Source organism: Flavobacterium coralii, from assembly GCF_019891545.1.
Lineage (GTDB): Bacteria > Bacteroidota > Bacteroidia > Flavobacteriales > Flavobacteriaceae > Flavobacterium > Flavobacterium coralii.
In genome coordinates this window covers 1-57,671 of record NZ_JAHDIU010000008.1, presented here as the reverse complement: position 1 = coordinate 57,671, position 57,671 = coordinate 1, and the positions used below count along the sequence as shown (strand labels likewise).

Here is a 57,671-nt window from a genome sequence, read left to right as displayed (position 1 = left end):
GCTGGTTGCCTGCTATCACGCCCGGTGAAAAGGCGATTTCAGTATTACCCAGGTCTTCAGGGCCATTTTCCCCTTCAATAAAAAAGTCAACATTTTTATTGATGCTCAACGCAATGTTTGGGCGAATGATTAAAAAGTCTGCCGCATAAGCTGTTATGTCTGCCTCAAGCCCTGTGCGGTAACTGTCGCCGCTGTTGGTATATACCGGGGCACCTACGTCATTAAGTGCGCCTGTAAGAACCAACTGGTCTTTATAGCGCATGTAGTAAGCGTTTACGTTTACAGCATTACGCCCCTGCTTATAGCGCCAGCCAAGCTCAAAATCGTTCAGCGTTTCGGGTTTTGTGCTACCGCTTTCGTAATCCGCACGGCGCGGCTCTTTGTTTGCCCTCGCATAGCTGAAGTACAGGTTATTGTTGTCATTTATCCTGTAGGTTAAACCTGCCTTCGGGTTATAAAAGTTAAAGGTGTCATCTACTGCAACTGGTGTAGCGGCACTTTCCAGTACATTGTCTGCCTGGTAACGCACACGTCGGTACTGCATATCCCCAAAGAGACTAATGCTTTCGCTTACGCGATAGTTCGCCTTGGCAAAAACATTAAAGTCGGTTTTGTCGGCATTGTTGTCATAATAGCGGTCATCACGCTCAAAATCGCCTGAATACCTCGCCCAGATTATGTTGCCGAAATGCGCCCCTTCATACTTATTCCACGCACCCCCAAACACTACATCCCACGCCTCATCTTTATAGTTGGCAGAAAATGTAGTACCGTAAAAATCATTATCCAGCCATTTTTGGGTGATAAGGTCTTCTTCTGTAATCAGTTCGCCGTTTATTGTTATATCATCAAGCCCGTAATCGGCATACGTGTCATTATCGCGGTAATTTTCATAATAGCCTTTCCCTATTGTGTAATGCAGCGCTACATTGGTACTCCAGTTGTTATTTAAACTTTCATTCCAGTGCAGTTGATAATGATCCTGCTGGTAATTATCGGTTTCGTTGTCATAAAAACGGACATTGCCTTCATTATCAGTGTACATTCCCGAATAGTTAAAACGCCTGTTTTCAGCCATCGTGGCGGCATCTATCCCGTTCCATGCCTGATAGGTGCGTTCTGTTCCGCCAAAAACAAGTGCTTTTATAAGTGTAGAGCCATATACATACGTTCCCTGCAGGAAGTATGATTTAAGGTCGGACTCTGCCCTGTCGATATAACCGTCAGAGGCAATATTGCTGAGCCTTCCCGCAATTTCAAAACGGTCGTTCATGAGCCCGGTGCTGAACTTTACAGTGTGTTTGCGCGAGTTGAAACTACCAAAGCTATTAGAAATCTCGCCACTCGAGTTTTTGCTGTAAGCATCGGTAAGCAGGTTAAGGCTTGCGCCAAAAGCGCCTGCCCCGTTAGTAGAGGTACCCACACCGCGCTGTAGCTGTATATTCTCTACAGATGAGGCAAAGTCGGGCATATTAACCCAAAATGTACCGTGCGATTCGGCATCATTGTAGGGTATGCCGTTAAGGGTAACGTTAACGCGGCTTGCGTCGGCGCCACGTACACGTATGCCTGTGTAGCCAATGCCATTGCCCGCATCGGTAGTGGTTACTACAGATGGCAGATAGTTAAGCAGCAGGGGGATATCCTGCCCCAGGTTTCTCGGGGCAATCTCCTCTTTGCTCACGTTGCTAAAGGTTACGGGTGTTTGTGCGTTTACGCGCACGGCCTGCACCAGTACCTCATCGAGTTTGTAGTCAGAGACCTGTGTGGTGTCCTGCTCCGGTGTGTTTTGTGCGGCAGCGCCAACAGAAAACATTGCAAGTGCAACCCTTAAAACGGTTTTTTTGCTGTTTGCAGAAGTGAATAAAGTTTTCATTCGTAACTATGTGTTTACGAATAAAAGGGGCAATTATTCCTTTTTAAAGTTAATAATAAAATGATTCAGTGGCTTAAGGCCGGCGTGCACTCCTGTACCTTTTCGCCTTTCCCTTGGCGGCATTACCCGCCCAGGTTCTTTGGGTATGATCTCAGCCCGTGATTTAGGGCACCCCTTTGAGACAGCGCAAAAGTAATAGTTTTATTTCAGAATCGGGAAATTAAAGCACAGTTTCCTGAATAATTTTTGGTAACTATATCCTTTTTTACACCAAATGTGAGTTAGACTTCTTGATAAGGTAGTAGCATATTTATTTCAAATTTTAAATTGGAAGAAGTTTGATTTGACTCTGTAGCAGAATTTTTTCCTCCAAAATTAATTACTTGTAATTTAATACCACCTCCAGTTTCATTACTATTATTACTAGATACAACAACATCTATATCAAAATCAATTTTAGTAATTATTCTTTTACGGTGGTCGTTTGGATAAGTAATGCAATTTTGTGACACCTTATCATCAGTAGGTACTAATGGATTAATTACCGCATTACTTTCGTTAGCAAATTCTTGTGTACTATTTACCCCTTTAATTATAGATTTAATCGTTTCGCTTATGAATGTTTCAAGTTCCATACTTAATTATTTAGTCTTAAAGGCTAATGTAATAAAAAAGCCCCTTTATTTGGGAGCTTCATACTTTTCATATTTTAACATGTACCTTTTTATATCTTCCTTATTGACTACAGTTTCAGGGTGATATAATGTTTTTACTGTAAAAACATATTCTTCCTTCCCTAAGTTTACTTTATCTTCAATAAGCGAATTTATTAGTGATAGTTCAAATTTACCAGATATTGGCTTTACTTCGTCAATAGGAAGAATCTTAAACGATGGCTCTTTTGATGTTAAATCAATTTCGAAGAATCTACCAACTATCTCTTCTACATCCTCAATTACATCAAAAGTTTCATCAATTACTTTTTTAGCAATAATGGCTTTCTCTTTGTTTATATAACTTTTTCGAACATATGATTCAATTGGATTAGCATAAGCTGTAGTTAAATCGGCATTGTTATCAATTATAGCTTTTATTATAGATTTATAATGTACTATATATGAGCTATCCTGTGTTTGAGAAACAATTGATATAAAATCTTCTTTTTCTTGAGCATTTAATAACTTAGTTAGTATATCAAGAGCTTTTTTTTCTTTATCAAGAAATAAATCGTGAGAATAGTTTACCTCAATAGTAATGCCTAATGAACTATGTCTCAAGTTTGAAAATGCTATATATTTGTCAGCATTTCTATTGTCAAATCCCACTAATTTTTTTATCATTTCTACTATTGGTGTAAACACCTTATATAGTGCGTATGGCTTAATATTTTCAATAAGATTTTGACCATGAAGATAAAAATCAAATACAAGTTTCTGTGCCTGTATTGAATAGTTGATCAAACTTTCATCTTCAATTATTTCTTCTGCGTCATATGCAACAAAATAGTTAATTGGTATAAAGCTTACATCGAAAGATTCTGCTGGGATTAAATAACTTTCTAATAGTTTCCCAGTTTTTACAGAAAACTTAGTGATTATAAAGGTTTGATTCTCCGATGTCTCAAAAACCTCCCTTACAGATAAACTTTCAGAAGCAAGTAATGAAAATTTTCGTTCAGAAATTTGAATATATATTCGCTGCTCATATTCTGAGTCTTCCTCAATTAAGTAGCTAATATACCTATTACCTATTAGGTCGCGTTCAAGCAATAGGTATGGTGCACCTGAGAAATCAAGAGCTTCTACAACTTTAAAATTGTAGGTAATATCAGGTATCCTATATCTATTATCTATCTCCATCAATCTTTATAACTTGAGTTGGAGAAAAATCTTCAAACTTCCATGAATCGTAAAACCATACGCTGTAATGCCCATTTCGGGAATTTAGTTCACATACACCGTGACTCTTGTTTAATTTGTACTCACCAATAAATTTTCCTTGCAAATTCGAAGAACGCTGAATAGCGTTCAATGCGTTCTCCTTACTATTGAAAAAGGATAACGCATAAGCCTTACAAAGCTCTTTATACCTTTCATTTTCTGGATTAAGATAACAATAGTTTCTAAAATCCTCTACAGATGGAGTTTCTTCCGATAGAATACGATAAACTTCAGTTTCTTTCTCAAAAGCTTTTTTAGGCGGACAATTTTTAGGTAATTCGTCTTTCCACATATTGACGTATATAACTGACTCAAAGATATATAAAAAACAATATGTTGCTGATTTTTATTTTTCTTTAAATTTTCTCACTTCCATTAAAGCCTTATTAAATTTAGAAAGAGGTTTTTGTTTTCTGCCGTTCTCTATGTTTTCTATTGTCGCGGCTTTCTCCTCGATTGTTTAATATCCGACTGTCTCCGTTTGTTTTCGAGCCTTTTCTTTACAACAGCTTTAGGTACTTTGGTGGGAGTACGCTTTTTAGGTACAGTAAGCGCATTTTGTATAACCTGCAAAAAACGCTTGATAACCAGTTCCTTATTTCGTAACTGGCTGCGGTCTTCATCACATTGCAATATCACTACCTTATCATTGGTAAGGCGTGATGCAAGTTTGTCTTCGGCAAGGGCTTTTTCCTCATCTGTAAGGGCATTGCTTTGCTCAAGGTTAAAACTTAATACCACTTTGCTGGCGACTTTGTTTACATTTTGACCGCCCGCGCCACTGCTGCGCACTGCCTTAAAATCAAGTTCCTGTATAATGAGGTCTTTATTCATGTTTATTTCAGATCTAAGATTTCAGAATATTGATCTAAAATCATCAATCATAGATTACTATTGCGGCTGGTGCGCCGGCTTTAATAAATCATTTACCGTTTTAACAGGGTTAAACGTTTCGAGAGGTACTTCCACAAAAACCGTTATCCAGCCTGCCATAGCGCCATTCCAAAGTCCCGGCAGTTCGTAAGATTTTACATCTTTGCCCAGGCGGTTTTTTTGTACTATAAACCCAGTAGCGTTATCTACATACTGTGTGAGGTTAAACTTGTTGCCCTTATAGTCTTTAAGTCCGCACACTAAATCTACAGGGTTAAAATGCGTGGACTGCGAGAATATCTGCTTTTGGTTTTTGTTGTCCATGTCTATCTGTGAGCTTTCTACAATTTGCAGTGAAAGCCTGCCTTTTTCTTCTTCCACCCAAAACGGGCCGCCACCCGGTTCGCCTTCGTTTTTTACCATGCCGCAAACACGTATGGGCCTGTTAAGCAACTGGCGTGCATATTCCACCTTGTTTTCAGTGGTAAATTTATGCACGTCAGAAGGTATGTGCTGCGAAAGCTGCTCTTTGGCAAAAGTAAATATCTCGTTTACTTCTTCTTCGGTAATGCCGCCTTCGTCTATACGTTCCAGGAAAATAAACACCTGCTCCTGAAGCTCTATAAGCCCGCCTGCAAGCGCTTTTTTGTAAAGCGATATCAGTTCTATATTGTTATGGCTAACATTGTCTATATTCTTTATAAAAACAATATCGGCATCCAGCTCATTCAGGTTTTCTATGAGTGCACCATGCCCTCCGGGACGGAACAGTATGCTGCCATCATCTTCCCTGAACGGCTTGTTCTCCATATCTACTGCAAGGGTATCGGTACTCTTGTGCTGGTATGAAAAGCTGAAGTTTATTTCTGCATCGGTAGTTTTCCCGACAGCATCCTTTGCTTCTTTAACGGCATCAAGAAAACCGTTAAGGTGTTCTTCAGATATGGTGAAATGCAAATTGGTTTTATTTTGCGACACTGCATAGCCAATGCTTTCCTTAAAATGTTCGCATACCGGTGTAGCAACATGATCATCGTACTTGTGAAAAGGGAGTATGCCTTTCGGCTTGTTCGCAAAATCAAAATTCCCGTCCTGCAGCATAGTACGAATAAAGTTGTAAGCGCGTGTGCTTTTGCTCCATTCGTTATACTCAGAAGCCTTTCTTACCGCTTCGGCAATATCATTAAAAAAGGCAAATTTTTCAAGCCCCACTAAAAAAACGTTAAGTTCATTGTCGTTTTTGCGGTTTACATAAGCGTTTAAAGTATCTTCTTCAGGGTTAAAATCGGCCATAAACTCATTCAGGAACTTAAACATGCGGGTAGCTGCACCCGATGCCGGTATAAATTTCATGAGCTTATAATTGTCTTTTTTCTTGTCGAAGTATTCGGCATATTCTTCAGCCGATTTTTTAGGTAACTTAAAAATACCGTCATTTATAGTTGCAGGCTTCTTAAGGCTTATCTTGGTTATGCCATCCCTGAATATAGTAATCTGGTCTTTTATTTTTTCTACACAAATACCTTTTTCATGTATCTGTGTATAATCGCTGATACTGAAGCCAAGCTGTAATGCTTTTTCAACATTGTTCAGGAGCGTTGCGCAATAATCGGCAAAGGTATCTTCGCTGCTTTCGGCAACTATATAATTTGCACCTTTTCTTTCAAGGCGGTTTATAAGTTGCTTTACTGTGTCTGTGGCCGTATTTCCCGTTGCTATGATGGCAAGCTTGTTCTCGGCGAATTTATTTTTTTTGGTAAGTGCAGTTTCAAAATCATAGCTTTTAAAAGCATACTCCCTCTTTGGGTTGGCATCTATAGTTGCAGCAAGGCTTTGTGCTATGTTTTGCGCGTTTTGCTGATTATCGGCGTAGATTATTATGTTGACAGTGCCGGTGTATTGTTTTGTAATTTTTTTCTCCATGATATATAACCAAATATGGCAACTATGGTTAAAAATATATATAATATGCTGGATAGGGTATAGCCTTTATAAAAGAAAAGCGGAATGGCAATAACATCTCCTGCTATTAAAAAAAGCCAGTTCTCTAATTTCCTTTTGGCAAGCAGCCACATCCCTATAAAAAAGAGCCCTGTGATAAAAGTATCTACATAAGCCCACCAATGGCTGAATTTCTCAAAATAAACATATACAGCCGACACAAATATAACCGAAACAATAAATATCTGAATGCTTTTTAAGTTATCTTTTGCAGTCATTTCAGTTATTTTAAGTAAATCCTCATCAGCTTTATTTTTACGGCTCCACAGGTACCAGCCGTATATGCTCATAGCGAAATAATAGGCATTTATGATAAGGTCGCCATATAAATCCCAGTGGTACAGCAGGTAAACATAAATTGCCGTGCTTATAATGCCTGTTGGGTAAACAAGTATGTTGTTGTGCTTAGAATAGAAGACGCTGATAATGCCGAATATAACCGCAATAGCCTCTAAGATAATATTGGTTGTGCTGTAACTTTGATACTGGCTGAAAAGAAGGTCAAAAAAATCGGTCATTAATTTTAGTGGCTTAAAATTTCTTCTTCAAAACTATATACCAGCGTAAAGCCTTCCAGTTCTTCAAAAAAGAAAATATAATTACGGTTCATATTGTCAAAAGTTACCTGCGCCCTTCCGCGTTTATCATCTATGGTAAACCTGAAAACATCTATGTGGTTCTTAAAGCTGATGCCGGGCAGCGATATCATTTTAAAAAGGGCTTCCTTAACACCCCATATAACAGTGAGGTAACGCACGTATTCCTGCAGGTGCATAGGGTCGAGATAACTGAACTCTGTTATGCAGAATTTATTGGCAATGGTTATTATTTTTTCGCGCTGCATTTCCATATCAATACCCACATTCCTATTGCTAATGGCTATTGCCGAAAATCCATAGGAATGGGTTATAGAAATGTTTTTACCATCGGTAAGGTGGGGTTTGCCGTCATTGCCATAAAACATGTCAAAGTCAGTATAGCCGGCTTCCTGCAACAGCATGCGCACGCTTAAAAAGCCTTTGCGGTGTTGTTCGCTCTTCATCCCGTCAATACGGTTACTGCACACGGGCTTAAGCGCTACATTTTTGGTGAGCTCCTCAAGGGTTTCCGTAATTTTCCATACTAAAACTTGTGTACCATCGTCTTTTTTATAAGCAGTATAAAGAGGCATTTTCCTAATTTTGAATGTGTTTTACATTTGTTTGGTTTTCAAACTCTTAAAATTCTCAACAAAGCTTAAAATAACCTTAAAGCTGGTTGTTTAAGAGGGAAATCGCTACATTTGCATAAATTTTTGCTAATCACAAATATACAAATTCATGAGTACTAAGACTGTGCCACACGTGGCTTATAAAGTAAAAGATATTTCACTTGCAGAATGGGGCCGTAAGGAGATAGAGCTTGCAGAAGCTGAAATGCCCGGCCTTATGGCACTGCGCGAAGAATATAAAAACGAGCAGCCGCTTAAGGGTGCCCGTATTGCAGGATGCCTGCACATGACCATACAAACCGCTGTGCTTATAGAAACACTTGTAGCGCTTGGCGCTGAGGTTACCTGGAGCTCATGCAACATTTTCTCTACTCAGGACCATGCCGCTGCTGCCATTGCCGCCGCAGGCATACCGGTTTATGCATGGAAAGGCATGAACGAGGAGGAGTTTGACTGGTGTATAGAGCAAACCCTGTTTTTTGGCGAAGACCGCCAGCCACTTAACATGATACTTGATGACGGGGGCGACCTTACCAATATGGTATTTGACCGTTACCCTGAACTTGCAGCAGGCATTAAAGGACTTTCTGAAGAGACTACAACAGGTGTACACCGCCTTTACGAAAGGATGAAGAACGGCACGCTTGTTATGCCTGCTATAAACGTTAATGACTCTGTTACCAAATCTAAATTTGATAACAAGTATGGCTGTAAAGAAAGTGCTGTAGATGCTATTCGCCGTGCTACCGATGTTATGCTTGCCGGTAAAAGGGTAGTAGTATGCGGTTACGGTGATGTGGGTAAAGGTACTGCTGCTTCTTTCCGTGGGGCAGGCTCTATAGTTACCGTTACCGAAATTGACCCTATATGTGCACTACAGGCCGCTATGGATGGTTATGAGGTTAAAAAGCTGGATACCGTTGTAGCCAATGCCGATATAGTGATAACCACTACAGGTAACAAAGATATTGTTGTGAGCCGCCACTTTGAGGCTATGAAAGACAAAACCATTGTTTGTAATATAGGCCACTTTGATAACGAAATTGATATGGCTTGGCTAAACAAAAATTATGGTTCAACCAAAGTTGAGATAAAGCCGCAGGTAGATAAATATACAATTAATGGTAAAGATGTTATAGTGCTTGCCGAAGGCCGCCTTGTAAACCTTGGCTGTGCCACAGGCCACCCAAGCTTTGTAATGAGTAACTCGTTCACAAACCAGACGCTTGCGCAAATAGAGCTTTGGAAAAACAGCGAGAACTATGAGAACAAAGTATATATGCTGCCTAAGCACCTTGATGAAAAAGTTGCCATGCTGCACCTTGCTAAATTAGGCGTGGAACTTGAAACCCTAAGCACCGACCAGGCTAATTATATTGGCGTTGAGGTTGAAGGGCCGTTTAAGCCGGAGTATTACCGTTACTAATTTCAGAAGTCAGAAATTAGAAGTTAGAATAAAAAAAATCCTGCCCGGCAGGATTTTTTTATTTGATATATTTGTTTAAAATATTTTTTATATGACTAAAAAAGATCTAAAACCTATTTTAATCGAAGCTTTGCAGTATTATGGTGGGGCAGCAAATATTATTGAAGTCTGCAAATTTGTGTGGGCAAATTATGAGAATAAATTAAAAGGTTCAGGTAACTTGTTTTATACTTGGCAGTATGATATAAGATGGGCTGCTACAACTTTGAGACGAGAAAAAACATTGAAACCAGCTTCATTACAAACTAATAAAAGATGGGAATTGATAGATAAAGAATAAGTTATCATAAGAATAAATAGGAATCCTGCCCCTGCAGAATTCCTATTTATATAAGAAGTTACTCTCTCACTTCTAAAATCTGAATTCTGATTTCTAATTTATTGGCGTGTCCAGCAATCCAAAACATGGTCGTTAACCATTCCTGTTGCCTGCATGTGTGCATATATGACTGTTGAGCCTACAAACTTAAAGCCGCGCTTTTTCATGTCTTTACTAATAGCATCTGATAGCGGGGTAGTGGCAGGGACTTCTTTAAGCGATGTAAAGTTGTTTACAACAGGCTTGCCGTTAGTAAAGCCCCAAAAGTATTTGGAGAAACTGCCGAATTCTTCCTGAACCTTTATAAAAGCCTGCGCATTGGTTACAGCTCCGTACACCTTCAGTTTATTACGGATGATACCTGCATCATTCAGTAGTTCGGCTATTTTGTCATCATCATAAGCGGCTACTTTTTTATAATCAAAATCATCAAAAGCCTTCCTGAAGTTTTCCCTCTTTTTTAAAATAGTAATCCAGCTAAGCCCCGCCTGAAAGGTTTCCAGCAGCAGGAACTGGAATAGGGTAGCGTCATCATACACCGGGCGGCCCCACTCCTCATCATGATATTTTTCGTATAGCTCGCTGCCTGTACACCAGCCACAGCGTTTTTTGTCTGATATATGCATATTAGTTTTCTTCTTTAACGTCTATGTACTTGTCTATCCACCCATGTGCAAGGTATATAACAGGCGTTAGTAATATGGCTACAGCCAGCTTTATAAAATATCCCGTAAGCCCGGATGAAATATAGGTTTGGGTGTCCATTTTCCCGGTAAGGTAAAAGGCAATTCCCAACACGATAAAGCTATCAAAAAATTGTGATATAACAGTAGAGCCTGTAGTGCGGAGCCAAATCATTTTTTTGCCCGTGCGCTTTTTAAAGTAATGAAATATGGTAATATCTATCAACTGCGAAACAAGAAACGCTGTGATACTGCCCACAATTATCCAGAGGCTTTGCCCGAAAACGGCGTTAAACTGCCCATTTGTTATATTAGGCAGCCTTTCGGATGCGGGTATTTGCATTGCAGCATACAGTATAACAAAGCAGTATGCAATAAGCCCTGCCGTAATAAATGATAATCGCCGTACACCCTCCCGCCCGAAATATTCGTTGATAAGGTCGGTAGTCAGGAAAACTACTGGCCACGGCAGTATGCCTATGCTCGCCACATATGGCCCTATATTAATTATTTTACCACCAATAAGTTCTGCCGTGACAGCATTGGTGATAAAAATTCCGGCAAGTATTACGTAGATTATTTCTTTGCGGGACTGCAGCATAATGAGCGTTTATTCTTTCAAAATTAGTTTAATTATTTTGTACAATAAATTAAACAATATTTAAAATTTCGATGAAATAGTATAGGCGATAAATATAAAAATCCCGCAGCCTTTCGGTGCGGGATCCTTATTTATTTCAGTATAGCTTTAATTAAGCAAGAGCAACCCTTTTAAATCCTGTTACGGTAAGGTCAGCGTTAACTGATTTTACGTACTCGCTTACGCTAACTTTGCTGTCTTTAATATAATCCTGGTTAACAAGGGTGTTATCTTTAAAGAAACGGCCAAGTTTACCTTTAGCAATGTTATCAAGCATAGCCTCTGGCTTGCCTTCCTGACGAAGCTGGTCTTTAGCTATCTCAATTTCTTTTTCAATTGTAACGGCATCCACACCTTCTTCGTTAAGGGCAAGCGGAGCCATAGCGGCAGCCTGCATAGCAACGTTGCGTGCAGCCTCGTCAGCGCCTTCTACGTTAGCAGAAAGGGCTACAAGAGTAGCGATCCTGTTACCGGCGTGTATGTAAGAGTTTACAAAAGCACCGCTAAGTGTTTCGAAAGAACCTATTTCTATTTTCTCACCAATAACACCTGTCTGCTCAGTAAGTTTTTCTTCTACTTTAAGGCCGTTAAAATCGGCAGCAAGAAACTCTTCTTTAGTATTGTAGTTAAGGGCAAGCTCAGCAAGATCTGTAGCAAGCTTTGTGAACGACTCGTTTTTAGCAACAAAGTCGGTTTCGCAGTTAAGCGATATAATCACACCCTGAGTGTTATCAGCATTAACAGCAGCAATAACAGCACCTTCAGAAGATTCCCTGTCAGCCCTGTTAGCAGCAACTTTTTGTCCTTTTTTACGAAGTATCTCGATAGCTTTATCGAAATCACCTTCCGCTTCAACAAGCGCTTTTTTACAGTCCATCATACCGGCGCCTGTAGTCTGTCTTAGTTTATTTACGTCTGCAGCAGTAATATTTGCCATTTTGAATAGAGTTTATTAGTTAAAAATTAAAGCCGTAATGCCGGCAATGGATACAAAAGTAAACATCTGCCTGCATAACGACTTTATTGTAATGTTATGTTTTATTCTTCGGTAGCGTTAGCTTCGGCAGCTGTTTGTGCGGCAACCGGTTCTCCTGCAGGCAGGTCTTCTTTGTCAGATTTCCTGTCAGAAAGGCCTTCGGTAATAGCACCTGTTACTAAAGATAAAATTTTGTCTATAGACTTAGAAGCGTCATCATTTGCAGGGATAACATAATCAACCTCACGTGGGTCAGAGTTGGTATCTACCATTGCAAAAACCGGAATGTTTAATTTCTGAGCTTCTTTTACTGCGATGTGTTCTGCCTTGATGTCTACTACGAATAACGCGGCAGGAAGCCTTGTCATATCGGCAATAGAGCCAAGGTTTTTCTCAAGCTTAGCACGAAGGCGGTCAACCTGAAGGCGCTCTTTTTTAGAAAGCGTGTTAAATGTACCGTCTTTCTTCATTTTATCTATAGAAGCCATTTTCTTAACAGCTTTACGGATAGTAACAAAGTTAGTAAGCATACCGCCCGGCCACCTTTCTGTAATGTAAGGCATATTTGCGGCGCTTGCTTTTTCGGCAACAATGTCTTTAGCTTGTTTTTTTGTAGCTACGAAAAGGACTTTCCTTCCCGATGCAGCAATTTTTTTAAGGGCTTCGTTAGCCTCTTCTATTTTAGCTGCGGTTTTATACAGGTTTATAATGTGTATGCCATTACGCTCCATGTATATATAAGGAGCCATGTTAGGATCCCATTTCCTGGTCATGTGCCCAAAGTGAACACCGGCTTCCAGTAATTCTTTTACATCTACTTTATTTGCCATTTTTGTAATAGTTTACGTTCTGTTGAGTAAGCAATGCACAGGTGGCTTATAATATAAGGCCCTGCCCATTTAGATGCTAAACTAACCTTCGCCTCGGCGAAGCAACAACAACTTGAGTTTTTAAATACAATAATTTTAATGAACCATGCTGCCCTGCAAACAAGGCAACAATAAGAATATTAACGTTTAGAGAACTGGAATCTCTTACGGGCTTTCTTCTGGCCGAATTTCTTACGCTCAACCATACGAGGATCCCTTGTTAACAGTCCTTCAGGCTTAAGGATGCTCCTGTTTTCAGCATCAGCTTCGCACATTGCGCGGGCAATAGCCATACGCACGGCTTCTGCCTGGCCTGTAATACCGCCTCCGTAAACATTTACCTTAACGTCAAAGTTTTCAGTGTTGTTAGTCATTTCTAACGCCTGCTTAACTTTATACTGTAGGGTAGCAGTTGGGAAATAGGTTTCAAATTCTCTTTTGTTTACCGTAATTTTTCCTGAACCTTCTGTCAGGTAAACACGGGCAACAGCAGTTTTCCTCCTGCCGATTTTGTGGATAGTTGCCATTACTTTAAGTCGTTTAAGTTAACGGTTTTAGGAGTCTGAGCAGCGTGCTTGTGGTCAGGCCCTACATATACATTTAAATTGCGGAAAAGCTCTGCGCCAAGTTTGTTTTTAGGCAGCATACCTTTCACAGCTTTCTCTACTAAAATTGCAGGGTTTTTAGCCATTACGTTTTTAGCAGTTAAAGTCCTTTGTCCTCCTGGGTAGCCAGTGTGGCGGATGTATGTTTTATCCTCCAGCTTGTTACCGGTAAGGTTAATTTTGTCTGCGTTGATAACAATTACGTTATCGCCACAGTCCACGTGCGGGGTATAATTCGGCTTGTATTTGCCCCTCAAAAGCATCGCAACTTTAGAAGCAAAACGGCCCAAATTATGACCTTCAGCATCAACAACAATCCACTGTTTATCAGCGGTTGCCTTATTGGCTGAAATTGTCTTGTAGCTTAATGTGTTCACAATAAATAATTTTAATTAAACATTCCGTCCCCAATAAAGGGAGTGCAAAAGTACAATTATTTATCAGAATTTCAAACGTGTAGAAAAAATATTCTGTTTGCTGTTTTTTTGCGTAGTATTTTGTCGAGTATAATTTTCCTGTACAATGATGTAATGCGCAAAAACTGCTTTATCAATAGCTTAGTAAAAAAGTAATAGAATTATGGACAAAGATAAAGAAATGCATCAAAGCAAAGACAGCCACATTATACCTGTAACATCAATAGCTTCCGGAAAAGGGCGCGAAGCTGCACCTGATGTATATTATTATACTGACCAGATTGTGAATGTTATATTTGTAGGGCTACCGGGCTCTGCAAGCTGGGTTCTGATAGATGCGGGTATGCCTGGCTCGGGTAAAAATATTATTAAAGCTGCCGAAGAACGGTTTGGTAAAGGCTCCCACCCCGAGGCTATCATTCTTACTCATGGGCATTTTGACCATGTTGGCGCTATCGTGCACCTGCTTGAAACGTGGGGTGATATTTCTGTTTATGCGCATCCTGAAGAGTTTCCTTTTCTTACCGGTAAAAAAGCATATCCTAAGCCCGACCCTTTTGTAGAAGGCGGAGGACTTATTGCTAAATCATCGTTTATTTACCCGCACGAACCTATAGATATCACCCCTGTACTGCTGCCGCTGCCACATGGTGGTACAGTACCCCGTTTACTGGGCTGGAGATGGTTGCATACTCCGGGACATTCTCCCGGACATATATCATTGTTCAGGGAAAGTGACAGGTGCCTTATAGCCGGTGATGCTTTTGTAACCGTAAAGCAAAGCTCACTTTATAAAGTTATTGTGCAGAAAGAAGAGGTACAGGGACCACCAAGGTATCTTACTACCGATTGGGTTGCAGCCGGGGAATCGGTAAGAATGCTGAACAGCCTAAAACCTGCCTGTGCCGTAACCGGACACGGAATGCACATGGAAGGTAAGGCGCTTGCAGAAGGGCTTGAGAGACTTGCGGCTGATTTTGATACCATTGCAAAACCTGAATATGGCAAGTATGTGGATGATTCTGAATAAAAAGGCTACTCCAACGGTCTCAGTGTATTACTATAGGTAATGGTAAAAGGGTTTTTGTTGCCTGGGTTTTTCATCACATATATGAATTTATGTTTCTGCGCCTCTTTGGCTTCAATTACCGTAGAAGTTTTGTCGTAATTATCATATAGTGTAGTATCATAACGGTTATCGATGCGCAGCTTGCCTGCAATACCTGTTTTAAGGTTAGATACTACATATTCATTAAACAGCCTTTTGTTGGTATTGCTTACTTTTATTTTTTGCCCTTTGTAGTTTTGGGTAAATATCAGCACGCTGTAATTGCTGCCTTCCGCTTTAAAGTCTCTCAGCAGCTTATCTTTTTCAGCTTCACCAGCCGATTTAAAATCATCCCTGTACTGCACATCCGGCCTTTTTTCAGGAGCAGTGCCATTACCTTTGTTAACCGTACCACACATAGCTGTTAGCATCGCAACAGCTATTAATATCATTATTCTTTTCATATCCGCTTACATTTTAAAAATGTAAAATTAAAAACTGCGGAAGGTTGATTACCTCTCTTTAAGATATAAATAACAAAAAAGCTCCCACATAGGGGAGCTTTTTGCTGCGTTGCAGTATTGTTATTCTATAACCAGTTTTAAAGTACTTTGTCCGGTTGTTGTTTTTACTTTTACCATATAGATACCTTTAGCCAGTCCTTCGGTACTGTAGCTGTTATGTGCTGCTGCACCTTTGTAAGTTGTTATGAGCTGGCCTTTGGTATTATACAGTTCAACCTTTTCTGAAGATATAGTAAGGCTGAAACTGCCTTTTGCCGGGTTAGGGTATAACAATGCCCTTGCTGTTTGTGGCTGCGCAATACTAAGGGCATTATCAATTTTATAAATTTTGTAACCTCTTGCAGGTAATACTATATCCAGTGACTCAAATCCGCCCGAAAACCCCGCAGTCATCTCCATAGCAGAACCGTCAAGCAGTTCATACATCATGTGGTTGCCCGGCTCTAAACCTGCCTGTGGTATGGCAAGCGCAACATCCTGCTGAGAGCCGCCAGTATTAACTGCTACTAATATATTCTGGCCGTTATGCTGCCTGATAAAGGCGAACACTGCATCAGATGAAGCGGTAACAGGCAGGTAAGTTCCGCGCCTTAGTGTTTCTTCCTGGTTCCTTACTTCTATGAGCTTGCGGTAATGGTGCCAAAGCGAACCTGTATTGGCCTGCTGGGCTGCCACATTTTTAACTGTATAGTCTGTATTTATAGCATGCCACGGTGCGCCTGTTGTAAAACCTGCGCCGCCAACACCCGTCCACTGCATGGGTGTTCTTAGCTGCGGGTCAGGCTTAACGCCTGTCATCCCAATTTCTTCGCCATAATAAATATAGGGTATGCCGGGCAGGGTAAGGTATAATGTAGCTGCCGCCTTAGCCTTGGCAACATCATTGCCAAGCACGCTCATAACCCTGTCGGTATCATGGTTGGTAAGCATTGTGCCGAATTGCAGGAACGGGTAGCTCTGCATATTTTCAACAAGCTGTTCTTTTAAATCAGCAGCGTTACCGCTATTCAATGCATTAAGCATGGCGTCTGCCGTTTCAAATTCAAAAACATAATCAAGCCCGTTGTTATTTACATACTGGTTTGCTATGCTGGTTAAATCCCATGCTTCGCCCACGGCAAATGCATCAGGCTTTACCGATTTATAGTAAGCCCTGAACTCCTGCCAGTAAGCAAGTGTTTCGGGAGTGTTTTGAACTGCAGTATCATTTTCATGGAGAAACTTAACAGCATCCAGCCTGAAACCGTCAACGCCCATATCATTGAGCCAGAACTCGGTTATCTCTTCAAACGCCTCGTGTACTTCTTCGTTATAAAAATTCAGGTCGGGCATGCCACTCCAAAAAGCGCCATAGTAAAAGTCGCCGTTAAAGTTGTGCCACGGGTTACCCTCAAACGGGCCCGGTGTGCCGGGGTTGGTATCTTCCCAAATATACCAGTCACGCTTATCAGAACCCGGCATTTGCGATGCCACAAACCACGGATGCTCGTTAGAGGTGTGGTTCATAACAAGGTCAATAATTACTTTAATGCCCCTGTTGTGCGCTTCAGTCATAAACTGCTGGAAAAGTGGGTTGTTGCCATAATCTTCTTCTACAGCCATATAATCGGTAACATCATAACCATGATAGGACGGCGATTTTTGTATCGGCATTAGCCAGATGCCTGTTATCCCAAGATCAGTTGTAGTTTCAGGATTACCGTCGTTCAGGTAGTCCAGCTTGTCTATAAGCCCTTGCAGGTCGCCCTTGCCATCTCCGTTGCTGTCTTTAAAGCTTCGTACAAATACTTCATAGAAAACACGGTCGTTCCACCAGTGGGTCTGCATATCATCTACACGGATGTAGTTGTTGAAGGTGCGGGTCATGCTTTCGCCATCAGCGTTAGTAATAGTAAGGGTAACGGCATAGCTTCCCGCCGCCGTATAAGATACTATTGGATTTTGCGCTTCAGATGTTTCGGGAATACCACCTGTAAAAGTCCAGCTCCACGCTACAGGGTTACCGTTAGAATTGTCGTAAAACTGTACTTCCTGTGCGGGCTGTACCACATAGGCAGATGCTGTTATCCTTGCATCAAGTGCATTGGGAGGAAATTCATCATTATACCAGTATTGCACAACGCCATTTGGCATAACGGTATAGTTACGGTTCGGGCCGCCACCGGCAAATTCTTCGGTACCATTCCATTGAGCGTTAATACGGGTTTTAAACTGTATGGTTGTACCTATTGGAAGTGATACTACGGTAGTATAAATACCATCATTATCAGTATCTGAAAGCGGGGTAACAGTTGCGCCCCAGTTATTAAAGCTCCCGGCAATATCTACCGATTGTGTTGCCGGGTTAAAGTTGCCCTGCTCTATCTGGTAGTTCATATTCGCCATAAATGTAACGCCGGTGCTCTGTGCCATTGCAAAGCTACTGCTTAAAAGCATGGCAAGTGCGGTAATGTTTTTAAAAAGAAGTGTGATTTTTTTCATTATGGAATTTTAGAATAGATGCTGCTGTTAGCACAAAAGGCCTCCGAACTGAAGGCCTTTTTGAACTTAACATAAAAAACTAACTCAACTAACTTTATTTTTTGATCAGTTTAATGGTGTTTACACGCATCTCACTGTCTGTTATTCTTACAAAATATATGCCATTAGTAAGATTATTCACGTCAAAAGTTGTATTTGCTTTTGCGCCGCTGAAAGATTTTATCATCTGGCCTGTTACAGTATATACTTCTACTTTATTTGTATCAGCATTTATACTGAAGCTGTTTGATGCAGGGTTAGGATAAAGCGTTGCTTTAGAAGCCTCAAACCTGTCTGAGCTTAAAGCTGCAGGCTGGTTACCCAGTATCCTGAATTCACCCGGTTGTAGAGTAATGCTTGCAGTTGTACCGCTGATTACTTCATCATTAGCTAAAAGGTTATACCAGTTATCTGTTGACGGGAAGAAAGTTTCTACTGTTTTAGCGGTAACATCAAAGTTTGCCAATACTATAACACTGCTCAATTCGCCTGCAGGCAGGTCGGTACGCCAGATGTCAATCCTTGGTGTAAGGTCGCCTGAATCAATAGTCACATTATCTGTATGGAAAACATCATAATTAAGCCTTAGCTTTATAATATCTGCCCAGGTGTTGTATAATGACATCCTTGCAGCTTCTTCTGTATAACCAAGTTCAAACGGTATAGGCTTAGGGTCTGTACGGCAGTTATTGTTTATACTTCCGTTCTGGCAGTAATTAATGCTGTACTCATAACCAAGCTCGCCAAACTGCCAAAGCATTTTAGGGCCAGGAATAGTAAATACCATAGCGCCTATAGCTTTTTGCCTTTCAAGAGCAGTTTCAAGGTCTTTTACATTATAGCCTCCTGAGTTGTTACCAAACTCAAGGTTTTTATACATAAGCCTTTCCTCATCGTGGCTTTCTGCATAACCTACAAGCCTTGGCTCATTAAAGCCCCTGTTCTGGAAATCCATAGCGTTAAAGTTGCTGTTGCTTGCATAACCCATTGAGTTTTGGTTGTACGGGTCAGTATATTTGCCCCAAAGCATAATGCCTTTGCCTTCATCTGCCCTGTAGTTAGCCCACTCAACTTCTTCCTGTGCAGAACCGCCCACACCAAGGTGTTCGAATATCACGTAGAAATCAGGATCTAAAGACCACTGGTAGTCTGCATATTCCTTAAGTATATTAACCCTGTCTGTATGGTATGCATTGGTACAAGAGTCATCTCCGGCATTACAAACTTGTGTAAAGCCTTTGGTAAGGTCCCAACGGAAACCGTCAATCTTAAATTCAGTAATCCAGTGCTCTATTGTCCTTTCAGTATAATACTGGGTAAGCTCTGACTGGTGGTTAAGGTCGGTACCCACACTATAAGAGTGTGTTGCTATTACGTTGCAATAAGGGTTTTCTGTAGTAGTGTTGCCAAAACCGTCACCGTCCGGGTCATCTACCCACATGCGCGCAAGTGGTGAGCGTCCGTAAACATGGTTAAGTGCAAGGTCTAATATTACTGCTATGCCGTTTTGGTGGCAAAGGTCTATAAACTGCTTCATAGAGTTTTCATTACCGTAAGCCTTATCCAGTGCAAGGTGGTAAGCTGTATTGTAACCCCATGAAATGTTTCCTTCAAACTCCATTACGGGCATTAGCTCTATGGCGTTTACATTAAGATTTTTAAAGTAATTGATCTGGTCAATTAAAGAGTTCCATGTTTTCTCATTATTAAAATCCCTTATCAGCAATTCATAAATGATAAGGTCTTCTTTAGCAGGCCTTTCAAAATTTGTTACCTGCCAGTTGTAAGCAGGCTGTGCTGTTTGAAGTACCGAAACCTCAAATGACTGCCCCGCAGGATATGCAGGCATATCAGGATAGGTAGTTATAAAAGGATCATCATAAGGAGATAGTACCAGTGTAGAGAACGGGTCTGCTGTTTTTACAAGGGCAGGAGAGTTGGTAAACGGAGTCTGGTCTACCACCCAATACTGGAAGGTATTAACAGCGCCCGGTGTTAGTCCTGTAAGCTCTAACCAGAACTTTCCTGTAGCAGGGTCTTTTTTCATGGCATAAGCCGATGTTGGCTGCCAGTTGTTAAAGCTGCCCGCAACATATACATAATCTTTACCCGGAGCATTTAAAACCAGTGTAGCTTTAGTAGCATCGGCATCACTATAGTTGATACCGTCCCTAACGCCTGCAGGCATAGCCTGAGACACTGTGTTAGGATTAACTACTACCGAGAAGTTTTTAGTAATAGTATTTGTGCCCTGTTGTACAACCAATTCATAATTCTGATTGGTAGTTATGTTAGTATGGTTGTAGGCATAGCTTGAAGTACTGGCGTTAGTGTTAAGTGTAGCACCATTTGATTTTAGCGTATAACTTGCATTACCGCCGGTATTAGTTGCAGTAATGTTTATCGAACCGCCCGATGCAAGCAGGGTAGTACTGTCATCCGCAGGGTTGGTAAGGTTTACCTGGAAAGCACCTACGTTAACAAAAAGATCTACCGACTGCGGCGACCCTGTAGAAGCCCTGAACACAACGCATATTTGTGTTATGGTACTTGTAGTAGGTACGCCAAAATAAGTGTAAAGATTCGGCGTTATATCCAGCTTGTAGGTAGTTCCTGAAACCAGGGTAAGAGCAGGCTGGGTGGTATTATTTCCCCAGTCGCCAATAACATTTTGCCATTGGTTACCATCTACGGTAAGGCCAATGTGTGCATATATGGTGCCGTTGTAGCCGGCAAGAGGCGTACCCGCTTTATCAAAGAAAATGGTTACAGGCCCGGTAGCTATGGCAGGAGAAGGGGAGGTGGTTACCTGCGCAATACCCGCATAGCTTAGCAATAGTAAAAATAAGAGGGTAATCTTTTTCATAATTATTTAAATGTGATAAAAAAGGGCTGATTATACAGCCCTTTTTGTTATTAACTAGAATTACAGTCCGGTTACTGCGGCAGTACCGTCAAAGTTAACAGTAAGTCCAAGTGTATAAGAGCCTGCTGTGATAGGGAAGTCTCCAGAAGCTGGATTGTAAGTAACCAGCGGGTCGCTGTCACCAACATTAAATTTCCACGGGTCGTTAGCGATAAACTGGCCGGTATTAGCAGACCTAAACTTCAATGCGCCTTGAGAAAGTGTTGTAGTTATAGACCATGTGTTGCTTGCAAAGTCATATGTCATAGGGGTTTCATCACTCCATGCACCCGGAGTTGCATCACCAATTATACCCCATTGCATTTTTACATATTTGTATTCAAGGTTATCAAGGTCAACCCATACATAATATTGGCCTGCGCCATCAGTTTCAGCAACTTTGATATCGCCGCTGCCACCTGAGTTTTCAAGGTTGCCATCCTGTACTCCGCCAATTGTACCAAGATTTAGAGTTTGATCACCCCAATCTGCCTGTGCACCTACAAATTTAAATCCGTCTCCGGCGCCTACTTTTACATATGCTTCAAACACTAAAGTTTCGCCATCACCAATATAGCGCATTGGTATAGCTGTTGTAGGAGTCCATGCATTTAAACCGTAGTAAGACTGTACCTGGCCTACCAGGAAAAGTGCAGGTTCTACCGGCTCTACCACTTCGCCACCAAAATTAACTGTAAATGCTAATGGTTCAGATACCATTGGCAGGTCGGCATTATCACCAAGAGAAGCGGTTACCCTTACTTCTACGTTTGCATCTTCTTCGTCGCTAAGCCCAAGGCCATCAGGAGCTTCATCTGTAAGCCTGTCCCTAAGCACGGTATTGTTTAAAAGCAATATCCTGCTTGTTGTTGTTCCAATTTCTACAGGAGCTGCAAAATCAGTACCTGCAACAGCCATCTCTACAGTATAGTTAATTTCGGTGTCAACAGTGTAGGCCGCATGATCCCATACAAGTGTAAGTGCAGTAGATTCCGGAGCACCTGCGTTTAATGTAATGGTTGATCCGCTTTCTGGAGCTATAAGCACCGGATTGTTAGAAGTATTTACAACAATTTTGTTGTCATCCGTGCTGCACGACATTACTGATAAAAACAGTAATGTAAAAATTGATAAATTAAATATCTTTTTCATTTGTTGAATATTAATAAGATTAGTAACCAGGGTTTTGTGTTAAGTTAGGGTTAGACTGTAAAGCACTTGCAGGAATAGGGAATACATTATACGTGCTTGGAATAGAACTTCCGTTTACAGAATTTCCTTTCCATGGCCACAGGTAAGTACCGCCTGTAAACCTGCCAAAACGGATTAGGTCTGTCCTTCTGTGTCCTTCAAGGTTAAGTTCGCGTGCCCTTTCATCAAGAATAAAGTTAAGCGTAAGTTCACCTGCTGATATAGCTCCGGCATTAGCCCTGTTTCTCACCGCATTTACATAATTTAATGCTTCGCCCTGAGAGCCGCCGCCATTTCTTAGGAAGCATTCTGCATACATAAGGTATGCATCAGCAAGCCTGAACATTGGGAAATCTGTAGGTGAGAAAGATGTGGCTATAGAGCTGCCGTTATAGTTTGTATTCCTGAATTTGATTGAAGGATAACCATCAGTCCAAATTTTATAGTTAGCCATTTCATAGCTATGCCCTTCAGTCCAGAAAAGCTGTGCCCTGTCGTCCGGAGAGGTCTCAAGGTCGCCATAAAGCCCGTACCATGCTTCTGTGGCTCTGTGGCCCGACCAGCCCTCTGTAGTACCAAACTCAGTTATAGGCATAGTTTCGGTACTTTGTGAACCATTCACAATATAAGTGGTATTACCAAAACTCTGGCTTATAATCGGATCTGCTATAAGCGGGAAAATAATTTCCGGAGAAGTATTGTTATCCCCGCTGAATACGCTTACAAAATCATCAGCCAGACTATAGCCGCCTTCCGTTATTACAAGGTTAGTGTAGTTAAAAGCATCAGTCCACCTTTCTTGCCCGGTATACACTTCGGCGTTAAGGTATAGCTTAGCTAATAGCATACGAACTACAGATTTATTTGCCCTGCCATATCCGTTAGTTACAGGCATAGCAGATTCTATTGCCAATAGCTCTCCTTCAACATATTCAAAAAGCTCTGTTCTTGATGATTCGGGAAGTGGCGTAGTTTCACCATAATTACTTTCGTTAACCAATACACCTTTTCCAAAACAGTCTATCATATAATAGTAGGCAAGAGCACGTATAAAACGAAGCTCACTTACTATCTGTTCTTCGTTAGCCACATCTACATTTTCAAGCGCAAGAATAATATTAGTAGTTTGTGGAACAACATAATATACCCTGTCATAAAGATACCTGAAGAACTTGTTATTAGCATCCCAGTCAGATGTAGTTGTCAACTGATCCAGACCATCGTCGCCCCAACGGTTCTTCATACCGTCAGCAGTAAAATCCTGAAGATTGATAATACCTCTTAGAAAAGCGGTTTCACCGGGATCCGGCCCTGAAATATCAGAACTGCCCGGTCCATCAGGTCCTGAGAGAGCAAATGCTCCATACATCTTTGATAGTAATCCTTCAATAGCAGCGGGGTCTCTCTGTAACAGGTTCTCCAAAGACAGTTCTACCTTTGGCTTTGTGTTCAGGTCATCAGTACACGAGGCTGTTATAAGCGCAAGTGTAGCTAAACCTACAATTAATTTATTTCTGAAATTTTTCATATACAATTATTTTATTAAAAGTCAAGGTTTAAACCGAAACTGTATGTGCGCGGACGCGGATAGAAGTTATTGTCTATTGCGTTAAAGTTTTCAGGATCCTGACCAGAATATTCTGTAATTAGGAATGCATTATTGATTGTGCCGTAAACACGAAGCGTTGCCGACTTCATGATTTTTGTAAACCTGTAACCTAAAGTTATATTATCACACCTTAAAAAGGCAGCGTCTTCAAGATAGTAATCTGATAACGGAATATTACCGGTAATAGTAGAAAATCTCGGATCGGCGGCTCCATTATAAAAATCAAGAACGTTATTTAAGCTGTTTGTGTTATTAGGTACAGCTCTTTCTGTCCATCCGCCCACAAGTTTAACCGCGTTATATACTTGTCCGTCTAACTGTCCGTGGAAATTGGCAGAAAGGTCAAAGTTTTTGTAGTTAAAGTTAGTTGCAAAACCAAATGTCCAGTTAGGTCGCATAGCTTTAAAATACCTGTCATCATTAGTAATCACTCCGTCACCGTTACGGTCTCTGTAAGCGTCAACTATCGGGTTGCCCTGGCTGTCATAAAGTTGTTCAAATACCCAGGCTGAGTAAGGTTGAGAACCAACACTGTGACGCGCAAGCCTTAAACCTGTTGATACAGGAAGGCCTGACTCAGTTGCATCTATAGCCGATACATTTTTAAGACTTGTGACTTCTCCGAAGTTGTAGGAGATGTTTCCTAAAATATCCCATGAAAAGTTTTCGTTAGAAATTGGCCTTAAAGTAAGATCTACTTCTATACCCCTGTTTTCAAGTGAACCGGCATTTTGAGTAATTTCGTTTGTTAAGTATTGACCTGAAGGGACAGCAGAACGTGTTAAAAGGTCATCTGTTACTCTTCTGTAAACATCTACGCTACCGGAAAGCAGATTGTCTTTGAATAATGAAAAGTCAACCCCTACGTTATAAGTGGTTGTAACTTCCCACTGTAACTGGTCATTAAACGGTAATGCGCTGTATGTGTTTATACCCGGTAAGTACTGGCTGTTTACACTGCCGGGGCTAAACAACGCAGAACTTGGATAATAACCTTGCAGTCCTGTTATATCCTGTTGGCCTGTTTGTCCCACACTTAACCTTAATTTAAGATCGTTAACTGTTTTACTGTCTTTTAAAAACGTTTCGTCTTTTACCCTCCACGCAAGTGCTGCAGCCGGGAAATAACCCCAACGCTCATCTTCCCTGAAAAGAGAAGAACCATCTGCCCTAAGTGTAAAGGTAAAAAGATATTTGTTAAATAAATCAACATTAGCACGGCCAAAGTATGACTGAAGAACAGTTTTGTTATAATACCTATTATTTGGATTTAGTGGATCAAGTACTTCTTCCCTAACACCTAAAGGTCCATTATCGACATCATCATTATAGCGAAACTCTGATTTAAACCCATCATTTGTAAAGCTTTGATAAGAGTGTCCTGCCTGAGCATCAACACGTGTAATCACGCCTTCAAAAGTTTTTGTATAAGACAGATAAGCATCAAGAAGTTTGTTAGTAATATGCTGTGTTTCTCTGTAGTTAACCCCCGGGTTAAAAACAAGTTGGTCATTAACATCATCAAACCTGGCACTTGCTAATGCAAAATTCCCGAACTCTTCACGCATTTTTGCGCGAGAAGCTTCTATACCTAAATTTACCACTGCCTTCAGGTCCGGAAGAAAATGCATTTTATAATCAAACTGAATGTTACCTATCAGTTTATTAACCAATTCAGGCCTTGTTCTCTCATTAAGAAGGTTTACAGGGTTGTACTGACCGTCAAGTAAACCATTAGCGTTTGTTGGCTGATAGTATCCGCCAAAATTATTTGTGTCAAATGGTGCATAAACAGGCTTTGTAGGATCCATGTTTAAGGCACCACCTAAAGCACCGCCTTCATCAATTGCATTTTTTTCTACCCAGAAACCTTTTGCGTTAAGATCTATTTTAAGATGGTCGTCTAACAACGTTGGCGTAAGTTTAATAGAAGCACTATAACGTTCATAATCATTAGTTTTAACTAAGCCTTCGTTTTTAGTATAGCCTATAGACGCCCTTGCAGGTATTTTACCGAACAGGTTTGCGCGGCTGCTAAATGTATGGTCAGTAAAGAAAGAAGTCCTTAATATCTCATCCTGCCACTTTGTGTTATAAATTAATCTTCCTTCTATTTCTTCTGTAGCTGGGTTATCTACTGCATCTGTTGAAGGGTCATCAATACCGAGCAAATTTGTGAAGTTAGGATTGTATTCTCTCATAAAGCGTACAAACGTTTCACTATCCATTACATCAATCAGGTCGGTAGCTTTACCAAAACCAACATTAGCTGTATAGTTAAACTGTGGTGCTCCTGATGTGCCTTTTTTAGTAGTAATGATAATTACACCGTTTGATGCTCTTGAACCATATATTGCAGTTGCTGATGCATCTTTCAATATAGTAAATGATTCAACGTCATTAGGGTTAACTAAAGACAGAGGGTTGCTAACACCGGCAGGGTTAACAAAATCTAACGGCACACCGTCAATTATTATTAAAGGGTTGTTTTGAGCACCAAGAGAGCTACCGCCACGTATCCTGATGTTCGGGGCAGCATCAGGCTGACCGCCTGCGCTTGTAATCCTTACACCCGGAGCCCTACCCGTTAGTAACTGGTCGGCAGTTGTAATGGCACCTTTATTAAACTCTTCAGATGATACTGTGGTTAATGAGCCGGTAGCATCTTTTTTGGTAGTGGTACCATAACCAATTACCACAACCTCTTCAAGTTGTGTGGCATCTTCATCAAGCGATACATTTATGGTTGCCTGCCCGGTATATTCTACCACCTGGTTTGCAAAACCAATAAAGCTGAAAACTATACGGTTTCCGGCACTCACGCCGTTAAGGGTATAGTTACCGTCAATATCGGTTGTGGTACCATTGTTTGTGCCCTCCACTATTACATTTGCCCCCGGTATGGGCAGCCCGGTGGCACTTTCACTCACAGTACCCGTTACTGTACTCTGCGCAAGCACACTTAGGGGTAGCATGAGTAAGAAAAGTAAGAACTTTTGATACATTGTTTTCATACAAGTTGTTTAGGTTAATTTTGCTTTGCTTTTTGCTTATAAGTTCACTTCGAATGTTAAAATTATGTAAAATCGCCAAACAAAAAAACGTTTTCGCGCGGTGTGCCTGCCGAAAACGTTTGCGTGTTGAAAACTTTTCAGATGTTGCACAATTTCAGTAAGATAATTGCTATTAATTAAAATTAGGTTTATCTTTATTTGCGAAATAATAGTTTACAATTTCTAAATGAAAAGAAAAGTAACCCTTAAACAAATTGCAAAGGAACTTGACGTGTCTATCTCAACAGTTTCAAAATCACTGCGAAACAGTCCCGAGATAAGCGAAGATACCCGCCAGAAAGTACAGGCTTTTGCCAAGCTTTACAACTACAGGCCTAACAATATAGCCCTTAGCCTCAAGAACAAAAAAACAAAGACGATTGGTATTATAATACCCGAAATTGTACACCATTTTTTTGCTACGGTAATCAGTGGTATAGAGCAGGTGGCCAATGAAAATGGCTATAATGTTATTGTGTGTCTTTCGGATGAATCTTTTGATAAAGAGGTAATTAACATGGAGATGCTTGCCAATGGCAGTATAGACGGGTTTATTATGTCTTTAAGTAAGGAAACACAGCTAAAAAAGGATTTTCACCACATAGAAGAAGTTATAAACCAGGGTATGCCTGTGGTAATGTTTGACAGGGTTACCAACGAAGTGCTTTGCGACAAAGTTATTATAGATGACCAGCTGGCAGCCTATGAAGCGGTTGATTTTTTCATAAAAAATAACTTTAAAAAAATAGGCCTTGTAACCACGGTTGATTATGTAAGTGTAGGCAAGCTGCGCACAGATGGCTACATTAATGCGCTTAAAGATCATGACAGGACAGCAGATGATGCCATGATCGTAAAAATTGAAGATATAGAGAACTGCGCCAGCAAGATAGAGAAGCTGCTTCAGGAGCAAAAGCCCGATGCCATATTTGCGGTTAATGAGCTGTTTGCGGTAACCACTATAAAGCTTGCCAATAAAATGGGGCTTAAAGTACCTGAAGACTTATCTGTTATCGGATTTACAGACGGGATTATATCCCAATTCTCTACGCCAAGTATATCAACCATCAGCCAAAACGGTATTAAAATGGGCGGAAGGGCTGCCCAGATGCTTATTGAGAGGCTCGAAATGGAAGAAGAAAACGAACTTTACCGTACCGAGCTTATAGAAACACATCTTGTAGAAAGAGAATCTACGCCAACGTTGTAGTTTTGTGTAAGTAATTGTTTTTCAAAATAATAAAAAAATATTTCCGGCTTTTGGGCCGGAATTTTTTTTATATCAAAAAGTTTTTCGGATTAAAAAACATTTATATTTGTATTGATTATCAAAGCTTATAATTTCACTTCGCACAATAGGTTTTGATAAGCAGTAACGCGCTTATCGTAGTATTAATACATAAATTACGATAATGGAGAAGCGTAAATTAGGTTTCTGGGAAATCTGGAACATGAGTTTTGGTTTCCTGGGAATACAGTTTGGTTTTGCCCTGCAAAATGCCAATACTTCCCGTATTTTTGATACCCTTGGGGCCGAAGTAGATAAAATTGGCTTATACTGGCTTGCCGCACCACTAACCGGCCTGATAGTACAGCCTATTGTTGGTTACTTTAGCGACAGGACATGGACAAGGCTCGGGCGCAGGCGGCCTTACTTTTTAGTAGGGGCTATACTTTCGGCAATTGCCCTTTTTATGATGCCCAACTCTCCAACACTTTGGATAGCCATCGGTACCCTTTGGATAATGGACTCATCTATTAACATATCCATGGAGCCGTTCAGGGCATTTGTAGGAGATAACCTGCCCGACAGGCAGCGTACACTGGGTTTTGCCATGCAAAGCTTTTTTATCGGTACGGGTGCTGTGGTGGGTTCGGCGTTGCCTTATGTCTTCACAAATTTTTTCGGTATTGAGAATACTGCTCCTGAAGGTATTGTTCCCCCTTCAGTAAAATGGTCCTTCTATGTAGGAGGTGTTACATTTTTACTGGCTGTGTTATGGACAGTTTATAAATCTAAAGAATACAGCCCGGAAGAGTTGGAAGCCTTTGAAAAGGCTAAAGAAGCCGAGCTTTTGCGTAAAGACAGCGGCAGGGTTTCAGTTGCACAAATCATAACCGAAAAAAAACAGCTGGTTTACGGTTTGTTTTTTGCAGTTATCGGTGCAGCGGCCTCTTATTATGTTTACCACATCAATTCTGCCGACGGGCAAAACAAGCATAAGGAGCTTTACATTTTAACGTTAGGTGTTTTTGTTATCGGGTTGCTGTTTGCAATTGTATCACAGCTACGCAAAAAAAATGTAAAGAACGCTTTTACGATTATTGTTACAGACCTGCTTAATATGCCTAAAACCATGAAGCAACTGGCCTGGGTTCAGTTCTTTTCGTGGTTTGCGCTTTTCTCTATGTGGATATATACTACAGCAGCGGTTACCGGGCACGTTTTCGGTACTACAGATACCACATCAAAAGTATATAATGATGCCGCCGACTGGGTGTCGGTTATGTTTACAGTTTATAACGGTGTTGCAGCTGCCGTGGCGTTCCTGCTTCCGGTAATTGCAAAGCGCACCAGTAATAAATTTACCCACATGCTTTCGCTGATAGCGGGCGGTATCGGGCTTATATCCATTTACTTTCTTTCAGATAAGGCAGGGCTGCTGCTTGCAATGGTTGGCGTTGGTATAGCATGGGCAAGTATATTGTCTATTCCATACGCAATGCTTTCCGGGGCATTACCTTCTGCCAAAATGGGATACTATATGGGCGTGTTCAACTTTTTTGTGGTAATACCACAAATCGTTGCAGGTACCATACTGGGTTTCCTTGTTTCTGAATTTTTTGACAGTGAGCCTGTATATGCCCTTATAGTGGGCGGATGCTCTATGATACTGGCCGGGTTGTTGACAATGGGAGTAAACGTCCAGAAAAAAATTGATATTAAAGCATAAAAAATTAATGAAAAAGAAAGCCTTTATATTCGACCTGGATGGTGTGATTGTAGATACTGCCAAGTACCATTTTTTGGCATGGCAAAAGCTTGCACAGCAGTTGGGGATTGAATTTACGCATGAACATAACGAACAGCTTAAAGGGGTTAGCCGTGTGCGCTCTTTAGATATTATACTTGGCCTGGGCAATGCAGAAGCCTCTCAGGAGGATAAAGATACCTGGCTGAAACAAAAGAATGAAGAATACCTTACTTACATCAACAACATGGATGAAAGTGAGATTCTAGAAGGGGTTCTGCCGGTGCTGCAATATTTAAGGCAGAACGGGCAGCCCATAGCATTAGGCTCTGCCAGCAAAAACGCAAAGCCGATATTGGAAAAAGTAAACATACTGCATTATTTTGATGCAATAGTAGATGGTAACGATGTTAGCAATGCCAAACCCGACCCTGAGGTATTTTTACAGGCAGCACAAAAATTAGGCATGCCTGCACAGGGTGCCGTTGTGTTTGAAGACTCTGTAGCGGGGGTGCAGGCAGCAAACATTGCCAATATGGTAAGTGTAGGCATAGGCGATGCCGCCGTGCTGCACGAAGCCCAATATAATTTTAAAGACTTTACTGAAATACACACTACATTTTTACAAAACTTATTAAATAATTAAAATGAACCAGGATTATATAGTACCTAACAATTGGTCGATTATAGAAGAAGGGTTTGATGCAGAAAGGGTAAAATCTTCCGAAAGCCTATTTAGTATAGGCAACGGAGCCATGGGGCAGCGTGCCAATTTTGAGGAAAGCTATTCAGGGCACACGTTTCAGGGCAGCTATATTGCAGGTATTTATTACCCCGACAAAACAAAAGTAGGCTGGTGGAAAAACGGTTATCCGCATTACTTCGCCAAAGTACTTAATGCCCCTAACTGGATTGGTATAGATGTTAGCATAAACGGCGAAGCATTAGACCTTAACACACCAAAACAGGTACGCGGTTTTAAGCGTGAGCTTAATATGAAAGAAGGCTGGTACAACCGTTCTTTCGAGGCTGTGCTGCAAAACGGTACAGAGGTAGCGGTAAATGTGCGTCGTTTTCTTTCTATTAATGATGATGAGCTTGGCGTTATAAAATTTGAGGTAACACCGCTTAACGGCAATGCCGAAATAGCCTTTAGCCCTTACCTTGATGCAGGGGTTAAAAATGAAGATGCCAACTGGGAAGAAACTTTCTGGGAACCGCTTGGTACCGAAAATAACGGCAATAGTGCCTTTGCAAAAGCACGCACCTTTAAAACGCATTTTACGGTTGCAGCTTTTATGGACAATCATATATTGCTGAACGGAGAAAACCGGTCGCTGAACCCTGCTGATGTTAAGTCGGCTGAAGATAAAGTACAGTTTTCTTATACAGTAAATATTTCAAAAGGTGATACGGCTGCCATAGTTAAATTTGGCGGATATACCGTATCTATGAACCACGCCGAAGACAAACTGGTAGCGGCTGCACAAAATGTTATTGCCACCGCACAGCAAAAAGGCTATGATGTATTACTGCAGGAGCAAAAAGAAGCATGGGCACGCATTTGGGAAATGGCAGATATTACTATAGAAGGCGACGTAAAGGCACAGCAGGGCATCCGTTTTAATATCTTTCAGCTAAACCAGACGTATCTTGGTAAAGACCCGAGGCTTAATATAGGCCCTAAAGGGTTTACAGGTGAGAAATATGGCGGAAGTACCTATTGGGATACCGAGGCCTACTGCCTGCCGTTCTATATGGCAACAAAAGACCAGAATGTTGCCCGTAACCTGCTTACATACCGCTACAACCAACTGGATAAAGCAATAGAAAATGCTGAAAAGCTTGGCTTTACCAATGGCGCAGCACTTTACCCGATGGTAACCATGAATGGTGAAGAATGCCACAACGAGTGGGAAATTACCTTTGAGGAAATTCACCGTAACGGGGCTATTGCCTTTGCCATTTTTAACTACTACCGTTTTACGGGTGATTACAGCTACATCCCTGAAAAAGGGCTTGAGGTACTGATAGGCATAGCACGTTTCTGGCACCAGAGGGCTACATGGTCGGCACACAAAAACAAGTACATGATACTGGGTGTTACCGGGCCAAACGAATATGAAAACAACATTAACAATAACTTCTACACCAACTACATTGCTAAATGGTGTATAGATTATACTGTTGAGCAGATAGCTAAAACAGAGGCAGAGTATAAAGCCGACCATACACGCATTATGCAGAAGGTTAAGCTTACTGCCGAAGAAGTAAAAGAATGGAAAAACGTTGCTGATAACATGTACTTCCCTTATGCACAAGAGTATGGTGTGTACCTGCAGCAGGACGGTTTCCTTGACAAAGAACTTATCCCGGTAAGCGAACTTGACCGCAGCCAGAGGCCTATCAACCAGAAATGGAGCTGGGACAGGATACTGCGTTCGTGCTACATTAAGCAGGCCGATGTACTGCAGGGCTTCTACTTTTTTGAAGACCACTTTAGCAAATCCGATCTTGAAAAGCACTTTGATTTCTATGAGCCGCTAACAGTACATGAGTCATCGCTTTCGCCATGTGTCCACTCTATACAGGCTGCCGTATTAGGCAGGATGGAACAGGCTTACACTTTCTATTTAAGGACATCGCGCCTTGACCTTGACGATTATAACAAGGAAGTGGAAGAAGGCCTGCACATAACCAGTATGGCCGGAACGTGGATGAGCATTGTAGAAGGTTTTGGGGGCATGAGGGTTAAAAATGATGCACTTCATTTTGAGCCGCGCATACCGGCACAATGGGAGGGCTACTCATTCAAGATAAACTTCAGGAACCAGATACTTAAAGTTTCTGTACATCCGGGAGAAACCAATTTTACACTGGAAGGCGATAAAGAGCTTACCGTATTTGTAAATGGTAAAGAAGTTAGGGTAGAACCCAACGCTTTGGTAACAGTTTAATTTTTTATTGCCTGTAAAGCCGAATCCCCGGCTTTGCAGGCTTTTTAATATGCCGCAATATTGTGGCACAATAACAGGTTGATGAATAAAATATTCTATATATTCCTTTTTTGCTGCACAGCGGCATTGGCACAGGTAGAGCGTGTAGAACCGCCGTTCTGGTATGCCGGTATGCATAACCCTGAATTGCAGGTTATGTTCTACGGAAAAGACATAGCAAAATATACCCCTACTGTAAATAACGGTGTCGTTATAAAAAATGTGGTTAAGACTGAAAACCCTAATTATGTTTTCGTTACCATAGATACTAAAGATATTCCTGCTTCTGATTTTGTTTTCACGTTTAAGGACAAAAATAAGGCAGCATTTACACAAAAATACACACTAAGGCAAAGGAAAGAAGGTTCTGCCCTTAGGGAAGGGTTTGATTCGTCTGACCTTATATACCTTATAATGCCCGACCGCTTTGCCAATGGCAATCCTGCCAACGACAATGCTGAGGGCATGGGCGATACTGCCAACCGCAACGAGCCGTTTGGCAGGCATGGCGGCGATATACAGGGTATTATCAACAACCTTGATTATATAGAACAACTGGGCGCAACCGCCCTGTGGAGCACACCGCTTTGCGAAGACAGGCACAACAGGGGTTCTTACCACGGTTATGCACAAACCGATGTGTATAAAATAGACCCGCGCTACGGCACTAACGAAGACTATTTAAGGCTTTCGCAGGAACTTAAAAAGAGGGACATGAAACTGATACTGGATTACGTAACCAACCACTGGGGCAGTGAGCACTGGATGTATAAAGACCTGCCTACCTACGACTGGGTACACCAGTTCCCAGGCTATGCACAGAGTAATTACCGCATGACAACGCAGTTCGACCCGAATGCTTCTGATGTTGATTCCCGATATTGTATGGACGGCTGGTTTGTGAGCGATATGCCCGACCTTAACCAAAGCAACCCGCTTGTGCTGAACTACCTTACCCAAAACGCCATTTGGTGGATTGAATATGCCGATCTGGATGGTTTCCGTGTAGATACCTATTCCTATAACGACAAAGAAGGTATTGCCAAATGGACAAAAGCGATTATGGACGAATACCCGCATTTTAATATAGTGGGCGAAGTTTGGATGCACGACCAGGCACAGATGGCTTATTGGCAAAAGGACAGCAAGATAGCCGCCATCCAAAGCTACAACAGCTACCTGCCAAGTGTTATGGACTTTACCCTGCACGATGCTTTTGGCAATGTATTTAATGAAGACAATGCCGGGTGGGACAGCGGTATGCAAAAGGTGTACGACAATTTCACTAACGACTTTTTATACCCGGATATCAACAACATACTTGTTTTTGCAGAGAACCACGATACTGGCAGGTTTAACGAAATTTATAAAAACGATTTTAATAAATACAAAATGGCTATGGCGCTGCTTGCTACTGTGCGCGGTATCCCGCAAATATATTACGGTACCGAGATAGGCATGGCTGGCGATAAAGGCAAAGGCGACGGCGATATCCGCAGGGATTTTTCCGGTGGCTGGCAAGGCGATAAAAACAATGCCTTCACGCAAAGCGGGCGCACTGCCGAGCAGCAAAAGTGGTTTGAGTTCTCATCCAAACTATTTAACTGGAGAAAAAGCAAAGAGGTAATACATACCGGTAAAACCACCCATTATCTGCCGTATAACAATGTTTACGTTTACTTCAGGCATAACGATAAAGAAACCGTTATGGTTGCTATAAACAACAGCGATAAAGAACAGGCAATAGACACAGCCCGTTACCGCCAGAATATCAAAGGTTATACAAAAGGCAGAAATGTAATAGAGGGTAATGTTACTGATGTTACAAAGCAAATAACACTTCAGTCGAAGTCGGTAATCATATTAGAACTTCAGTAGTATGAATAAGTTTCTGTACATAGTAGCCCTTTTTACCGCTGTTGTTACTTCGGCACAGGGTACGCGTACTTATGTAGGTTCTGAGTTTTTTGGCGACAGGCTCGAGGTAATAACCAGCGACGGGCGTTATACCATTACACCTTATTCAGAAAATATAATACAGACCGCATTTGTTCCGCACGGGGAAGATTATAATGCCGAATCGCACGCAGTAGTAATGCAGCCGCAAAAGGTTAAGGCTAAGTTTAAAGATAAAAAAGGCAGGCTTACCTATACTACTAACGGTATATCGGTAACGATAGATAAAAACCCGTTCAGGGTTAGCTATCATTACAACAACAAGCTGCTGCTGGCAGAGCAGCCCGGCTACACGCAAACCGACAGTACCGAAACCATTGGTTTTGCCATAAGTGCTGATGAAGCGCTATATGGCGGTGGTGCCCGTGCATTGGGCATGAACCGAAGGGGTAACAGGTTGCAGTTGTATAACAGGGCACACTATGGCTACGGCGACAGGTCTGAACTATTGAATTTTACTATGCCGCTGGTGCTTTCCTCTAAAATTTATGCAGTGCATTTTGATAATGCAGCCATAGGCTGGCTCGATCTCGACAGCAGGAAAAACAATACCCTTGCTTATGAAACCATAAGCGGAAGGAAAGTGTATCAGGTTATTGCAGCACCTGACTGGTATAAGCTTACCGAAAGCTACACGCAGCTTACGGGCAGGCAGCCCATGCCGCCACGCTGGACGTTTGGCAACTTTGCCAGCCGTTTTGGTTACCATACCGAAAAGGAAGTGAGGAATGTAGTACGCAAATTCCGTGAGGAAGAAATTCCGCTTGATGCGGTAGTTGTAGACCTTTACTGGTTTGGAGCCGATATAAAAGGCACTATGGGTAACCTGGAGTTTTTGAAAGACAGTTTCCCCGAACCTGAAAAAATGATTGCCGACCTGAAAAAGGATAATGTAAAAACTGTTTTAATTACAGAACCTTTTATACTTACAACCAGTAACCGCTGGCAGGAAGCTACAGATAAAAACATTCTGGCAACAGATGCGAACGGTAACCCTTATACCTATGAGTTCTATTTTGGCAATACGGGTATAATTGACTTATGGAAACCCGAAGCACGAACCTGGTTCTGGAACATTTACAAGCGTTACATAAATGCGGGTGTTGCAGGTTGGTGGGGCGATCTGGGCGAGCCGGAAGTGCACCCGTCTTACGTGCAGCACGCCGGTGGGCGCTCTGCCGATGAGGTACATAATATTTACGGACACGAATGGGCAAAACTGGTTTATGAGGGCTACAGGAAAGACTTTTCCGGGCAACGCCCTTTTATCCTAATGCGTGCCGGATACTCCGGTTCGCAACGATTCGGTATGATACCGTGGAGTGGCGATGTGGGCCGTAGCTGGGGCGGTTTGCAGTCGCAGCCCGAAATTGCCATACAAATGGGCATGCAGGGCGTTAGCTACATGCACAGCGATTTAGGCGGTTTTGCCGGAGACAACATAGATGATGAATTATATGTGCGCTGGTTACAGTACGGCGTGTTTCAGCCGGTGTTCAGGCCGCACGCACAGGAGGCTGTACCTGCCGAACCTGTATTCCGTAAGGATGAGGTAAAGGCATTAGCCAGAAAAGCGATTGAACTTCGTTACGAAATGCTGCCATATAATTATACGCTTGCCTACTTAAATGCCAAAAACGGTTATCCGCTAATGCGCCCGTTGTTTTTTGAAGAACCGGGCAATGCGCAGCTTTACAATATTTCGGATGAATACCTTTGGGGTAAAGACATACTTGTGGCTCCTGTTTTACAGCAGGGCGCCAAAGAACGTAGTGTTTATTTCCCGAAAGGCAGCAGGTGGTTCAGCGGAAGGAAGTTTTATGAAGGCGGCACTACCGCAACTGTACAGTTAGAAGAAGATAACATTCCGTACTTCTACAGGGGAGGGGCTTTTATAGTAGAGTCGGCAGAAGACCTGCAATCTACAGAAGATTATACTTCAGAGAAACTGAATATAAATTTTTATGTAGATCCATCGGTTACGGCTTCAGAAGGTATTTTTTACCATGATGACGGCAAAACCCCGAATGCCTATGAAGAAGGCAAGTATGAAATACTGGTGTTTAAAAGCGAGACAAAGGGCAAAGAAGTTACCATTACCGTAACATCTAAGCCGGGTAAAAATAACACGCCGGTAAACAGGAGGCTTACGTTTTTTATCAACGAAAACGCAAACGGCATGTATTTGTCGAAATCCAAACCGCTCGAAATAAAAAGTGGTGAGGTTAAAACATTTAAATATACCATTCAGCAATGAGGAGAATACTACTACCTGCCCTTGCGGCAGTAACCCTATTACCGGGTTGTGCTACCCAAAAGCAACAGGCAAAAAACGATGCGCCTTTTGTTTGGGGAGGTGCCAATATGTACTTTTTGCTGACGGACCGTTTTAATAACGGTGATACGGCTAACGACCTGAACTATAACCGTACTAAAGAAGCAGGTACACTGCGCGGTTTTGAAGGCGGCGATATAAAAGGCATCACACAAAAAATAAAAGATGGCTATTTTCAGGATTTAGGCATTAATGCTATCTGGTTTACGCCTGTTGTAGAGCAGATACATGATGCGACTGATGAGGGAACCGGTGTCAGTTATGGTTTTCATGGCTACTGGGCGAAAGACTGGACCCGTTTAGATGCTAATTTCGGCACCGAAAAAGACCTTGCCGAACTTATAGAAACCGCACATGCCAACGGAATACGCATAGTGCTTGATGGTGTTATAAACCATACAGGCCCCGTTACCGATGCTGATGCCGTTTGGCCAGATGGCTGGGTACGCACCGAACCACAGTGCCAGTATAATAATTATGAAAACACCACCGCCTGCACCCTTGTTAAGAACCTGCCCGATGTAAGGACAGAAAGCAATGATGCGGTAGAGCTGCCCCGAGCCCTTGTAAATAAGTGGAAGGCCGAAGGGCGCTATGAGCAGGAAGTAAAAGAGCTTGATGCTTTTTTTGCCCGTACCGGCTACCCGCGTGCTTCAAAATATTACATCATAAAATGGCTTACCGATTATATTCGTGATTATGGTGCAGATGGCTACCGTGCCGATACTGTAAAGCACCTGGGCGAAGACGTGTGGGCCGATTTTGCCAAAGAGTGTGATGCAGCTTTTGCCGAATGGAAAAAGAATAATCCCGGTAAGGTGCTGGATGATAACAGCTTTTTTACGGTGGGCGAGGTGTACAACTACGGTATATCGTCAGGGCAGCAGTTTGATTTTGGCGACAAAAAAGTTAATTACTACCAAAATGGCTTTGATGCGCTTATCAACTTCGAAATGAAGCATGATGCCAACAAACCGTATGAAGAGCTTTTTACTAAATACTCGGGCATACTGAACAGCAGCCTTAAAGGTTATACGGTCCTCAACTATCTGGCTTCGCATGATGATGGCGGCCCTTTTGATAAAAAACGCGAGAAAACTTATAAATCAGCTAATATACTGCTGCTTACTCCGGGTATATCGCAGGTATATTATGGCGACGAAACTGCCCGCCCGCTTGACATTCCCGGTGCGGTTGGCGATGCTACCCTGCGTTCGTTCATGAACTGGGATGACATTAAAAATAATGAGGAAACAAAAGCACTGCTTGCCCACTGGCAAAAGCTGGGGCAGTTCAGGCGAAACCACCCTGCGGTTGGTGCGGGTACTCACGAAATGATTGCTAACGCGCCTTACAGCTTTAAAAGGGCTTACACAAACGGTGCCTACACTGATGTGGTTGTGGTAGGGTTAGACCTTGCCGAAGGCAAAAAGACCATTGCAACAGGCAGCGCCTTTGCAGACGGCGTTAAAGTGCGCGATGCTTACTCAGGCGAAACCACAACAGCCGAAGGCGGCAAAGTAACTTTTGATACGCCTTATACCTTACTGTTATTAGAAAAAGTGCAATAACCATAAAGAAAAGACATGAAAAAAACAATTCTGTTCGGTTTAATGCTTGCGGTTGCTTTTACAGGCTGCAAGGATAAAAAAGAAGATGAGAACGCTGCACCTGAAACGGCACAGGCAGAGGCTATTGCCCCTGTAAGTAATGCCATGATGGAGAACAGCGTAATTTATGAGGCCAACATACGCCAGTATTCGCCTGAAGGCACGCTTAATGCCTTTACCAAAGATATTCCGCAGCTAAAGGAACTTGGTGTTAAGGTGATATGGCTTATGCCGGTTTACCCTGTATCTATGAAGAACAGGAAGGCAACCGGAGATTTGTCGGTTGAAGATATTAAAGACCCGAAAGAGCGTGAAAAATATCTGGGCAGCTATTATGCTATTTCTGATTATACCGCTATAAACCCGGATATGGGCACGTATGAAGATTTTGATAACCTGGTAAAAACAGCCCATGAAAACGGTATGTATGTAATACTGGACTGGGTTGCCAACCATACCGGATGGGACCACAAATGGATTACCGAGCACCCGGAGTATTACCACAAAAACAAGAAAGGAGAAGTTACAGATCCGCTAAACCCGGAAACAGGCGAAAGCTGGGGCTGGACAGATGTTGCGCACCTTGATTACAGCAGCAAGGCGCTTTATGAGCCGATGAAGGATGAAATGCTATTCTGGGTAAAAGAGCATAACATAGACGGTTTCCGTTGTGATGTGGCTGATAACGTGCCTACTGAATTCTGGGAATTTGCCGTGCCGAAGCTGGAGGAGGTTAAGCCTTTGTTCATGCTTATGGAAAGTAATAAGCCTTACCTGTTCAATGATATTTTTGACATGGGCTACGGCTGGGATTTGCACCACATAATGAATGATATTGCAAAGGGCACTAAAACTGTTAAGGATATAGATGCTTATATGGCGAAGAAAGACACCATGTATGACAGGAGCGATATATTCATGAACTTTGTTACCAACCACGATGAGAATTCATGGAGCGGCAGTGAGTTTGAGCGTATGGGCAATGGTGTAGAGGCTTTTGCAGCTTTAACCTATACGGTTCCGGGTATGCCGCTTATATATACCGGGCAGGAGTATGACCTTGACCGCAGGCTGAAGTTTTTCGAGAAAGACAGCATCTCTAAAGTGAAGAAAAAAATGTACCCTGTATATGAAAAGCTTGGCGCACTTAAAAACACTAACGTGGCGCTTAACGGCGGTAAAGAACCGGCATCATATAAGCGTATAAATACATCAGACGATTCCAGCATACTTGCTTTTGAAAGGGAAAAAGACGGCAAAAAGGTGTGGTATATTGCCAATCTTTCCAAGTCGCCTAAAACCTTTACATTACCGGTAGAGGGTACATTTACCGATTATATGACAGGTAAGAAGTTAACACTTGCAAAAGGGCAGAAACACCAGTTTAATGCCTGGCAGTACTATGTGCTGACGCAGTAACGATATTACCCCCATGCTTTATGGCATGGGGGTTTTTTTAACTTTAATCAAATTTTTTATTAACCAATTCCTTTTAATTTTATGAAGAGAAAATTACTCTTTCTGGTGGCTATGCTTGCCTGCGCTACTACATCGTTTGCGCAATTTGACAACATTGGCCTTCTAGGCGGTTCTACAGTAACAGGCTGGACGTCTGATACTGATATGGTAACCACCGATGGTATTGTTTACACATTAGAAAATGTGGTGATTGTTAACCCGCCGTCTGATGGGGGTGTTAAATTCAGGAAGGATGATGCATGGACTGTAAACTGGGGTGGTACAGGCTTTCCTGCAGGTACAGCATCACCTAACGGAGCGAATATCCCAACAGTTGATGGTACTTATAATGTAACGTTTAACCTGAGCACACTTCAGTACAGCTTTGAGGCAATCGGTTTTGATGAAATAAGCCTTGTTGTAGAAGGTGTTGATGTAAGCATGTTTACTGCCGATGGCGTTGTTTATTCGGTAAATAATGTTGAGCTTGAAGCCGGTGATTATGCTTTTTCCGTAAATGGCAGTACTACAGGCTGGGGCGGTTCTGGCTTCCCTACAGGTACAGCTACAGAGGGTACTACTATACCGGTACCTGCTAACCGTTACAACATTACCTTTAACAATGATACTAAGCAATATATGTTCAATTTTGTGAACATAAGCCTTATTGGAGCCGGTGTGGTTACAGAAGACCCTGCATGGGTTACCGATGTATATCTTTCTACTACTGATGGTATAAACTATACTTTAGAAGACTTTACGTTCCCTGGCGGTGAAGGTAAATTCAGGCTTAACGGCGACTGGAACCCGGGCTGGGGCAGCACCGATTTTCCTTCAGGTGTAGGTTCTTCAGCTCCGGATGCTCCAAATATCCCTATCACAGCAGGTACTTATGATGTAACCTTTAACAGGGTATCGGGTAACTATAACTTTGCAGCTTCTACAAACGGACTTGAGGATATTGCTACATCAAGGATAGTAGCATACCCTAACCCTACAGGCAACGTTTGGAATTTTGAGGCAGCTACAGTAATCGAAAAAGCAGAGCTGACAGATATTACAGGTAAAGTAGTTTTTGCGGGCACTTTTAATGCTTCAACTGCGGTTATAGATGCTGCTGTTTTCGCCCCCGGTATTTATATGGCTAAAATTTATGCAGGTACATCTGTACAGGTAATTAAGGTTATAAAAAGATAACTTCTTCATTGTTTATTAATTCACGAAGCACAGGTTAAATGCCTGTGCTTTGTTGTTTATATAAGTATCTTTGCCAAAAACAGATAGTATAATGGGCGTTTTTAAAATAGGCCACAGGGGTGCAAAGGGCCATATAGCCGAAAACACCTTACCATCTTTTGAAAAAGCCATTGCGCTCGGCGCAGAGGCTATTGAGTTTGATGTGCATGTTTGTGCAACGGGGGAGCTGGTGGTAATACACGATTTTACGGTAGACCGCACTACAAACGGTACCGGGGAAGTACATACCATGAGCCTTGACGAACTTAAAAGCCTTACGGTAGAAGGGGAGTATACCATCCCAACACTTGAAGAAGTTATGGAGCTGATGGGGCCAAATTTTATTATGAACATAGAAATGAAGGGCAGGCACACAGCACAGCCACTGGCTACTTTAGTACAACAATATGTTGCGGAGAAAGGCTATAGATATAAGAATATAATTGTATCCAGCTTTCAGTATGAAGAGCTAAAGATGATGAGCGCTCTTAACCCTGAAGTACACCTTGGGGTGCTTACACAGGCGAGCGTTGCCCAGGCATGGGATTGGGCTACAGAGTTCAATGCAAAGGCACTGCACCCGCATTTTTCTTTATTGACAGAAACTAATGTAGAACGTGCCAGGGAGGCTGGCTTTAAAATCAATACGTGGACGGTTAATGAACCCGATGATATTGCAAGGATGAAAATGTATGGAGTTGACGGAATAATATCTGATTACCCAGAAAGGTTATGAACAGCAGGAAGTTTGACGTGATTGTAGCCGGTGGAGGTGCAGCCGGATTTTTTACGGCTATAAATATCACCGAGGCAAAACCCGGAGTAAAAGTTGCCATTTTAGAGCGTGGTAAAGAAGTGCTTGGCAAAGTGCGCATATCGGGTGGCGGGCGCTGCAATGTAACCCATGCCTGCTTTGTGCCCGATGATTTGGTTAAGTATTATCCGAGAGGGGAAAAAGAACTAAAGGGACCGTTCAACCATTTTTGCAGTGGCGACACTATAGAGTGGTTTGCCAAACATGATGTAGAGCTGAAAATTGAAGAAGACGGGCGCATATTCCCGGTAACCGACAACTCGCAAACCATTGTAAATTGTTTTATTAAAGCAGCTAAAAAATCAGGTGTTGAGGTAATAATGGGGCAAAGCCTGCAAAACATCACAAGAACAACTAACGCTTGGGAGATAAATACCTCAGGAGAAAAATATGTTGCAGCACATTTGGTAATGGCTACCGGAAGTAACCCGAAAGTATGGGAAATGCTGCGGGAGATGGGGCATAGCATTGTGCCGCCTGTACCATCTTTGTTTACATTTAATATAAAAGATAGCCGCATACAAAACCTTATGGGTGTTTCGGCAATGGCATCCGTAAAAGTAAAAGGGTTAAAGCTGGAGGCATCAGGCCCTTTGCTTATAACGCACTGGGGTATGAGCGGCCCTGGTATACTACGACTCTCTGCCTGGGGTGCACGCGAGCTTGCCGCAAAAAACTACCAGTTTACTTTGCTGGTTAACTGGCTTAATGAAACCGATACTGATGACTGCCTTGAGCAGTTAAAGCAAATAAAACAGGAGCAGGCAAAAAAACAAGTAGGTAAAAAATCGCCTTTTGATTTCCCGAACCGACTTTGGGAAAGCCTTGTTGCTGCCTCAGGTATATCTGCAGATATGCGTTGGGCCGATGTTAACGCCAACCAATTACAAAGCCTTGCCTTACAGCTTACCAATGCTGAATTTTCTGTAAACGGCAAAAGCACGTTTAAGGAAGAGTTTGTAACGGCAGGCGGTATAGAACTGAAAGAGGTTAACTTTAAAACGATGGAGAGCAAAATAGTATCCAACCTTTATTTTGCCGGTGAAATTTTAAATATTGATGCCATAACAGGCGGTTTTAACTTTCAGAATGCATGGACGGGTGGCTTTCTGGCTGCCGAGGCAATTGTAGGAAAATTTTAATATTTTAACGCAACTTTTGTTGTTGATGTGCATCTAATGTATAAATCAATAAATAAAAGTACGCTATGAAAAATTTACTGTTAATGGCAGGTATGGCTTTACTGCTTGTTTCCTGCTCTGAAGATTCAGAATCTCCTTTAAATAATGATACGCCTTCTGATAACAAGGTGTTACTGCTTAAGGTCGATTTTGAAACCAATGTTTTTGAAGGAGGCAAAGAACTGACCTTTGAAGATGCTGAAGGGTTTACTATCACCTCTGACTATAATTCGCCGGGCGATTTCGGCGACATTACCCTAATGTACGAAGAAGCCAATGATACCATTTTTGCAGGTGATATTGTATGGGCCGGACTTGGGCAAATGACCTACCCTGAATCGCTTGCCGATGACAGCGCTTTTGCCTCTCTGCCCGATGCACTGCCAATGCCTTCTCTACAGCATTTCGAAATTGTAGAATATGATGAGTATGCTTATTATCCTGAAGTAATCGATCATGAAGCTTTATGGGCTGCTGTTGATAACCTGCAGGTTGTAAAAGAATACAGGGAGAGTAATCCTGATGCCAATATCAGGCTGTTTTTATATACCCCAAGTGTTGGGGTTGGCAACCCGGCAGAATGGGACTGGTTTATTATTCTGAAAAATTAATGTTTTGTGTAGTGTTTGTGTAGAAGCTCCCTTAATGGGGGCTTTTTTATTTATAAAGCTATCTGTTTAACCACCATATACTTGCATTTAAAACGGTTGCAAATGCTACCCATGCTAAATACGGTATCAGCAGCCAGGCCGCAAGGCTGTTTACTTTTTTAAACTGCACATAAGTTTCATAAATCATCAACAACAGTATGATTATCTCTATAAATGCAAGCATAGGATTGTGCAAGCCAAAGAACAGGTAAGACCACAGAGCATTAAGCGCGAGCTGTATTCCGAAAAAAGTAAGCCCTTTTTTTACGGTTTCCTTCTGCTCATCGGCTCTTTGCCACACAAGTCCGGCAGCAACACCCATTAGTATATAGAGTATAGTCCACACAGGAGCAAAAACCCAGTTTGGCGGGTTGAAAACGGGTTTTTCAAGTGTCGGGTACCATGTGGTTACACCTTCCCGCGTTACTTCGCCAGAAAGGTAGCCCACGGCAACACAGGTTACCACCATTATCAGTATTTTTAGGATTCTTGGCATACTATGTTATTTCTATCAAAGTTACCAAACAAAATCTTTATGTAACACCAAAAACTTATCTTTGCACAAATTTTAAGATATGCTTTCCGAAAAGGATTTTATACCCCAGGGTTATACAGGTACTGCGCAAAACGGCAGTTTTAAATGGAGTGCGCCCAGCAATATCGCCCTTATAAAGTACTGGGGTAAAAAAGAGAACCAAATTCCGGCAAACCCTTCCGTAAGCTTTACACTGAGCAACTGTAAAACCATTACTGAATTAAAGTTTGAGGAAAAGCAGGGTAATGGGTTTTCATTCGACCTCTTTTTTGAAGGTAAACCTAAAGAAAGCTTCAGGCCTAAGATTGAAAAGTTTTTTCAGCGAACAGCCGCCTATCTTCCTTTTTTAGAAAAATACCATTTTACGATAGATACACAAAATACTTTTCCGCACAGTTCGGGTATAGCTTCATCGGCTTCTGGCATGGCAGCACTTGCCGTAAACCTTATGAGCCTGGAACGCCTGCTAAACCCTGAAATGACAGAAGAGTACTTTTATAAAAAAGCTTCTTTCCTGGCGCGCCTGGGCAGCGGTAGCGCCTGCCGTAGTGTAAAGGGAAGCGCGGTTGTGTGGGGGGAACATAAAGAAATTGAGGGAAGTTCTGATTTATTCGGGATTTCTTTCCCTGTTACACTGCATGCTGATTTTACCAACTTTCAGGACACTATACTCCTGATTGATAAAGGCGAAAAACAGGTAAGCAGCACAGTTGGGCACGATTTAATGCATGGGCACCCGTTTGCGCAGCAGCGGTTTGCACAGGCGCATGATAACCTTTCTAAGATGCGTACGGCTTTAGCGAGCGGAGATATGGATGCTTTTATCAGCATTACAGAAAGTGAGGCGCTAACGCTGCACGCCATGATGATGACATCGCATCCTTATTTTATACTGATGAAACCCAATACACTTGAGGTAATAAACCGTATATGGGCATACCGCGAGAGTACAAAAATACCGGTATGCTTTACGCTTGATGCGGGTGCAAATGTGCACGTGCTGTATCCTGAAAATGTGAAAGATAAAGTTTTGGAATTTATTAAGAATGAATTAGTTGCGTTGTGTCAAAACAGTCAGTACATTTGCGATGCAATTGGTGATGGGGCAGTGCAATATTAAATTTTACTATTTGCCGTTTTTTAATTACCTTTAATAAAAATTTCCTAATGAAAGGACCATTGTTTTATTCAAAGATACTGCTCTTCGGAGAGTACGGAATTATCAAAGATTCTAAAGGGCTTTCTATTCCTTACAATTTTTATAATGGCGCTTTAAAAAGAGATGGTAATACTTCTGAACAGGCTTTAAAAAGCAACGCTAACTTAAAACGCTTTGCAGGATATTTAGAGCAGCTTCAGCAGGAAGAACCAGAACTGGTAACTTTTGACCTTGACACGCTAAAGCAGCATGTTGAGGAGGGAATGTATTTTGACTCAACCATTCCGCAGGGATATGGTGTGGGAAGCAGCGGTGCACTTGTTGCCGCTATATACGACCGTTATGCCAACGATAAGATAACAGTGCTTGAAAACCTTACCCGCGAAAAATTACTCCAGCTAAAAACTATTTTTGGCAGGATGGAGTCATTTTTTCACGGTAAAAGTTCAGGGCTCGACCCGCTTAACAGTTACCTGAGCATACCAATTCTTATCAACTCTAAAGATAATATAGAGGCTACGGGCATACCGAGCCAGGCAACAGACGGTAAGGGCGCAGTGTTCTTGCTTGACTCCGGTATTGTGGGCGAAACGGCACCAATGGTGTCTATCTTTATGGAAAACCTTAAGGAAAAAGGTTTCCGCGATATGCTTAAAAAGCAGTTTACCAAATATACTGATGCCTGTGTGGATAACTTTCTTCACGGCGACTTTAAATCGTTATTCAGCAATACCAAAAAACTCAGCAAGGTGGTACTAAACCACTTTAAGCCAATGATACCAGAACAGTTTCATGAGCTTTGGCAAAAGGGTATTGAAACCAATGATTACTACCTGAAGCTTTGCGGCTCAGGCGGCGGCGGTTATATCCTTGGTTTTACAGAAGATCTTGATAAAGCTAAAAAAGCACTGGAAGGGCACAAGCTTGAAGTTGTGTACCAGTTTTAATTTATAATTTTTTATGGATTTGACATAGCTTAGACTATTATGTCAGAAAAAGATATATATTTATATCTCCAATAAAAAATTATGAAAACAAACTTTTTCACGTTAGTAATTATCAGCCTTTTATTTTTCGTAGTTACGGTTGATGCTCAAACAACTAATATTCCTGATCAAAACTTTGAACAGGCATTAATTAATTTTGGTATTGATTCTGACGGTATAATTAATGGACAGGTATTAAACAGCGATATTGAAAACGTTACCACATTAGAACTTTCTTATTATAATAACATTTCTTTTATCAGTGATCTAACAGGGTTGGAAGGTTTTACTAATCTTGAGGAGTTGTCAGTAAATTATATGGAAATTACAGAACTTGATATCAGCCAAAACCTTGAGCTCAAATATCTTGATTGTAGTAATAATAATTTAACATCACTTGATGTCTCTAATAATAATTTGCTGGAGTATTTGGATATTGGTAATAACGGACTTGATGTTGGCCCTTTTAATTACTTTACTGAAATTGATCTTAGTAATAATCCGAACATAAAGACAATTTATGCGCGGGACATGTATGAAAACCTGGCAAAAATCAACTTAAAAAACGGGAATAATAATCCTGAGATGTCTCTGAATTTTAGACTGTATCCGGATACTACAAATCCTGATTTTGATCCTGAATACAATTTTATAAATGTTTGCATAGAGGTTGATGATGCAGAGGCTGCACAAAACAATGAACCGCCATATAATAGCTGGGATATTGTGAATGAATATGCCGTATATAGCTTTTCAGACGTCTGTAGTTTAAGCAGGGAAGATAAGGTGGTAAAGAATATTGAGCTTTATCCAAATCCTGTTACAGATGTGTTATATATTAAAAATGCAGAAGAAAATAATGTTGTTAGTATTATTATATACGACCTCTTTGGGAAAGTTATACGAGAGTATAAATACTTTAGCGAAGGTATCAATGTCAGAAACTATTCTAATGGGATTTACATAGCTAAAATATTAGGCGAATCTAAAACATCATTTCATAAAATTATAGTCAGGTAGAATTTTTAAAAGTTTAAAATTTTTCATTTTAAATAATCAGTTGATATTCGTTACTTTTACATAAGATATACTAAACGTCTTATTGTAGATGGCATCACGAAAATCGAGACTTACACTGACGAAGGTTTTAAGCCTGTTTTCTGTGGTGAGGGGTTACAATATTCCCATAATAGCGCTTGCGCAGTATCTGTCTGCTATTTTCATACTCGACAGGGAAAGCCGTGCGCTGGATGTGATACTGGATATTAACCTGTTCCTGATAGTACTTGCATCTTCGCTGACGATAGCTTCAGGCTACATCATCAATAACTTTTATGACGCTCAGAAAGACCTTATCAACCGCCCTAAAAAGTCAATGCTCGACAGGTTGGTGAGCCAGCAAACCAAATTAAATGTTTATTTCGGGCTTAATTTTCTGGTTGTACTGCTTGCCTTTCTGGTGTCGTGGCGTGCAGTCGTTTTCTTTTCGGGCTACATATTCCTGATATGGTTCTATTCGCATAAGCTTAAGAGATATCCGGTTATAGGTAACCTTACCGCAGCCTTCCTCGCAGTACTGCCGTTTTTTGGTATATTAATGTATTTCAAAAACTTCTATGAAGTAATATTCGCGCATGCTACGTTTCTTTACCTGCTCATACTAATACGCGAACTGATAAAAGACCTTGAGAATATTCCGGGTGACCTTGCTAATGACTACCGCACCATACCGGTTATGTTTGGCGAAAAAGTTTCTAAATACATTATAACACTGCTTACCTTTTTAACCATTATTCCTGTTTACCTGCTGGTAGATGTATATGATGTCGGCTATATGGATATCTACTTTTATGCAGGCATGATAGTCATTATTATCTTCCTGCTTAAATTATGGGGTGCTGCCAGCCAAAAGCAATATTTACAGCTCCACAATATTTTAAAAATCCTTATTGTAGCGGGTGTATTCAGCATTGTGCTGATAGAGCCTTCAGTATTAGTACACGGCAGGAAACTTTTGTCGGTTATTTAATACTATCTTTGCAAAAATAATTTTTAATAATGGAGAATAACAGAGGCAGGGGGAACGCGTCCGGCAGGGGAGGTAATGACAAGAGGAACACAAGAGGCGGTTCCGGCCGGGACGGGCAAAAACCCTCTTATGGAAAACCCGGCAGCTTTGCCGGCAAAAAACCTTATGGCGACAAGCCGTGGCAGCTAAAGAAAGCAGAAGCTAAAAAAGCAAAAGAAGCAGCAAAGCCTGAAAGTGACGAAATAAGGCTGAATAAATATATATCAAACTCGGGAATGTGCTCGCGCAGGGATGCCGACATGTACATACAATCGGGCAATGTGAAGGTGAACGGACAGATTGTTACCGAAATGGGCTATAAGGTAAAGCTTGCCGATAAAGTTGAGTTTGACGGTGCCGTTATAAAACCTGAAAAAAAAGAATATTTGTTGCTGAATAAGCCCAAGAACTTTACCACAGGTGGCGATGCCGAAAAAGGATTGCGCCATGTGTCTGAACTGGTAAAAAATGCAAGTACAGCCTCTTTAGAGCCTGTAGGGCGGATGGATAAGAACACCACGGGGCTTTTGTTGTTTACAAATGACAGCGACATGCTGCGCAAGTTTACACAGCCCAATCAGAAGTCGTTTAAAATATATCAGGTGTCGCTTGACAAAAACCTTAAGTCTGAAGATCTTGAAAAGATGAGCAAGGGCGTAGAGCTTGACGGGCACAGGTTGTTTATAGATGAAATCAGCTATATAGAGAACAGCCCGAGAACTGAAATAGGCCTTAAGCTGCGTACGCCAAATGTAAGGGTGGTACGTTCAATCTTTGAAAGTTTTGGCTATACCGTTGTAAAAGTGGACAGGGTATTTTTTGCAGGGCTTACCAAGAAAAACCTGCCCCGCGGCAACTATAGGTTTTTAAATGAACAGGAGATAATTAACCTGAAAAACATATAAAAATAAAAACCCGCTCATGCGGGTTTTTATTTTTAGAAGATAATCTTATTTTTTAAATTCATTTTTTGGAGCCAGCTTATCCTGCTTCACAGTATTTAAACCCCGCTTTTCCAGCAACGGTTCTATAGAAGGGTCGGCACCTCTAAACTTCCTGTACATAACGGTAGGGTCGCCTGTGCCGCCTTTCTCCAAAATCTGGGTACGGAAAGCACTTGCCTTTTCGGGGTTAAATAATGATGTTGACTTGAATGCCTCAAAAGCATCAGTATCTAATACACCCGACCATATATAGCTGTAATAACCCGCAGAATAGCCTCCGCTGAAAATATGGTTGTAGTAAGTGCTCCTGTATCTTGGTATTATGGCATTGGTTAGCCCTATTTTATCCATAGCTGCTTTTTCAAAAGGCACCACGTTTTGTGTTAGAGGCTCTGTAAGGCTGTGGTAGTTCAGGTCGAGGTAAGAGGCCGCCAGGTATTCCGTTGTGGCAAATCCCTGGTCAAACGTTGCGGCTTTTTGCAGTTTCGCAATAAGCTCATCAGGAATGGTTTCGTCTGTTTTATAGTGTTTGGCATACATCTTCAGTACTTCCGGTTCGGCTGCCCAGTTCTCCATGATCTGAGAAGGTAACTCAACAAAGTCGGTATATACGCTGGTTCCTGAAAGGCTTTCATAATTAACATTGCTAAGCAGCCCGTGCAGCGCATGCCCAAACTCATGGAAAAAAGTTGTGGTTTCATCAAATGTCAGTAAAGACGGTTTGCCTGCTGTAGGCTTAGAGAAGTTACATACAATAGAGATAACGGGTGCAACACGCTCGCTATTAGCCATTTTCTGCTTGCGGTAAGAGGTCATCCAGGCACCACCTTTTTTGCTTGCCCTTGGGAAGAAATCCATATACAATATGCCCACATGCCTACCGTCATTTTCTGTTACCTCCCAAACGGTAACATCTTCATGATACTTGGGCACATCTTTAAGTTCTTTAAACTTCAGTCCGTATAATTTATTGGTTACCATGAATACGCCTTCCCTCACATTTTCGAGGCTAAAGTAAGGTTTCAGTTCCTGCTCATCCAGGCTGAATCTTTGCTGCCTGATTTTTTCGGTATAGTAACGCCAGTCATAAGGCTGCACTTCATCGTTAATGCCGTCTTTGCGCATCAGCTCTTTTATATCGGCTTCTTCCTGTTTTGCTTTTGCAAGTGCAGGTTCCCAAAGCTTGTCTAAAAGAGTGTAAACATTTTCGGGTGTTTTAGCCATTCGCTCTTCCAGTACATATGCTGCATGGCTTTCATAACCCAATAGTTTCGCTCTTTCCGCCCTTAGGTTTACCATTTTTACCAGATTAATGCGGTTATCATAACGGTTGCCGTTATTGCCGCGCATCTGGTAAGCATTCCATATTTCTTCCCTTAGCTTACGGTTGTCTGCATATTGCAGGAATGGCATAACACTGCTGTTGTGCAGGGTAAATATCCACTTGCCTTCCTTATCGCGTGCCGTAGCTTCTTCGGCTGCGGCCTGTATCACTTCTTCGGGCAGGCCGGCAAGCTCTTCTTTATCTTTTATTACAAGGGCATATTCATTGGTTTCTGCCAGAACATTATCGCCAAATTTTAATGACAGTACCGATAGCTCTTCGTTTATTTTCCTGAGCTTTTCTTTTTGCTCTGTATTTAAGGCTGCACCATTACGTATAAACTCCTTATACTTTTTTTCGAGCAGTTTCGCTTGTTCGGCACTCAGGTTTAATTGCAGTTGCCTGTCCCATATCTGCTTTACACGTGCAAAAAGTTTTTCGTTAAGGTACAGGTTGTCTTTATGCTTCGCCAGCTCGGGTGCCATTTCCTGAGCTATGGCCTGCATCTCTTCATTTGTGTTAGCAGAGTTGAGGTTGTAAAAAACGGTTGTTATGTTATTAAGCAATGTCCCCGAGTTTTCAAGAGCCACTATTGTGTTATCAAAATCGGGCTGCTCTTTATTTTCTGCAATAGCTTTAAGTTCTTTGTCATGCAGCTTTATAGCTTCCAGCATGGCAGGCTTGTAGTGCCTGTTTTCAATTTGTTCGAATGGCGGTACCTGGTAAGGTGTCTCATAGCTTGCCAGCAGCGGGTTATATTCCCCGAAGCTTTCGGCTTTGTTCTCTTTATTGCAGGACATGGTTATGCTTCCGGTTATGGTTAATACAATTAAATATTTATATGGTTTCATTGTGTCAAAAAAATTACATAATCAGGTAAAGTTATTTTAAAAGCGTATATTAAGCAATATTATTATAGGATATAAATAAAAAAACCGGCTTGTGCCGGTCTTTACTTATGCGTTAATTGCTTCTACTTTAATTTCGTTGTCATTAAGCATGTCCTTCAACATGTTCTCTATACCGCTTTTAAGCGTAAAGGTGGAGGAGGGGCATCCGCTGCAGGCGCCCTGTAGTATAACTTTTACGCGCTTATCTTTTTCATCATACGATTCAAAAGCAATATTCCCGCCATCGCTTGCAACTGCGGGCTTTACATATTCTTCGAGTATGTTAATTATGCGCTGAGAAGTTACATCAAGTGAATCAAAGTAGGCTTCCTGCTGCTTTTCACCTTGTGGTGTCTGCTTTATAGCCGACTCATTCAGCACCTCATTTCCTTCTTCAATATATTTTTTAATGAAAGCCCTGATCTCTGCGGTAATTTCATCCCACTCCGTTATGCCGAATTTGGTTACAGAAATATAATTTTCGTCTATAAAAACTTCTTTTACAAACGGAAATTTAAAAAGTTCCCTTGCAAGGGGTGATGCCGCTGTCTCATCAATATTCTTAAACTCGGCAGGTGTGCGGGTAATCAGCTTGTTGTACACAAACTTCATAACCGAAGGGTTTGGGGTAGTTTCTACATATATGGTAACCGGCAGTTTTTTCTTCGTTGCGGCATCTGCATCTTCAGTAATAATAGCACCGCCGTTATTTACAAAGCTTTCTATCTGTTCCGCTACTTCTTCCTGCACATCAGTCCATTCTACAATAGAATACTTTTCTATTCCTATAAAATTGCCTGAGATATATACCGTCTTCACAAAAGGCAGGTAAAACAATTGTTTTGCTAAAGGAGAATTAGCTGTGTCATCAATGTTTTTAAACTCATAATTATTTCCTTTAGCAATAAAGTTGCTGAATTCAAATTTCAGTATTGCAGGGTTTTGGGTAGGCTTTATCGAGATTTTTTCCATGATTTTAAATTTTACACAAAATTAGCATAAAAAAAAATTAATATTCAGGGTAGGGATATTGCGTATTAAGTTGTTATATAGAATAATAAAGTTCTTTAATTTAAAAATTTCAAAAGAATTTGTGATTTTTTTAAAAATTAGCACTAAAGTGTTGATGAATATTTATATTTGGTGTCTTATGTAAAATATAGTTAATTTAGGAATATTTTACACTTAATTAATATTAGTAGTACGTTAAAAATTCGCTATATGAAGAAATTATTACTCTCATTTTTACTGTTGTTAGGAACAATCAGCCTGTATGCACAGTCTGATATAGTTGTTTTCAACACCAACCCTGATTATGAATATGAGGTTGGCGAGATACTGTCATTTTCGGTGATGGTAACAAACAACGGGCCTAACCCTGCGCAGGGTGTTAATGTGTTCTATCCGATACCTGCCGGCATTACCATCGTGCCCGGCTATAATAAATTTTGGTGGACAGGTAGTAACGGGTCTTCAGGAACAAACCTTGCCCTTAACAACACTATCCCGTCTTTAGGGGTTAACCAAACGGTTACCTACACCATTAATATTAAGATACCAAATGATTATGTGGCAAATCTGCCTGTAATCAGTGTAACATATAACACACAATCTGATGTTCAGGTTAGCTATACCAACAACCAGTCGGTATATACGCCCGGCTCTCAGGCTGTGTACCAGGTATCTGTAGTTAACTATGGCCCCGAGGTTGCTTCTGTCATAAACGTTAACAATCCTATACCTGCCGGTATAACTTCTTTTTCATGGACGGGCAGTAATGGTTCTTCGGGCACCAACCAAAACCTTACAAACCAGTTACAGAACCTGCCGCTTGGGCAGGTAGTTACTTATACTATAACCGCAGATATTCCGGCCGGGTTTACTGGGCCGTTAACGAGCCAGCTAACGGTAAACGGGCCTTTTACAGACCCTACCCCCGCATGCGCGCCCTGTGCCGATACTGACCAGCCTGCCACGGGAGCAAATATAGTGGTAGTAACAGATAATGGGCAGGATATTTATACGCCGGGCCAGCAAACTACTTATACTGCAACAGTTACCAACAACGGGCCGGAAGATGCTTTGAATGTGGTAGCTGAATTTTTATATTCTCCCGGGCTTACCTCAATAAGCTGGACAGGAGATAATGGTTCTTCAGGCGACATAAACGATTTAACCGATGCTATCGGTACTCTTGCTGCAGGTGATAGTGTTGTATATACTATTATAGTAGATGTTCCGGCTTCTTATGATACAGATCTTGCGCTCGAAACAGCGGTAACAAGCGATACTGCAGACCCTGACAATAACTGTGCGGATTGTACAGATATAGACCTTAGTACAGGAACCGATGCGGATATAGTTGTAACGCATACACTTAATCAGGGTACCTCATATACTGCGGGTACTAATGCTGTGTATACTATTACGGTAACCAATAACGGGCCTGATAATGCTGTTAACGTTTCGGTTTCAGATGCTGTTCCTGCGGGTATAGACCCAACAACTGTGTCATGGTTTGGCAACGGTACAAGCGGAACAGGCAATCTTCAGGATGTTATTGCCATTTTGCCTGTTGGTGAATCGGTACAATATACCTTTACTGTACCTGTGCCAAGTGGTTTTGATCAGGAAACAGACCTTGTGAATACAGTTGTGGTATCAAGTGATACTACAGACCCTGACCCTTCCTGCGATGCCTGCACGCTAACGGCAGAGCCTGACCCGCAGGCTAACCTTGTTACACTTAAAACAAACTATCAGGATACTTACCTTAAAGACAGCGAGGTAATTTATTATATAACAATAACAAACCCTGGGCCAAGTGATGCTTATAACGTAGGTGTATTTGACCCTGTTCCTTTCGATATAGAGTTCATGCAATGGCAGGGCGATAACGTGGGTGGCTATGGGCCCTTAACCCACACTATTCCGGTGCTGGCGGCTGGTGAAACTGCTGAATTTACCGTTACAATACAGGTGCCGGATGATTATGTGGAGAACCTGCAGAATGTGGTAAATATAACCAGTGATACTCCCGATCCTGTTCCGGCGTGCCCTGGCTGTACCGACCTTGATGAGCCGGCTGTTGATTATGTAACTGTAGATAAGTATGCCTATACCGTTACTGAACTTGTAGAGGATGTACTTATAGATGCTGAGTGCGTTAATGTATCAAATATTATATCACAGGCAGGAAGCCTCACGGGCAACTACGGTATTGGTTACTTCCATAAGAATAACTCCAATTTCCCTATAAAAGACGGACTTATATTACGTTGTGGTAATGCAGAATTTAGTGAGGGTCCGTTTACAGGAGGTAATACTACCTCTGTTGCATCAGGTACCGGAGATCCCCAGTTGCAGGCTGTAAGTGCCGCAAACGGGCAGGGGGGCAGTATAAATGACGTTACATTTATACAGTTCAACTTCGTGCCGCTTACTGATACTATGAGCTTCGACTTCCTGTTTTCATCAAATGAATATGGTGTTTTCCAATGTTCATATAGTGATGTGTTCGCCTTCTTGCTAACTGACCTTACAGATGGTAGTGTAACAAACGTTAACCTTGCCGTTATTCCGGGAACTAATATTCCTGTTTCGGTAACAACTATCAGGAATAACTTGTATAATTCAGGTTGTAGCTCACAAAACGTTGCCTATTTCGGACAGCAAAACGCAGCTAACCCTGCAGCTGCGGCAATAAACATGAATGGGCAAACTGTTGTGATGACTGCTTCATCTCCGGTTATACCCGGCCATACATACAGGATTAAACTTGCCATTGGAGACTACCTCGATACTGCTCTTGACTCTGCAGTTTGGATAGCTGCGGGTAGTTTTGATATAGGCCAGCCGGAACTTCCGGATAACCTTACGGTGGCAAATGGTACTGCATTATGTTCTTATGAATCGTATGAGCTTACTGTAGATGCCGGTAATGCCGAATACAATTATGAGTGGCAGCTTGACGGAACAACCCTTCTTGATGACGAAAATAACCCTATAAACTCTGATTCAATAACGGTAACAGAACCGGGTGAATATACAGTGCTTGCAACTTATGTTGCAGACCCTGATTGCCAGCTTACAGATACTATTATAATTGAAGAAATTCCTGATATTGATGCTCAGGAGCCTGCTGACCTTTTAATATTTGATGATGGCAGCAACCCGACACTAACATGGGATTTAACACAAAATAACGCAGTAGTTACCGAAGGTTTAGATAATCCTGACTTCTATGAAGTATTCTACTACGATAACATCGAAGGCCTTGAAGAGGAAGAAGCCATACCGGTTTTCCCAAGTAATGCCTATGCAGGTACAGATGGTCAGACTGTATATGTAACAATTAAAGGTTTTGATAACGATTGTTATACGCTTAAATCTTTTGAGCTTTATACATTAACTCCGCCGGATGATATTGAGCTTTGTAAAGAAGCACCTCATGATGTGGCAGAAGTTATCAACCTGACAGATAACACTACAGCTATATACAGCCCGCTGTTAAACCCTGCTGATTTCACTATCACCTATCATGAAACTGAGCAGGGAGCTGAAGACGGTAGCGAGGTAATTGCAGATCCTGCAAACTACCAGGCTTTCCCGCTTACGTTTATCGATAATACTAAAACTATCTACATCAGGGTACAGAACAACGAAGATCCGGATAGTTTCGCTATATGGTCTTTTGATCTTATAATCTCTCTTAAGCCTGCTGAAGTAGACTTGGAGCCTATATCGATATGTGAACCTGAAGACGATGATGACACCGCTACATTCGACTTAACAGAACGTGTTAATGAAATTTTAGCTGCATCTCCTGATATAGATGTTGATCTTACTATGCATGCAACACTTCAGGATGCACAAAACAATGCAAGCCCGCTTACATATCCGGTATATACAACTACAGAAGATGCTTCTCAAACAGTATATTTCCGTGCAGTGCAGCAAGGAGCTCCTGATGAAGCTTGCGTTACTTATATACAGCTTGAATTATTTGTAAGCCCTGCTTCAGAGCCACAGGCACCAGGAAACGTTCAGGTGTGTGATCCGGAGAATGATGGTTTTGAAATTTTCGACCTTACCCAGTTTGACGGAATTGTACTTTCGGGCTTAAACCCTGATTTATATACAATAACTTATCATGAAACGGCAGAAGATGCAGAGAGCGGAGATAACCCGATTACAGAACCTGAAACATATACAGTAAATGTTGGTACGGTAACAGTTTACATACGCCTTACAAACAATCTTGATGCAGATTGCTTTAGTACAACTTCATTCATGATAACTGTAACGCCTACACCTGTTGTAGAAGTACCTGCCGACGCCTCTGCGTGTTTTGTTGACGGTTATGCGTTGCCAACACTTACTGCCGGTAACTATTACACACAGCCGGGCGGAAACGGCACCATGCTGAATGAAGGTACGGTTATTACCGCTACTCAAACTATATATGTATATGCCGAGTCTGGTACAAGCCCTAACAACTGTACTGATGAAGGTTCATTTACAGTAACAATATATCCTCAGCCCGCCCTTCCTACCCCATCTAACTACCCGTTGTGTGATGACAACAACCCTGGCGATTTAGAGGAAGAGTTCGACCTTACCACGCGCGATGCGTCGGTAACCGGCGGAGTTGCAGGCGTAACGGCGGCATACTACCTAACCCAGGCCGATGCCCTGTCGGGTAACAACCCGATAGCCAACCCACAGGCCTACACCAACACCACCAGCCCTCAGACCATCTGGGCGGCTGCCATCACCGAGTTCGGCTGCCGCAGCGTAGCCAGCTTCCAGCT

The 57,671-nt window shown here is 41.7% G+C and carries 44 protein-coding genes (1 of these 44 running past the window's edge); 21 read left to right on the top strand and 23 right to left on the bottom strand.

Annotation, left to right across the window (positions count from 1 at the left end; translation table 11 throughout):
- The 8 genes from KJK34_RS11865 to KJK34_RS11830 all read right to left on the bottom strand — a co-directional run.
- Positions 1-1,876, bottom strand: the 5' portion of a protein-coding gene (locus KJK34_RS11865) for a TonB-dependent receptor (RefSeq protein ID WP_223054105.1). It extends 296 nt beyond the left edge of the window; 1,876 of the gene's 2,172 nt are visible here — the first part of the coding sequence; the start codon lies at positions 1,874-1,876; the stop codon falls past the left edge of the window.
- A gap of 281 nt (positions 1,877-2,157) precedes the next feature.
- On the bottom strand, positions 2,158-2,511 hold the full coding sequence (locus KJK34_RS11860; RefSeq protein WP_223054104.1) for a hypothetical protein: 354 nt from the start codon (positions 2,509-2,511) through the stop codon (positions 2,158-2,160).
- Between the two features lie 45 nt (positions 2,512-2,556).
- Positions 2,557-3,735, bottom strand: coding sequence for a hypothetical protein (locus KJK34_RS11855; protein ID WP_223054103.1), 1,179 nt, complete (start codon positions 3,733-3,735; stop codon positions 2,557-2,559).
- Entirely contained in the window at positions 3,722-4,108 is a 387-nt protein-coding gene (locus KJK34_RS11850) for a hypothetical protein (RefSeq protein ID WP_223054102.1), read from the bottom strand. Before KJK34_RS11850 ends, KJK34_RS11855 begins: the two co-directional genes overlap by 14 nt.
- Before the next feature lie 140 nt (positions 4,109-4,248).
- Positions 4,249-4,650: an alternative ribosome rescue aminoacyl-tRNA hydrolase ArfB gene (arfB, locus tag KJK34_RS11845; RefSeq protein WP_223054101.1), complete on the bottom strand. Its 402-nt coding sequence runs from the start codon at positions 4,648-4,650 to the stop codon at positions 4,249-4,251.
- Between the two features lie 57 nt (positions 4,651-4,707).
- A complete protein-coding gene (locus KJK34_RS11840) occupies positions 4,708-6,612 on the bottom strand; it encodes a DUF4301 family protein (protein WP_223054100.1) in 1,905 nt (634 codons plus the stop codon).
- Positions 6,567-7,208 carry a nicotinamide riboside transporter PnuC gene (gene pnuC / locus KJK34_RS11835; RefSeq protein WP_223054099.1) on the bottom strand — a complete coding sequence of 214 codons (642 nt, stop codon included), beginning with the start codon at positions 7,206-7,208 and terminating at the stop codon, positions 6,567-6,569. Before pnuC ends, KJK34_RS11840 begins: the two co-directional genes overlap by 46 nt.
- Before the next feature lie 5 nt (positions 7,209-7,213).
- Positions 7,214-7,861 carry a 4'-phosphopantetheinyl transferase family protein gene (locus tag KJK34_RS11830; RefSeq protein WP_223054098.1) on the bottom strand — a complete coding sequence of 216 codons (648 nt, stop codon included), beginning with the start codon at positions 7,859-7,861 and terminating at the stop codon, positions 7,214-7,216.
- A gap of 148 nt (positions 7,862-8,009) precedes the next feature.
- Here KJK34_RS11830 and ahcY point away from each other — a divergent pair, with 148 nt between their 5' ends.
- Together ahcY and KJK34_RS11820 are read left to right on the top strand one after the other, a co-directional pair.
- On the top strand, positions 8,010-9,326 hold the full coding sequence (gene ahcY / locus KJK34_RS11825) for an adenosylhomocysteinase (protein WP_223054097.1): 1,317 nt from the start codon (positions 8,010-8,012) through the stop codon (positions 9,324-9,326).
- Between the two features lie 91 nt (positions 9,327-9,417).
- On the top strand, positions 9,418-9,666 hold the full coding sequence (locus KJK34_RS11820) for a hypothetical protein (RefSeq protein ID WP_223054096.1): 249 nt from the start codon (positions 9,418-9,420) through the stop codon (positions 9,664-9,666).
- 98 nt (positions 9,667-9,764) lie between these two features.
- Here the strand turns inward: KJK34_RS11820 and KJK34_RS11815 are convergent, their stop codons facing one another.
- The 6 genes from KJK34_RS11815 to rplM form a co-directional block, all read right to left on the bottom strand.
- A complete protein-coding gene (locus KJK34_RS11815; RefSeq protein WP_223054095.1) occupies positions 9,765-10,331 on the bottom strand; it encodes a DNA-3-methyladenine glycosylase I in 567 nt (188 codons plus the stop codon).
- Position 10,332: 1 nt separating this feature from the next.
- A complete protein-coding gene (locus KJK34_RS11810; RefSeq protein WP_223054094.1) occupies positions 10,333-10,989 on the bottom strand; it encodes a queuosine precursor transporter in 657 nt (218 codons plus the stop codon).
- Between the two features lie 151 nt (positions 10,990-11,140).
- Positions 11,141-11,965, bottom strand: coding sequence for a translation elongation factor Ts (gene tsf / locus KJK34_RS11805; protein ID WP_223054093.1), 825 nt, complete (start codon positions 11,963-11,965; stop codon positions 11,141-11,143).
- Between the two features lie 101 nt (positions 11,966-12,066).
- Complete coding sequence (gene rpsB / locus KJK34_RS11800) at positions 12,067-12,834, bottom strand: 30S ribosomal protein S2 (protein WP_223054092.1); 768 nt, start codon at positions 12,832-12,834, stop codon at positions 12,067-12,069.
- Between the two features lie 179 nt (positions 12,835-13,013).
- A complete protein-coding gene (gene rpsI / locus KJK34_RS11795) occupies positions 13,014-13,400 on the bottom strand; it encodes a 30S ribosomal protein S9 (protein ID WP_223054091.1) in 387 nt (128 codons plus the stop codon).
- Positions 13,400-13,855 carry a 50S ribosomal protein L13 gene (gene rplM / locus KJK34_RS11790; protein WP_223054090.1) on the bottom strand — a complete coding sequence of 152 codons (456 nt, stop codon included), beginning with the start codon at positions 13,853-13,855 and terminating at the stop codon, positions 13,400-13,402. The genes rpsI and rplM overlap by 1 nt, the downstream gene beginning before the upstream one ends.
- Before the next feature lie 202 nt (positions 13,856-14,057).
- Between rplM and KJK34_RS11785 the strand changes: the two genes are divergently transcribed.
- Positions 14,058-14,924 (top strand): MBL fold metallo-hydrolase, encoded by an 867-nt coding sequence (locus tag KJK34_RS11785; RefSeq protein ID WP_223054089.1) that lies wholly within the window; start codon positions 14,058-14,060, stop codon positions 14,922-14,924.
- A 5-nt stretch (positions 14,925-14,929) separates the two neighbouring features.
- Here the strand turns inward: KJK34_RS11785 and KJK34_RS11780 are convergent, their stop codons facing one another.
- The 6 genes from KJK34_RS11780 to KJK34_RS11755 all read right to left on the bottom strand — a co-directional run bounded on the left by KJK34_RS11780 (position 14,930) and on the right by KJK34_RS11755 (position 26,705).
- Entirely contained in the window at positions 14,930-15,406 is a 477-nt protein-coding gene (locus tag KJK34_RS11780; RefSeq protein ID WP_223054088.1) for a hypothetical protein, read from the bottom strand.
- A 120-nt stretch (positions 15,407-15,526) separates the two neighbouring features.
- Positions 15,527-17,947 (bottom strand): alpha-amylase family glycosyl hydrolase, encoded by a 2,421-nt coding sequence (locus tag KJK34_RS11775; protein ID WP_223054087.1) that lies wholly within the window; start codon positions 17,945-17,947, stop codon positions 15,527-15,529.
- A gap of 94 nt (positions 17,948-18,041) precedes the next feature.
- Positions 18,042-20,852 (bottom strand): alpha-amylase family glycosyl hydrolase, encoded by a 2,811-nt coding sequence (locus KJK34_RS11770; protein ID WP_223054086.1) that lies wholly within the window; start codon positions 20,850-20,852, stop codon positions 18,042-18,044.
- 60 nt (positions 20,853-20,912) lie between these two features.
- A complete protein-coding gene (locus tag KJK34_RS11765) occupies positions 20,913-22,043 on the bottom strand; it encodes a SusE domain-containing protein (protein WP_223054085.1) in 1,131 nt (376 codons plus the stop codon).
- A gap of 19 nt (positions 22,044-22,062) precedes the next feature.
- The gene (locus KJK34_RS11760) at positions 22,063-23,610 is read right to left on the bottom strand and encodes a RagB/SusD family nutrient uptake outer membrane protein (RefSeq protein ID WP_223054084.1); all 1,548 of its coding nucleotides are present in this window, start codon (positions 23,608-23,610) and stop codon (positions 22,063-22,065) included.
- Positions 23,611-23,624: 14 nt separating this feature from the next.
- Complete coding sequence (locus KJK34_RS11755; protein WP_223054083.1) at positions 23,625-26,705, bottom strand: SusC/RagA family TonB-linked outer membrane protein; 3,081 nt, start codon at positions 26,703-26,705, stop codon at positions 23,625-23,627.
- Positions 26,706-26,931: 226 nt separating this feature from the next.
- Between KJK34_RS11755 and KJK34_RS11750 the strand changes: the two genes are divergently transcribed.
- The 12 genes from KJK34_RS11750 (at position 26,932) to KJK34_RS11695 (ending at position 43,913) form a co-directional block, all read left to right on the top strand.
- Complete coding sequence (locus KJK34_RS11750) at positions 26,932-27,954, top strand: LacI family DNA-binding transcriptional regulator (RefSeq protein ID WP_223054082.1); 1,023 nt, start codon at positions 26,932-26,934, stop codon at positions 27,952-27,954.
- A gap of 202 nt (positions 27,955-28,156) precedes the next feature.
- Positions 28,157-29,698 (top strand): MFS transporter, encoded by a 1,542-nt coding sequence (locus KJK34_RS11745; RefSeq protein WP_223054081.1) that lies wholly within the window; start codon positions 28,157-28,159, stop codon positions 29,696-29,698.
- A 7-nt stretch (positions 29,699-29,705) separates the two neighbouring features.
- Entirely contained in the window at positions 29,706-30,362 is a 657-nt protein-coding gene (gene pgmB / locus KJK34_RS11740) for a beta-phosphoglucomutase (protein WP_223054080.1), read from the top strand.
- A 1-nt stretch (position 30,363) separates the two neighbouring features.
- Positions 30,364-32,673 carry a glycoside hydrolase family 65 protein gene (locus KJK34_RS11735; RefSeq protein WP_223054079.1) on the top strand — a complete coding sequence of 770 codons (2,310 nt, stop codon included), beginning with the start codon at positions 30,364-30,366 and terminating at the stop codon, positions 32,671-32,673.
- Positions 32,674-32,754: 81 nt separating this feature from the next.
- Positions 32,755-34,590 carry a glycoside hydrolase family 13 protein gene (locus KJK34_RS11730; protein WP_223054078.1) on the top strand — a complete coding sequence of 612 codons (1,836 nt, stop codon included), beginning with the start codon at positions 32,755-32,757 and terminating at the stop codon, positions 34,588-34,590.
- 1 nt (position 34,591) lies between these two features.
- Complete coding sequence (locus tag KJK34_RS11725) at positions 34,592-36,925, top strand: glycoside hydrolase family 31 protein (RefSeq protein WP_223054077.1); 2,334 nt, start codon at positions 34,592-34,594, stop codon at positions 36,923-36,925.
- Positions 36,922-38,574 carry an alpha-amylase family glycosyl hydrolase gene (locus KJK34_RS11720; RefSeq protein WP_223054076.1) on the top strand — a complete coding sequence of 551 codons (1,653 nt, stop codon included), beginning with the start codon at positions 36,922-36,924 and terminating at the stop codon, positions 38,572-38,574. Before KJK34_RS11725 ends, KJK34_RS11720 begins: the two co-directional genes overlap by 4 nt.
- A gap of 15 nt (positions 38,575-38,589) precedes the next feature.
- Positions 38,590-40,032 carry an alpha-amylase family glycosyl hydrolase gene (locus tag KJK34_RS11715; RefSeq protein WP_223054075.1) on the top strand — a complete coding sequence of 481 codons (1,443 nt, stop codon included), beginning with the start codon at positions 38,590-38,592 and terminating at the stop codon, positions 40,030-40,032.
- Between the two features lie 81 nt (positions 40,033-40,113).
- Complete coding sequence (locus tag KJK34_RS11710; RefSeq protein WP_223054074.1) at positions 40,114-41,268, top strand: T9SS type A sorting domain-containing protein; 1,155 nt, start codon at positions 40,114-40,116, stop codon at positions 41,266-41,268.
- 91 nt (positions 41,269-41,359) lie between these two features.
- Positions 41,360-42,043, top strand: coding sequence for a glycerophosphodiester phosphodiesterase (locus tag KJK34_RS11705; protein WP_223054073.1), 684 nt, complete (start codon positions 41,360-41,362; stop codon positions 42,041-42,043).
- Positions 42,040-43,263 carry a BaiN/RdsA family NAD(P)/FAD-dependent oxidoreductase gene (locus tag KJK34_RS11700; protein ID WP_223054072.1) on the top strand — a complete coding sequence of 408 codons (1,224 nt, stop codon included), beginning with the start codon at positions 42,040-42,042 and terminating at the stop codon, positions 43,261-43,263. Before KJK34_RS11705 ends, KJK34_RS11700 begins: the two co-directional genes overlap by 4 nt.
- 65 nt (positions 43,264-43,328) lie before the next feature.
- Positions 43,329-43,913 carry a hypothetical protein gene (locus tag KJK34_RS11695; protein WP_223054071.1) on the top strand — a complete coding sequence of 195 codons (585 nt, stop codon included), beginning with the start codon at positions 43,329-43,331 and terminating at the stop codon, positions 43,911-43,913.
- A 58-nt stretch (positions 43,914-43,971) separates the two neighbouring features.
- Here the strand turns inward: KJK34_RS11695 and KJK34_RS11690 are convergent, their stop codons facing one another.
- A complete protein-coding gene (locus KJK34_RS11690) occupies positions 43,972-44,448 on the bottom strand; it encodes a TspO/MBR family protein (RefSeq protein ID WP_223054070.1) in 477 nt (158 codons plus the stop codon).
- Positions 44,449-44,527: 79 nt separating this feature from the next.
- Here KJK34_RS11690 and KJK34_RS11685 point away from each other — a divergent pair, with 79 nt between their 5' ends.
- The 5 genes from KJK34_RS11685 to KJK34_RS11665 all read left to right on the top strand — a co-directional run bounded on the left by KJK34_RS11685 (position 44,528) and on the right by KJK34_RS11665 (position 49,605).
- Positions 44,528-45,607: a diphosphomevalonate decarboxylase gene (locus KJK34_RS11685; protein ID WP_223054069.1), complete on the top strand. Its 1,080-nt coding sequence runs from the start codon at positions 44,528-44,530 to the stop codon at positions 45,605-45,607.
- A 47-nt stretch (positions 45,608-45,654) separates the two neighbouring features.
- Complete coding sequence (locus KJK34_RS11680) at positions 45,655-46,593, top strand: mevalonate kinase family protein (protein ID WP_223054068.1); 939 nt, start codon at positions 45,655-45,657, stop codon at positions 46,591-46,593.
- An 81-nt stretch (positions 46,594-46,674) separates the two neighbouring features.
- Positions 46,675-47,652, top strand: a complete 978-nt coding sequence (locus tag KJK34_RS11675; protein WP_223054067.1) for a T9SS type A sorting domain-containing protein — start codon at positions 46,675-46,677, stop codon at positions 47,650-47,652.
- 88 nt (positions 47,653-47,740) lie between these two features.
- On the top strand, positions 47,741-48,661 hold the full coding sequence (locus tag KJK34_RS11670) for a geranylgeranylglycerol-phosphate geranylgeranyltransferase (RefSeq protein ID WP_223054066.1): 921 nt from the start codon (positions 47,741-47,743) through the stop codon (positions 48,659-48,661).
- Between the two features lie 29 nt (positions 48,662-48,690).
- Entirely contained in the window at positions 48,691-49,605 is a 915-nt protein-coding gene (locus KJK34_RS11665) for a pseudouridine synthase (protein ID WP_223054065.1), read from the top strand.
- A 45-nt stretch (positions 49,606-49,650) separates the two neighbouring features.
- Here the strand turns inward: KJK34_RS11665 and KJK34_RS11660 are convergent, their stop codons facing one another.
- Together KJK34_RS11660 and KJK34_RS11655 are read right to left on the bottom strand one after the other, a co-directional pair.
- Positions 49,651-51,819, bottom strand: a complete 2,169-nt coding sequence (locus KJK34_RS11660; RefSeq protein ID WP_236937644.1) for a M3 family metallopeptidase — start codon at positions 51,817-51,819, stop codon at positions 49,651-49,653.
- Between the two features lie 105 nt (positions 51,820-51,924).
- The gene (locus tag KJK34_RS11655; protein ID WP_223054064.1) at positions 51,925-52,830 is read right to left on the bottom strand and encodes a NifU family protein; all 906 of its coding nucleotides are present in this window, start codon (positions 52,828-52,830) and stop codon (positions 51,925-51,927) included.
- Positions 52,831-53,079: 249 nt separating this feature from the next.
- Between KJK34_RS11655 and KJK34_RS11650 the strand changes: the two genes are divergently transcribed.
- On the top strand, positions 53,080-57,671 hold a 4,592-nt coding region (locus KJK34_RS11650), incomplete at its 3' end, for an FIDD domain-containing protein (RefSeq protein ID WP_223054063.1).

What these genes read in the sequence shown, in the direction of transcription:
- tsf (WP_223054093.1), bottom strand. Translation starts at nt 11,965, where the DNA reads ATGGCAAATATTACTGCTGCAGACGTAAATAAACTAAGACAGACTACA.
- KJK34_RS11810 (WP_223054094.1), bottom strand. Translation starts at nt 10,989, where the DNA reads ATGCTGCAGTCCCGCAAAGAAATAATCTACGTAATACTTGCCGGAATT.
- KJK34_RS11855 (WP_223054103.1), bottom strand. Translation starts at nt 3,735, where the DNA reads ATGGAGATAGATAATAGATATAGGATACCTGATATTACCTACAATTTT.
- KJK34_RS11750 (WP_223054082.1), top strand. Translation starts at nt 26,932, where the DNA reads ATGAAAAGAAAAGTAACCCTTAAACAAATTGCAAAGGAACTTGACGTG.
- KJK34_RS11720 (WP_223054076.1), top strand. Translation starts at nt 36,922, where the DNA reads ATGAGGAGAATACTACTACCTGCCCTTGCGGCAGTAACCCTATTACCG.
- rpsB (WP_223054092.1), bottom strand. Translation starts at nt 12,834, where the DNA reads ATGGCAAATAAAGTAGATGTAAAAGAATTACTGGAAGCCGGTGTTCAC.
- KJK34_RS11670 (WP_223054066.1), top strand. Translation starts at nt 47,741, where the DNA reads ATGGCATCACGAAAATCGAGACTTACACTGACGAAGGTTTTAAGCCTG.
- KJK34_RS11840 (WP_223054100.1), bottom strand. Translation starts at nt 6,612, where the DNA reads ATGGAGAAAAAAATTACAAAACAATACACCGGCACTGTCAACATAATA.
- KJK34_RS11850 (WP_223054102.1), bottom strand. Translation starts at nt 4,108, where the DNA reads ATGTGGAAAGACGAATTACCTAAAAATTGTCCGCCTAAAAAAGCTTTT.
- KJK34_RS11695 (WP_223054071.1), top strand. Translation starts at nt 43,329, where the DNA reads ATGAAAAATTTACTGTTAATGGCAGGTATGGCTTTACTGCTTGTTTCC.
- KJK34_RS11710 (WP_223054074.1), top strand. Translation starts at nt 40,114, where the DNA reads ATGAAGAGAAAATTACTCTTTCTGGTGGCTATGCTTGCCTGCGCTACT.
- KJK34_RS11680 (WP_223054068.1), top strand. Translation starts at nt 45,655, where the DNA reads ATGAAAGGACCATTGTTTTATTCAAAGATACTGCTCTTCGGAGAGTAC.
- KJK34_RS11815 (WP_223054095.1), bottom strand. Translation starts at nt 10,331, where the DNA reads ATGCATATATCAGACAAAAAACGCTGTGGCTGGTGTACAGGCAGCGAG.
- KJK34_RS11715 (WP_223054075.1), top strand. Translation starts at nt 38,590, where the DNA reads ATGAAAAAAACAATTCTGTTCGGTTTAATGCTTGCGGTTGCTTTTACA.
- rpsI (WP_223054091.1), bottom strand. Translation starts at nt 13,400, where the DNA reads ATGGCAACTATCCACAAAATCGGCAGGAGGAAAACTGCTGTTGCCCGT.
- KJK34_RS11820 (WP_223054096.1), top strand. Translation starts at nt 9,418, where the DNA reads ATGACTAAAAAAGATCTAAAACCTATTTTAATCGAAGCTTTGCAGTAT.
- KJK34_RS11860 (WP_223054104.1), bottom strand. Translation starts at nt 2,511, where the DNA reads ATGGAACTTGAAACATTCATAAGCGAAACGATTAAATCTATAATTAAA.
- KJK34_RS11655 (WP_223054064.1), bottom strand. Translation starts at nt 52,830, where the DNA reads ATGGAAAAAATCTCGATAAAGCCTACCCAAAACCCTGCAATACTGAAA.
- KJK34_RS11705 (WP_223054073.1), top strand. Translation starts at nt 41,360, where the DNA reads ATGGGCGTTTTTAAAATAGGCCACAGGGGTGCAAAGGGCCATATAGCC.
- KJK34_RS11725 (WP_223054077.1), top strand. Translation starts at nt 34,592, where the DNA reads ATGAATAAGTTTCTGTACATAGTAGCCCTTTTTACCGCTGTTGTTACT.
- KJK34_RS11770 (WP_223054086.1), bottom strand. Translation starts at nt 20,852, where the DNA reads ATGAAAAAGATTACCCTCTTATTTTTACTATTGCTAAGCTATGCGGGT.
- KJK34_RS11780 (WP_223054088.1), bottom strand. Translation starts at nt 15,406, where the DNA reads ATGAAAAGAATAATGATATTAATAGCTGTTGCGATGCTAACAGCTATG.
- KJK34_RS11660 (WP_236937644.1), bottom strand. Translation starts at nt 51,819, where the DNA reads ATGAAACCATATAAATATTTAATTGTATTAACCATAACCGGAAGCATA.
- KJK34_RS11690 (WP_223054070.1), bottom strand. Translation starts at nt 44,448, where the DNA reads ATGCCAAGAATCCTAAAAATACTGATAATGGTGGTAACCTGTGTTGCC.
- KJK34_RS11830 (WP_223054098.1), bottom strand. Translation starts at nt 7,861, where the DNA reads ATGCCTCTTTATACTGCTTATAAAAAAGACGATGGTACACAAGTTTTA.
- KJK34_RS11765 (WP_223054085.1), bottom strand. Translation starts at nt 22,043, where the DNA reads ATGAAAAAGATATTTAATTTATCAATTTTTACATTACTGTTTTTATCA.
- KJK34_RS11755 (WP_223054083.1), bottom strand. Translation starts at nt 26,705, where the DNA reads ATGAAAACAATGTATCAAAAGTTCTTACTTTTCTTACTCATGCTACCC.
- KJK34_RS11700 (WP_223054072.1), top strand. Translation starts at nt 42,040, where the DNA reads ATGAACAGCAGGAAGTTTGACGTGATTGTAGCCGGTGGAGGTGCAGCC.
- pgmB (WP_223054080.1), top strand. Translation starts at nt 29,706, where the DNA reads ATGAAAAAGAAAGCCTTTATATTCGACCTGGATGGTGTGATTGTAGAT.
- KJK34_RS11775 (WP_223054087.1), bottom strand. Translation starts at nt 17,947, where the DNA reads ATGAAAAAAATCACACTTCTTTTTAAAAACATTACCGCACTTGCCATG.
- KJK34_RS11760 (WP_223054084.1), bottom strand. Translation starts at nt 23,610, where the DNA reads ATGAAAAATTTCAGAAATAAATTAATTGTAGGTTTAGCTACACTTGCG.
- KJK34_RS11745 (WP_223054081.1), top strand. Translation starts at nt 28,157, where the DNA reads ATGGAGAAGCGTAAATTAGGTTTCTGGGAAATCTGGAACATGAGTTTT.
- KJK34_RS11735 (WP_223054079.1), top strand. Translation starts at nt 30,364, where the DNA reads ATGAACCAGGATTATATAGTACCTAACAATTGGTCGATTATAGAAGAA.
- KJK34_RS11685 (WP_223054069.1), top strand. Translation starts at nt 44,528, where the DNA reads ATGCTTTCCGAAAAGGATTTTATACCCCAGGGTTATACAGGTACTGCG.
- KJK34_RS11730 (WP_223054078.1), top strand. Translation starts at nt 32,755, where the DNA reads ATGAATAAAATATTCTATATATTCCTTTTTTGCTGCACAGCGGCATTG.
- KJK34_RS11675 (WP_223054067.1), top strand. Translation starts at nt 46,675, where the DNA reads ATGAAAACAAACTTTTTCACGTTAGTAATTATCAGCCTTTTATTTTTC.
- arfB (WP_223054101.1), bottom strand. Translation starts at nt 4,650, where the DNA reads ATGAATAAAGACCTCATTATACAGGAACTTGATTTTAAGGCAGTGCGC.
- pnuC (WP_223054099.1), bottom strand. Translation starts at nt 7,208, where the DNA reads ATGACCGATTTTTTTGACCTTCTTTTCAGCCAGTATCAAAGTTACAGC.
- KJK34_RS11665 (WP_223054065.1), top strand. Translation starts at nt 48,691, where the DNA reads ATGGAGAATAACAGAGGCAGGGGGAACGCGTCCGGCAGGGGAGGTAAT.
- ahcY (WP_223054097.1), top strand. Translation starts at nt 8,010, where the DNA reads ATGAGTACTAAGACTGTGCCACACGTGGCTTATAAAGTAAAAGATATT.
- KJK34_RS11785 (WP_223054089.1), top strand. Translation starts at nt 14,058, where the DNA reads ATGGACAAAGATAAAGAAATGCATCAAAGCAAAGACAGCCACATTATA.